Raw genomic sequence first — 43,131 nt, forward strand, 5'->3', positions numbered from 1 at the left:
CATGAAGGCAGAAAATCGATATCGAAGCCGGAAAAAGTGTCTTCATGATACCGATGAAAGAAATAAATCAGATGTAGGCGAAAGGATTGCCGTCGTGCTTATTCACAAAGCTACTACTGATAATACGTCCATTGACGCACACCTACTTTTTCAAAATGTTTATTCAAAACGTTGCGGATAGTTCGTTTAGATTCAACGATGTGGCACCAGTGATGGATCGTATTCGTTGTTAATGGATCATGTGGAAAAAGCAATTGAAATTCTCTTATATTTCGTAAAATCGCATGTTCTACTAGTTCCTCCCAGCCGCATTTTTTACAAAGGCAATATTTTCTGTTGACTTGAATCGAATGTAAATATCGACATTTTTGGCAACGAATACCTTTGCGCAAGTGATCATAGTGAACATCTGGTCGTGATTGAAAAGGATTTTTTTCCATATGCAGTGAAGATAATTTTTTTGCTAATGTGTAATGTTTGGCAGTCAGTTGTGCATTCATGCGGTTCATATGATGGAAATAGCGTTGGAGTTGCGATGGTAAGAGAATCGGTTTGTTGAGTGGTGCTTGAAAGAGCGTGAATTCGGGGTTAACAAAAACAACGCGCGAATGAAGTGGAAGAGAGAAACCAAGCTGTTGGGAAAGTTGTCGAAGGTGAGATTCTGTTCGTTCTAATTGTGTTAATGGATTACTCTTTTCTTGATGGGGTTCGTAGCGCATACGTTGGAAAAATCGATCATGATCAAAAAAATACTCTCCTTCGTAATTTTTAACTTCATAAAGGTGGACACAATCAGGCATGATGATAAGAGAATCGACTTGAACAAGTGAATGATTGACGTTGAACAATAAGTCACTTAAGACGAGGCAGTCACAAGTTAATCCTTTTAACCACTGATCAAATTGAAGTTCGCCTTCATAGCCTTTCTGTTGATTGTGATAACGGCGTTTTTCTTGTTTCGTACATTCCTTTCGTCCATGTAAGGCTTCAAACTGCATCAGTTCAAGGGGCTTTATTCGAGGTTTGTACAAAAAATCACATCCTTTTTGATTGAGGAGTAAATGAGGGTTATCTATATTATAATCGGCGTTTGAATGAAAGTACAGGCTAATTGATTGCGCATGAAAAAAAACTTCTATATAATACGGATAGAATCAAATAAAACTGATTCCTTTGGGGCAGGGTGTAATTCCCGACCGACGGTAATAAGCGTTATAGCTTAAAGTCCGTGACCCGGATCGCCACGAGTGGTGTGAAGGTGGATTTGGTGAGAGGCCAAAACCGACAGTAATAGTCTGGATGGGAAAAGGAATGCGGAACGATTGTACTGATTTTGTATAAAAAATCAGCGTGTTTTGCGTTGCACATATAACCATCATGCCCTAGGAATATCCAATCCTAGGGTTTTTTATGTTGCTCTTCTTCATACAACGGAAGGGTGTGATTCAATGAAAACGAAAAAAGAGTGGATGGATCTTGCATTAACACTTGCCGAAGCAACAACATCTCAAACGAATCCAAATCCTTCGGTGGGAGCGGTGGTCGTTAAAGATGGTGAACTTCTAGGGGTTGGCACCCATTTAAAATCGGGTGAGCCGCATGCAGAAGTACACGCGCTCAAGCAAGCAGGAGAAAAGGCCGTGGGTGCCGATATTTATGTCACGTTAGAGCCGTGCGCCCATTATGGGAAGACACCGCCATGCGCTGAATTAATTGTCGAAAAAGGAATAAAACATGCTTACATTGCTTGTGTGGACCCGAATCCTAAAGTGGCAGGCAAGGGCATTCACATGTTAAAAAATGCAGGCATTTCTGTAGAAGTCGGTATATTGGAACAACGTGCGTTATCAGTAAATCGTGCATTTTTTCATACCATGCGTCATCATCGTCCTTTTGTCACATTAAAAGCAGCGATGACACTGGATGGAAAAACAGCGACAGCTACTGGTGACAGTAAGTGGGTAACGGATGAAGAAGCAAGGATTGATGTGCATAAAGAGCGTCATAAGCATGATGCGATTTTAGTAGGTCGCCGTACCGTAGAAAAGGATAATCCGCAGTTGACGACCCGTTTGCCCCAAGGCGGGAAAAATCCGATTCGTATCATACTGGATACACAGCTCGCGCTACATGATGATTATGCCGTTTTTGACACAGCTGCACAGACGTGGATAGTTTGTGGTACACGAGCCGACATAACTTCTTTTCACGAAAAACATCCACATGTCACCGTCATTCAAATGGAGAGTGACTCAATCCAAGTGCCGAATATGTTAACGCGTTTAGCGGAACGAGGTATTCAATCGCTTTATGTCGAAGGTGGAGGCACGATTCACGAAGCATTTATTAAAGAAAACGTATGTGATGAATGTCATTGGTATATTGCACCTAAGCTATTAACAGGACAAGATGCACGTTCGGTAGTTGGTGGTCAATCACCACAATGGATGTACGAGGCAGAGGAACTTACATTTGAAGATTTTTACCAAGTGGGCCCTGATATCAAAGTCATTGCCCGACCAAAGGAGGAACGTTAATGTTTACCGGTATTGTTGAAGAAAAAGGACGAATCAAAGAACTCAACCAAACCAATCAAGCGCTTGTGATGAAGATACACGGACCGAAAGTGACCGAAGACATATCGATCGGAGATAGTATTTCCGTGAACGGCGTTTGTTTAACAGCGACTGATTTCGGACAAGATTGGTTTTCAGTTGATGTGATTCCAGAGACATTTCGCGCTTCTTCTCTCGCTCGATTAACGGTTCATTCTGAGGTCAATTTAGAACGGGCGATGCATGCCAACGGTCGATTTGGTGGGCATTTTGTTTCAGGTCATGTGGATGCAGTAGGAACGATTGAGAAGACTTGGACCGAAGATAATGCTAAATATATAGAAATCTCAGCGCCAGAAACGCGCTATATGACGTTAAAAGGGTCAGTAGCCGTTGATGGGACCTCGTTAACGGTGTTTGGTGTAACGGATCACTCATTTACGATTTCATTAATTCCCGAGACGCAAGAAGCAACCGTGTTAGGTCAAAAACAAACTGGTGATATTGTAAATATGGAGTATGACATGTTGGCGAAATATATGGAACGTTTATTACAAGCGGATGATCATGAAAGCAACAATGCAGGAATGACAGCAGAAAAGCTGCGCGAGAACGGCTTTGGATGAGGGGGCATCAACAAGTGAAACATACAGTGGAACAAGCAATTGAAGACTTAAAACAAGGAAAAATCATTATTGTTGTCGATGATGAGGATCGAGAGAATGAGGGTGACTTTTTAGCGTTAGCTGAACATGTGTCACCAGAAGTGATTAATTTTATGGCGAAAGAAGGAAGAGGTCTCATCTGCACCCCAATGGCCCAGAGCTATGCTGATCGCTTTCAATTAGGATCAATGGTGGCGAATAACACGGACGCTCATGAGACGAATTTTACCGTTAGCATTGATTATCATACGACACATACAGGAATTAGCGCACACGAACGCGCGTTAACGATTGAAAAATTATTAGATGAAACAACCACCACACATGATTTTAAAAAACCGGGACATGTTTTTCCGTTAGTAGCAAAAGATGCTGGTGTCTTAGAACGCTCCGGGCATACAGAAGCATCGGTTGATTTGGCGAGGTTAGCTGGTGCAAAACCTGTTTCGATTATATGTGAAATTATGAATGAAGATGGGACCATGGCCCGTCAACCGGATTTAGAAGAAATCGCTGAAACACATGATATGGCTATGGTTTCGATACAAGATATTATCCGCTACCGGAAAATTTACGACAAGTTAATTACAAAGGAAGCGGAAGTCACTCTGCCGACTGCACACGGCGATTTTAATCTTGTAGCTTATACGGAAAAATATACAGGTAAAGAACATATCGCTTTGTATAAAGGTGATTTAACACCTGAAGAGCCAACTTTAGTACGCGTGCACTCCGAATGTTTAACAGGGGATGCATTTGGTTCTGAAAGATGTGACTGTGGCCCGCAATTAGAAAAAGCATTAGAAGAGATTGAAAAAGCAGGGCGAGGCGTATTAGTGTATATGCGACAAGAAGGCCGTGGCATCGGTTTGATTAATAAAATGAAAGCTTATCAATTACAGGAACAGGGGTATGACACAGTAGAAGCCAATCATCAACTCGGTTTTCCTGACGATTTACGAGATTATGCGATTAGTGTACAAATTTTACGCAACCTCGGTGTTGGAAAAATTGAGCTGCTAACGAATAATCCGCGCAAACTATCGAGTATTGAAGAGTATGGCTTAGAACTCATTGACCGTAAGGCAATTGAAATACCAGCCAATCGTAACAATGAAACGTATTTGCGCACGAAGGTAAGCAAATTAGATCATTTACTACATGTAGACGAGAATCAAGATGGGGGAGGAATATAAAATGGGAAACACATTTGAAGGAAATTTTGTTGGAACGGGTTTGAAAGTCGGAATTGTAGCCGGCCGATTTAATGAATTTATTACGGGAAAACTTGTAGAAGGCGCACAAGACGCGTTGAAACGTCACGGTGTGGCAACAGATGATGTTGATATTGCTTGGGTGCCGGGATCATTTGAAATACCGCTAGCTGCCCAAAAAATGGCTGCATCGAAAAAATACGATGCGGTGATTACGCTAGGGACGGTCATTCGTGGCTCAACACCTCACTTTGATTATGTGAGTGGTGAGGTCTCCAAAGGTGTTTCTAATGTCGCGATGGAAACAGGATTACCTGTTATTTTTGGCGTGTTGACGACAGATACGATCGAACAAGCTATTGAACGTGCTGGTACGAAAGCAGGTAATAAAGGCGCAGAAGCAGCAGTTTCCGCTATTGAAATGGCTAATCTGTTAAATAATATCGGCTAACCTAATAGAAGTCGCTAAGGCAGCACAGAATAAGGCATACTTCATCGTATCCTTACTCTGGCTGCTTTTTTAGTAAGTCTTGAATATCTGATTCCATCTTTTCAGGCTCGGTTTTGGGGGCATAGCGCTTGACGACTTTTCCTTCTTGATCGATTAAAAATTTAGTAAAGTTCCATTTAATTTGATCGGATACAATGCCAGATGCTTGTTTGGTTAAGTACTGAAACAGCGGATGAGCGTTTTTTCCACGAACATCAATTTTGGCAAACATCGGAAAGCTAACACCATAATTCACTTTACAAAATTCTTCTGCATCATTGCTAGAACCCGGTTCTTGATTCATGAATTGGTTGCAAGGAAATCCGAGAATTTCTAAACCTTGATCATGGTACTTCTCATAAAGCTTTTGCAACCCATCAAATTGAGGGGTGAAACCGCATTTGCTCGCGGTATTGACGATTACTAATACGTTTCCCTCAAAGTCATGTAACGACATGTCATCCCCATTGTTCTTTTCGACTTGAAAATCATAGACAGACATGTAATCGCCTCCTTTATCATTATTATCTGCAAAACCCTGGTTAATGCGATTTTATTCAATTTCCATAATTAATCATTATTGCTAAAATTAAATTCACTGATATCGTATTTCTTTTTCATATATAATGTTTGTCTATAATAGAAATATTTTTGTTCTGACTCATTCATGTATATTAGATGGTTGATATAAAGTAGTATAAGGAAAACGTATTTATATTATCTGCAAAAAAGAGAGGACTATTTTACTTTCACTATATCACAGGAATTATTAATGTGTGGACATCGATAATTCCGTTTTTACTCTTTCCCTAAACTGATCATCTTTAGCAACATTTAATATGAATTGGTTAAAAATCCCTCGTATCCAATATAAATCTTCACTTTTATTATCTTGTATAAACAAGCTAACAGAGATATTACTATCCTGCGTTTCTCTATACAAAGCAGACGTTAACACAAATAATGTAGCCCCTCCTTTATACCAAAAATATCGGTCATTACCCTGTTTAGTAGATTCACCGAGTACGATGTCACTGAATAGTTTTTTTTCCTTTTTATTTAATAAATCATTGCCGATTCTGTATAAAAGATCGCAATATTCTTTTGTTGTGGATGATGGTAACCGATTATTAATCAAAAGTTGCATTTTTTTATTAAGCATTTTTGGTGCATGTTGTTTGAGTTGATTAACATTGCTTGTTTTCATGTGTTGAAAAATGTCTTTGGATATCTTGTGGTAAACATCATTATTCATAGAATTTAACTTTTCCCACGCAATTTTTCTTTTATTTGACAAATACCCAGGAATCAAAAGAGTCGGTGTAAGGTAGTTTAATTTACTATGCTTGTGCATCTGTAATATTTCTATAGAGTTATTAATTTTATCTAAACCTATTCTATTAATTAAAAAATCGGTACAAGCATTTGAACTAAACTTCATCATACCTTTTGCTATATCTAGAAGAGACACATATTCTGGAAAATCTATGGACTCTTTCCACTGGATATGTGCGCCACCATCAGTATTCGGGATATACAAACAATCTACGTCACTTAATTTAACTTCATCATTAAGGTCTGTTTCACCATTATTTACTTGTTTTACTAAGCAATAGGCTATAACTATTTTTACAGTACTAGCCAGAGGAAAAGTTTGATGGGTATTTATTGATAGCGTATCTTTTCCGTTTTCTTTTATATTTATAGAGATACGACTCTTATGTTCTATTAAATATTTTAACAAATCATACTTGTCTTTTCTTAATGACCTATTATACATTATTCTGACTACGAAGAGTAGTATTACAATAGCTATTATAGCTATTGAAAGTACCACTAAAGTGGTTATAAGAACGTTCATTATTTTTTCCCCCTTTTTGTACTAACTAGACAGGATTCAGAATTACAATAATGAGAAGAAAGTAAATTTCTCCTTTTTGCTATAAAATTATAAGTTATATTCCCCATACCTACCCATTTGAAAAGATAAAGGATAGGAAGCAAAAACCAAAGGGGAACAAGATGTTTCGTAACTTCTATAAATGCATCAAATCCACTTTTAACTTTATTGGATTTAATAGTTATACTATGCATTCTTTCCTCTAAATTTTCAGGGTAAATATCCCATTTTTTTATATTATTGTAATTTCTGAAATTAATAAGGCTGATTAGCCTAAACCAATCAAGTTGCTTCAGTCTACGCACAGTTGTTAAGCAAAAACTGCATTCCCCATCATAAAACACGCAAATCTTTTGATTTGGTATGTATCTTTTTGAAAATTTTCTTGTATGTTTAAAAAATAATATCTTTAGTTTTCTTACTTTTGTATATAACTGTTTATATTCCGTATTTGTAAATAATATTGCTTCAACAGAAATCATAATTAATGAAAATGTATATAATTGCATTCCAATGGCAATCCCTATATGGAACAAGCACATTATTGGAATAATGACTAATTTTGACCTCTTATTGAAAATTAGAAATACAAATGCATACTTTATGAAAATACTGATATAAGTTAATAGAACACTTAAATACACAAAATTTGTTGATAAATTTTCTAACAAAGGTGAAGACATGGTTTTAACTTGAGATATATAGTAAATTGCAGTTCCAGTTGCCCAAGTTTCCCCCATAAGCTGATAAGTTGCCGATATAAAATAAACCAGTATCATTTGACCAATTATAAAAAATACAGCAAAATTATGGAAAATCACACAAGCATTTTTATAAAAAGTGTTTATGCCTAATCCTTTTTTATATTTGTTCTTCTGAGTTGAACTAACAGAAAAGTATTTTGTACAATTTGTAAATACCATGAAAAAAAGTACTATGACCATTAAATTATCTCCACCATCACCAATATGGTAAAAACGTGCATAAAGTGAATAATAAAAGATAAAATTAATTATATTAATGAGGCGTGATTTTATACCTATAGTGTATAAAAAGGCTAATATAATCCCAGTATTATACATTATATCAAAAAATATTAATGAATCTGACAAATTGTATAGTGATATGGAATTTTTATCAAAGGTGTGATATCCATGATCTGTAAATAAAAAATGACGTTGGCTAAATAATACTACATAGTTATATAGTATTATCAGTCCGAAGGAAACTCTTAATAAGCTCGTTCCTATTGTAAAACGCTCAGTTGAAAAAAAGTTGACTATACTTTCGCTATATTTATACATCGACTTGCCCCCTTTTAAAGTTAGAATTGATACTAGAGATTAAACCTAAATCGAAAATTTATTATGTTTAATACGTTTTGAATTCTAAAATGAAAATTGGTGGGAGATTTACATGTTTCTTTAATTATATTGTATTTAGGTAATGTGCAAGATCTATAGTGGAGTTTGGCAATAATAGTTTACATAGATGCGATATCACTTAGTTTTTTCCATTTATATGTATTACTAAATGTTATTTGTTTTGAAAAATTATCATTGTTTCGTTCTGAATATGGAATTGTATTATATGCTATTATTTTAATTCTAATGTATCTGTCATTTTTATAATGATTATTTATAAAAGAATTAGCATAGTAAGATGCAAATTTATAAAGATCCCTTTCTCCTATATCTATTGAATTTTCCTTCACATTTGTAAAAGCATTTATAATAGGGTCTTCTTCCTTTTCATTTTCTTCTAAATTGTGTATATACTTAGACACTAGATCTTCTGTGTAATTAGATCCTGTTACATCAGCAAATATTCCATCTATTAACCTAACTGTTCTATTATAAGGTGTTATTAATTTAGTGTTATTATTGTCTATGAAAAATTTAGTAATATCAATCCAGTTATCATCCCTCTTTTCAGACTCATTGTTAGAAGTTTGAATATAAATTCTAACATTCCTGTTAACAGGATCTGGTGCAAATAAATGCCAGTTTTGACTAAAAACTGTAGAAGTATATTTGCTAGTGATTGTTTTAAAGTCAGCTGAAATAGGATTAATAGGACCTGCAGACATAATGATTAGTGAATAATGAATGACAAAAAAAACGGAAAGTGCCGTTATCAATCCTAATAAAAGCCATCTATTTATCTGTTTCATAACTTTTTATCCTTTCTTCTTACTGTTTGTTATCTGTTTAGAAAAGAAATAAACGCACTAATAAGGTGCGTTTATTTCTTTTCTCTTACCTATCAAACGCTGAATCAAGGTCGTGAAAGTCTAAACCTTTACTTGATGTACTTGCAAGGCCACCATTATCAAGGAACATTTTTGTTGCTTCTTTTCCCCAAAACTTAAGACCGTTTGCCAAAGCTGCGAATTTTACCTCAGCACCATTATCATTAATAGTTGTTGTCTCTCGTAAAGAAGTAGTTTCTGCGGTAAAATCATCTGAGGAGTTATGGGAATAAAATCCAATTCCGGCGAAGATCAAAACTAAAGCTGAAATAAGCAATTTTTTCATCAAATTCACCTCCTTTCTAAAAAATTGAATTAATAATCTAAAATTTTATAGTATAATAATAGAATTTATTCCTTAAAATGTCAAGTATAATAATAGAATTTATTCCTTAAAATGTAAAGTATAAATAATGTTGATTTTGGAGGAATATGAGCATCATTTATTATTTGGAATTCATCGGATGTTCTTTCGTGATTTTGGGGTTGTAATTGGTGTAAAAAGTTTCCTGATTTAAAAGAAATTAAAAAGCATGTTACTTCAGGTTTGAATGAAGTAACATGCTTTTTGTTTCATTTATTGCGTAACGCCATCTTCTTCTTCGATGCGTTGTAATTTTGCATCTATATCTTCTTGCGTGAGGTTTTGCTCTGCGATATATAGATTACGCGGGTGAACACGACATTCATGTGTACAGCCTCGCATATATTTATGCTCATTTTCTTCAGAACAGAGAATTTGTTTATTGCAATCTGGATTGGCGCAATTAACATAACGTTCACAAGGTTCACCGTCAAAATAATCTCTTCCGACGACAACATGCTCTTTCTGATTGACAGGGACAGAAATACGCTCATCAAATACATACAGTTGCCCGTCCCAAAGTTCGCCTTGTACTTCTGGGTCTTTACCGTATGTGACAATGCCACCTTGCAACTGACCAACATCTTCAGCGATTCCTTGCTCTTTTAGCCAGCCAGAGAATTTCTCACAACGAATGCCGCCTGTACAATACGTGAGAACTTTCTTTCCTTCTAATTTTTCTTTATTTTCTTCTACCCATTCAGGTAATTCGCGAAAAGTCTCGATATCAGGACGAATTGCACCGCGGAAATGCCCTAAGTCATATTCGAAATCATTGCGTGCATCCAATACGACGGTATCTTCCTCTTGCATGGCTTCATAAAATTCTCTCGGTGTCAGATATTTTCCTGTTTGTTCGTTTGGATCAATATCCTCTTCTAAACGCAATGTAACGATTTCTGGGCGTGGTCGCACATGCATTTTCTTAAAAGCGTGACCGTCTGCTTCATCGACTTTAAACGGCATATCAGCAAAACGAGGATCGTTATGCATCGCTTCCATGTACTTATTCGTTTGTTCCACTGTACCAGAAACCGTGCCGTTAAGCCTTCATGTGCCACTAAAATACGTCCCTTTAACCCTAAATCATTACAGAATTGAAGGTGCTCTTCCGCGAAGCCTTCCGGGTCATCCAATTCGACATACTTATAGTACAATAAGACTTGATACTTCTCTTTCTCTTCCATTTTTCATACCACCTATCCATTCATATTTGCAAGATATAAATGTGTGTAGGTTGGGATTGAACATACATTGTCTCTTGCAAGCACTTATTATAACAAGCGGATCAAGAGAAATCAATCTCGATGTCTAACGTTCGTTTGATACCATTTAATCAACGCTTGGGTTCCAGAATCAGCTTCCCCACGTTTCTCTAATTCTTGGTATAATTCTAGTGAAAGTTCGAGTCCTGGGGTAAGGAGTCCCATTCTTTTCGCCGAAGATAGGGCAATCGTCATATCTTTAATAAAATGTTTAATATAAAAGCCGGGTCTGTCATCGCCTTCTGTCATACGTGGGGCAAGATTACGTAAAGACCAGCTACCAGCAGCTCCTTGTGATATGCTTTCTAATACGCTTGATGGGTCTAGTCCTGATTTCTTAGCATACATAATGGCTTCACTCACGCCGATCATGTTGGACGCAATCGTGATTTGATTGGCCATTTTGGTGTGTTGTCCAGCCCCCGCTTCTCCTTGGCGAATGACATTTGATCCGAGTCGATTAAAAATCGGAAGCATCGCTTGATAATCATCCTGTTGACCGCCGACCATGATTGTTAACGAACCGTTCTTTGCGCCAACATCTCCACCTGATACAGGTGCATCTAAACTGTGTAACCCTTTTTCTTTTCCTTTTTGAGCAATTGTTTCGGCAAGCATTGGATCAGAAGTTGTCATATCAATAAGATAGCTACCCGTCTTTGCCTGTTCAATAATGCCTTTTTCCCCGAAGTACACTTCTTCAACATCACTCGGAAATCCGACAATTGTAATGATGACATCTGAATCAGTCGCAATCTCTTTTACGGAATCTTTCCAATTTGCTCCTGCTGTTACTAATGCTTGTGCCTTTGATTTTGTGCGCGTATATACGTTGACAGTGTAACCTGCGTCTAATAAATGTTGACACATGCTTTTTCCCATTACGCCTGTTCCAATAAAACCGATCGTTGTAGCTTGAGTCATTTCAACTCCCCCTTGTGTCCTATAAGAAAATTGGTCGAATCGTTGAAGGTAAATGCTACGATTAGCTTATCAAAAAATATATCACTTTCATACACCGATGCTACGTTTGTAAATAAAAAGAACCGGCCATTTTCTGACTGGTCCTTGTGAAATCTATCTATCTTTAAAGATTACCTTGTTCTGAGAGGGTGAGTGAAGTGGTTTGTTCTTGTCCTTCACGATAATAGGTAACCTCGATTTGTTCGCCAACTTCTGTTTCATTATACAGATGTTTTTTCAATTCAAGCATGGATGAAATGTTCGTGCCGCTAATTTTAGTGATCACGTCATATTGTTGTAGTCCTGCATTTTCTGCTGGAGAAGAAGCCTCAACTTGGGCGACAACAATGCCGTTTTCGACATTTTCATCAAGCTGTAACGTTTCTTGTAATTCTCGTTCTGGAACCGATGATAAGTTGACGGCACTGATGCCCATAAATGGTCGTGTGACTTCGCCTTCGGTTTCTAATTGTTCGATAATCGGTTTGGCATCATCAATTGGTATGGCAAAACCAATACCTTCAACCGATTCTAGCGCAATTTTCATAGAATTAATGCCAACGACTTCACCACTCGCATTGACTAACGCTCCGCCACTGTTACCAGGTTGATGGCTGCGTCCGTTTGAATGACTTCCGTTGTCCAATCGGGTTGACTGTCACCATTTAAATCAACATTGACTGAACGTTCTAGGCCGCTAATAATTCCTTTGGTTACTGATCCAGCAAATTTTGTGCCTAATGGGTTACCAATCGCAATCGCTGTATCGCCAACGCCTAGATCAGCTGATGAACCAAGTGGTGCCACCGCATCTACTTGATCGGAAGGGATACGTAATACAGCAAGATCGGTTAATTGGTCACTACCTAAAAGTTTAGCAGTAATATGCTCTTCATTGGGTAAAATGACCTCTAACTCTTGTGCACCTTCCACGACATGGTGGTTGGTCACTACATAAGCATAATCGCCTTCTTTTTTATAAATGACACCAGATCCAGTGCCTTGTCCTTCTGATTGTTCCCAAAGGCTTGTTTGTTGAATGTTGGATACACCAACAACTGCGTCAGATACAGATTGAATGGCTTCGTTTTGCGATACGGATGATTCGCCATCGCTATTGACGTTAGCGGTTTGTACGACATCTTCTCCTTGATCAATTTCCGTTTGGGTATCTTCTGATTGATCTTGGTTCGTTGCCGATTCTCCATCTTGGTTGTTAAAAAAAGCAAGAAAAATTCCAGCGCTAAATAACGCAACGATGAGCCCACCTGCTAAACCACTAATAAACATGGATATCATATTTCTATTAGATTTTGATTGTTTCGCTTGAGAAGAAGTTGTTTCTTGTGTTTGCTGATCTTGTGGATCAAATTCACTCATTATTTATCACACCTTTCTTTGATGATCTACTTTTAGTTTACCCAGCAGATTTGGTAGATTAACGTGATAATTGTAAAAAAACTGTGTAAAAATTCCTTTTCCCTTACAAAGATTGCTTAATTTTTTCGAATAAGTATGCGAAAATAAAAACATTAGACAAATGCGTTTGATCACGTGATGTGCAGATGGAAAGGTGGTAACACGATATGAGTCAACAAATATATATCGTTGAAGATGATCCGAACATTCGAGATATTGTAAAAGCTTATTTAACAAAAGAAGGTTATCAAGTCACGCTAATGGAGCGCGCAGAAGATGCGTGGGCGAAGGCGAAAGCAGAGAAGCCCGATATGTGGATATTAGATATTATGTTGCCAGGGATGGATGGATATGAATTGTGTAAAAACATTCGAGAGGTAAGCGAAGTCCCTATTATTATCATTTCGGCGAAAGATGAAGAAGTTGACAAGATATTGGGATTAGAATTAGGAAGTGATGATTATTTAACGAAGCCGTTCAGTCCTCGAGAACTCGTAGCCCGAATCAAACGATTATTTAAACGTGCGAGCACACCAACAACGAATAAAACAGATGAATTTGAAACCATTGAAATCGATGCATTGAAAATAGATCAAGCAGCGAGACAAGTGTTTTGGCAAGATGCTGAGATTGATGTAACTTCAAAGGAATTCGAAATGTTGGAAATTTTTGCAAAAAATGCCAATCGTGCGTTTTCTAGGGATGAATTATTGACGCTCGTGTGGGGAGATGATTACTTCGGCAGTGATCGTGCCGTCGATGATTTAATTAAACGTCTTAGAAAAAAATTAGATGGTTTGCCAGTAGAAACGGTATGGGGATATGGCTATCGTCTGCACATTGACGAGGAGTCAAAATGAAGCTGCAATATCAACTAACGCTTGCATTTACGACACTATTAATGGTGATTATGACGGTAGCTGGTGTATTAATTTATTCGCAAATGTTGCAAATGCTAATCGATGATGAGCAACGTCAACTCGAAGATAATGGACAATTGATTGTGAATTTCATATTATCCCAAGACTTGAATAATTCATCTAACGCGCAACAGTTATTAAGTCTTTTAGATGAGTTTAATTTACAAGTGTTCGCTTATGATGAGACTTCTGACAGCATTATTTTTTCTTCGATGCCGAATATTGAACGGTTAGATTATTGGGTTGACCGTTATGAGTTAGACAGAGATGATCAGCCTTTGTGGGAAGCGAATGATAATAAATACGTTGTGTCGATTATTCCTTTTTCCTCACAACAATTGGTTCTCTTAACGCCTTTAGACGATTTGCAAGCCGTTCAAGAAAATTTTATTCGACGTATGGTGCTCATCTTCTTCATAGGTTTAGCTGTTGCTGTTTTTCTCAGTCATTATTTAACGAAGAGATTAGTGACGCCTTTAACGAAATTACGTCACCAATTAAAAAAGATCGAAAAGCGACAATTTGATCAAATGGAGGAAATTAGTGCGACAGGTGAAATTAAAGAGGTTGAACGAAGCGTGCGAGATATGGCGAACGAACTCAATAGCTTTATTCAATCACAGAGACAATTCTTTCAAAATGCTAGTCATGAATTAAAGACACCTTTAATGACCATACAAGGTTACGCAGAAGGTATTAAGGATGGTGTATTTGAAGCAGAAGAGGCTGAACGTGGTCATCAAGTGATGGTGGATGAAATTAAACGTTTGAAGAAAATTATTAATGAAATGATCTTGTTAGCCAAATTAGAAAGTGAAGCCGAACATTATGAGGAAGAAACCGTTTCTCTCTCGGCCATATTGCAACAAGTGGAAGATCGAGCGATGCCGATTGCGAATGATCAAAAAGTGAAGTTAGAACTGCATCAAGACAATGACTATCAGTTGTGGCTCGATCAGGATAAGATGCTTCAAGCCATCATGAATATTGTTACCAATGCGATTCGTCATGCCAATCAGACAGTGGAACTACGCGCGTACAAACAAAATCAAAAAGCTGTGATAGAGATTAGCGATGATGGGAAAGGCATCGATGAAGATTTGCTATCCAAATTATTCCACCGTTTTGTCAAAGGGAAAAGTGGTGAATCAGGACTTGGGTTAGCGATTGCTCGTGCGATTATTGAACAATCCGGTGGTACAATCTCAGCTAGCAATCGAGAAGGTAGTGGTGCCGCTTTCACTATCACATTTGACCTAACGAAATAATTCAGACAGTGGGTAAGACTATAGATGTAGCGCTGAATGTGATACAATGGACAAGTTGCAAAATGAATGGGAACGCCAAATGAAGGAGAGAATGTATTCATGCAATTAAGAGAAGATTTACGTAATATTGCGATTATTGCGCACGTAGACCACGGAAAAACAACGCTAGTTGACCAGATGTTACATTACTCAGGTACATTTCGTGAGAATGAACAAGTCGATGATCGCGCGATGGATACGAATGATATCGAGAAAGAACGTGGCATTACGATTTTGTCAAAAAACACAGCGATCAATTATAAAGATTCGCAAATCAATATTCTTGATACACCAGGTCACGCCGATTTTGGCGGTGAAGTCGAACGGATTATGAAAATGGTGGATGGTGTACTACTGGTAGTTGATGCCTATGAAGGATGTATGCCGCAAACCCGTTTCGTATTAAAAAAGGCACTCGAACAAAAACTGGACCCTGTAGTTGTATTAAATAAAATCGACCGTCCCAATGCGCGTCCGGATGAAGTCGTTGATGAAGTGCTTGATTTGTTTATTGAACTAGGCGCAGATGAAGACCAATTGGAATTCCCCGTTGTGTATGCATCGGCGTTAAATGGAACGTCGAGCTACGAAGAAGAACTAGATACGCAAGAAGAAACAATGGAACCTATTTTTCAAACGATTTTGAAACACATTCCGAAGGCTGTAGATACGAGCGAAGACCCTCTTCAATTTCAAGTGACATTACTTGATTATAATGATTACCTTGGTCGTATCGGTGTGGGACGTGTATTCCGAGGATCGATTAAAGTAGGGGAAAACGTGTCCCTTATTAAAAAGGACGGAACGGTGAAAAACTTCCGTGTCTCGAAATTGTTTGGCTTTATTGGCTTGAAACGAGTAGAGATTGATGAAGCCAAAGCTGGCGATATTATTGCACTAGCTGGTATGGAAGATATTAATGTGGGTGAGACGGTTTGTCCGCAAGATCATCAAGAGGCACTTCCGATTCCTCGGATTGATGAGCCGACATTACAGATGACATTTGTCGTGAATAATAGCCCATTTGCCGGAAAAGAAGGAAAGTATATTACAGCTCGAAAAATTGAAGAACGTTTGCGCACACAATTAGAAACGGATGTCAGTTTACGCGTCGAACCAACCGATTCACCAGACGCTTGGACGGTATCGGGCCGTGGTGAATTACACTTATCGATCTTAGTTGAGAATATGCGGCGTGAAGGCTATGAATTACAACTTTCCAAGCCGCAAGTTATTATTAAAGAGGTTGATGGTGTCGAATGCGAACCCGTCGAACGTGTGAGAATGGACGTGCCTGAAGATTACACAGGACCTGTCATGGAATCGTTAGGAGAGCGTAAAGGTGAAATGATGGATATGGTCAATACAGGTAACGGTCAAGTTCGTATGGAATTTAAGGTTCCTTCTCGAGGATTAATCGGTTATGCGACTCAGTTTATGACGCAAACGCGAGGTTACGGCATTATTAATCATACATTTGAAGAATATGCCCCTGTATCGAAAGGACAAGTTGGCGGCAGACGTCAAGGCGTGCTCGTTGCCTTAGAAAACGGAAAAGCTTCGACTTATGGTATTATGAATCTTGAAGATCGTGGGGTAATCTTTGTTGACCCAGGTACGGAAGTCTATGCAGGAATGATCGTTGGAGAACATAATCGTGAAAATGATCTAACCGTTAATATTACGAGAGAAAAGCATTTAACTAACGTACGTTCGGCAACCAAAGATCAAACTGCAACGATTCGAAAAACACATCAAATGTCATTAGAAGAAGCGATACAATATTTAGATGATGATGAGTATTGTGAAGTGACACCTGAATCCATTAGATTACGTAAGAAAATCTTGGACAAAAGCGAACGTGAAAAACTTGCCAAACGTAAGAAAAACCAGTAATTTTACTGGTTTTTTCTTCTTGTCAAAAGGGGTTGAAAATATCATGCGTTTTTGGAGCAGGCTCAAGTTCATTTTTCAGTTTCGAAAATCAATTCCTTTTTTAAAAGATTATTTTGCATCGCGCGAAGTCACCATTACTGCAAAAGTGATTGCGATTTTGTTGATGATCGGTTATGTTGTCTTTCCGTTCGATTTGATCCCAGATTGGCTTCTAGCGATTGGTGTTTTAGATGATGTGATGATTGTAAGCTTGATCCTACAGCAAATGGTAAAAATGGCACCAGAAAGGTTGCGAGAGAAACACAAACTGAATCACTAGACAGCTAGCTCAGACTATAATTGGATGTATTTGTATGGTAAGATAATGAGAGATTATAGAATTGTTGTTACCGATATGTAACGACAGAAGGGTCGGACATCGATGACTAGAAAAATTCTACTTCTGCTTTTGTTTTTTGTCTTTTTGTTTGGCTGTGTGCAAGATACTGACCAGAAAACAGAAAAGGATGTGAAGGCTCGATCACTTCAAATCGAAGAAAAACAAGCGCAAGGGCCGATATTTGATACGTTATATCCGGTTGAACGTGAAATCAACATGGCAGCGATCGGGGATGTACTGATTCATAAACGTGTCTATCAAGATGCGGCAACTGAAACAGGTTATGATTTCACCAATATGTTAGCCCCTGTGGCTTCTGATTTAAAAAATCCAACGATTACAATGGCGAATCAAGAGACAGTGATTGGTGGCACTGCAATTGGTTTAAGTGACTACCCTCGCTTTAATAGTCCGAAGCAGCTCGCAAATGACTTGCAATCAGCGGGGGTTGATCTGGTAACGATGGCAAATAATCATACACTCGATCATGGTGAGGAAGCGATACGAGAAGCGATTGCACACTATGATGAGATTGGGATGAAATATACTGGTGGCTTCAAAAGTGAGGCAGATCGTAACGATATTCGCATCATCCAAACGGAAAGTGATATATCAGTGGCGTTTCTGAGCTATACATATGGGACAAATGGGATCAGTGTACCGAATGGGAAAGAATATTTGGTGAATCTGATGGATCGTCAGTTGATTAAACAGGATGTGAAAAAGGCGGAGCAGAAAGCAGATGTTACGATTGTTAGTTATCATTTCGGTAATCAGTATCAAAGATATCCTAGTCAAGAACAACAAAATGTAGCACAGTTTTCTGCCGATTTAGGCGTAGATGTTGTGATTGGTCATCATCCTCATGTACTTCAACCCATTGAATGGGTGAAAGGAAAGAATGGACAGAAAACGTTAGTGGCTTATTCTTTAGGAAATTTCTTGTCAGGCCAAGATCAATTGTATCGACGAATAGGTGGCATTCTAAACTTTACAGTGAAAAAGAAGACAGAAGCTAACGGGCAAACGGTAAGCATTCAGTCACCATCTTTTTTACCGACCTTTGTGGATTATAATTATGAAGATGGAGCGATGGGCAATTTTCAAGTACTGCCATTACAAGATGTGAATGAAGCACAATTAGAAAACGCACAGCAACATTATGAGGAAACGAAGCAACATTTGTCGCAATGGTTGCCTGAATTACAGTTTATCGAGGAGAAGTAAACAAGGGAGAGAAAGGTATGGAGTGGAGAAACATTTATCGTGGTTTGTTTATGGGAGCAAGCGATGCAGTTCCTGGTGTTAGTGGTGGGACAATTGCTGTCGTGCTGGGTATATATGATCGATTGATCGAAGCGGTGAACGGATTTTTTAGTAAAGATGTAAAAAAACACTTAAGCTTTCTAATCCCATTAGGAATCGGTGTTTTGATTTCACTTTTTGCATTAGCGAACGTGATGGAATGGTTGTTTAAGAATCATCCACAACCCACACAATTTGCCTTTTTAGGGTTAATTATTGGTGTCTTACCCTTTTTATACCGCCAATCAAATATGAAAGGAAATGCATCAGGTAAGCATGTGTTGATGTTTCTTATCGGTGTTTGTTTGGTTGGATCTTTAGCATTTCTGCAAGAAGGGGATGCGACCATTGTGACGGACTACCAAGCGTCTACGTATCTTTGGTTGTTTGCCTCTGGTTTTATAGCGAGTGCGGCGATGATACTTCCAGGGATTAGTGGTTCTTTTCTATTATATGTGATAGGTTCCTATTGGACGATTATGAATGCAATTACTACGTTAAACTTATTGGTTCTCGGGTTGATTGGCATGGGTGTCGTGCTTGGCATCTTATCAATGAGCAAAATCATCCATTATTTTATTTCTCGCTTCCCAATCGGTACTTATGTTCTTGTAATTGGCATGGTCGTTGGTTCGGTATTTGTGATTTTTCCGGGTTGGCCAACTGCTTTTGTTCCAATGATCATTTGTATCGGAACGTTTGCGCTCGGTTTATTTATCGCTTATTTATTGGGACGAATTGAATATCGGTAAACAAAAATGTTGCCCGTACCATACGATCATGTTAGATTTTTGATAACGATAAGGAAAAAGGGGGACGAAAAGAAATGAAGTCGATTGAATCTGTCGAGCAATTTAACGAAATTATCGCTTCTGAACAACCAGTTATTATAAAATTCTTTGCCGATTGGTGTCCAGACTGCAAACGTATGGATATGTTCATTGGCGAAATTATGGAAGAATATGATCAGTATGACTGGTATCAAGTCAATAGTGATGAAGTACAAGGACTTGCGGAAAAATATGAAGTGATGGGCATCCCTAGCTTGTTAATTTTCAAAGATGGAGAAAAAATAGCTCATCGTCATAGCGCATATACAAAAACCCCAGATGATGTATTAGAATTTTTGCAAAATGAATTATAAGCATGTGAAGAGGCAATGCCATATTGCCTCTTTTTTTGGTTTTTATAGGTACCCCTAGCGATTGTTCATCACATGCATAGGAAGAAGTATTTGCGTCAAACAGATAAAATGGCATTGGCTGTTTGCATGGAAAATGAATATATGAGTCAAACAGAGTCATTGTAAATGTGCGTTCGCATTGAATATGAATATATCCGTCAAATAATGTGTTAAGTGACAGCCGTTTGCATCGAATATAAATATACGCATCAAACAGCCGATCGAATGCCAATGGTTTGCATTAAAAGAAGGTGTGTTTCTTGATGGGAAATGGCGCATTCTGATTTCTACATGTTCATCAATTTCATAACTAATGAGCATGAAAAAGAGACTGTGGTGTAAGAAGATAAGAAACCTATTTGTCGTTTGTTACGTATATATAGGAAAGGAGGTTGCCGTAGTTGTCTTTATTACATATTGAAAATGTAACGGTCAACATGTTACATGAAACGATTCTAAACCAGGTGAACGTCAATCTAGATCATGGAAAAATCTACGCTTTAATCGGTCATAATGGGGCTGGAAAGTCAACACTTATGAAAACGATTATGGGGTTGATTGAAAAGAACGAAGGATCGATTAAACTTGCTTCATATAACCAGGATACATCATTTCTTTCCTTTAAACAGCAGCTTTCTTATATACCCGAAGAACCATTTTTGTTATCGGAACTAACGGCTATGCAACACTTTCAATTATATGGGCAGAGTTATCAGATGAAAGAAAGTTCATTCAATGAAAAGGTGCACGAATTGGCGAGTCAATTTGAAATTGATGACAAACTGAATGAGTATCCTGAATCATTGTCCAAAGGGATGCGACAAAAAGTCCAAATGATTTGTGCGCTACTGCCGGACATCCCACTTCTTTTAATAGACGAACCGTTTATGGGATTGGATGTCTATGCCGCGAGTCATTTGCAACAGCTATTACGAGAGAAAGTAAGTCATCATACGACAATATTATTAACTTCTCATCAATTGGATCGTATACAAGATTTAGCAGATGAGTTCATTATGTTACATAACGGAAAAATTGAAGATGCTGGTAAAATGGAGGATTTCCGTTTTCTATCCAGGAGGTCTGAGGAATGAATTCGACATGGAGCATTCTTCAGTTTCTTCAAAAGCATCGAATACAAAAGAAACAAAAACTATATAAATTAGCATTTGGCGTTGCATTTGATTGGACGATTGCGATTTACATTGCATTTTTCGCATTTTTTCTTCTCTTTATCGCTTATGATGAATTAAAGAACATGGAATCACTCTTTATTTCTTATGGTGAAAGAATTGATCAATGGTTTCCGTTAGTAGTGATCGGTCTAATAGGGAAGATGCTTGCGTTATCTTTTCAGCATCCACAAATCGTAATAACAAGTGCTGAGTGGAAATTAACCTCACTCCCCTTTTCCATGAAAAAGATTTGGAGGATATTCTATGTGGCTGAATGGGCAAAAAGAGCCTGCTTTTACTTGGTGATGTTTCTATTCATCAGTGTGATATTTCCATTTGATCGAGAGTTACTCTTCACTTGGTTTTTGACGTTATTTGTAGCGAGCAGTTTATTAATTCTTCCGCAGTGGCATCTGTTCCAATTAGCTGGCAGACAAAAAATGCAATGGTACTTGTTCATCGTTTTTATGATGATTATATGGCGTTTCGTTTCATTGATTTTGGATGATACCATTTGGTTGGTAATCGTCGTCGGTTGTCTATTATTTGTCAATCTGTTTTTGTGGATGAAACGTTTTCAACAAGTGGATTGGATGAAAGTCATCGATGCTAATGATGTAAGAGTATGGCGGATGTTTTTCATAGAGAAAATGTCAGATGTTGAGATTGAAAGCACGCAACGCCAAGGAATTTTCTCGCAAATTTTTCGTACAGAAAAAGATCGCCAACCTTTTCCATATAAAAATGAAAGGGTAGTATTTCGGCGGATATGGAAACGGACATTATTAAAGGCGAAAGGTCAATTATTGCAATTAATAGGGTCGATAGTTCTAGTTCTTTTTATACTCGGTTCATTAGGCCAATGGGAATTCGGATTGGCTATATCACTGACAATGTTTATGTTTACGAAAATTATTGGCAGTTATTTTTATGAAGGTCTACACGAAAAGATGATTCACAGTCTACCTTGGAGAATCCAAATGATAAAACGATCTTTCCTAGATTGGACCATTAGACTAGCCGTAATTTATTGTATATTACTTTTGGTTGCATTTATCGTATTACAGACAACTTCTATTTTCATGTTTATTCAGTTCATATTATATATATCTTCATTGTATTATTTGTTACAACTCACGATTAATGAACACATTTATCGCTTTCATCATAAATGGTGGAAGAAACCATGGCAACAAAACTTGATCGTGATAGGTATATATATAGTTATGGCATGCAGCATCGCACTGCCTCTTTTTTCACTATTTTTCGTGATTGTTTTAGGGATCATGTTACAATATAAAAAAGAATGGAATAAATTTCTTAAAAGTATTTCTTAATCGATGATTGATCATAGAGAGAGAAGTGGAGGATACTAGAATGGCAGAAGGAAAAGAATTATATTTACAGAGGAGACAGGATCCGTCATTAAAGTTATTTGTCGTATTATCGAAAGCTTATCGAGCGGTAGCAGATCAGGTTGCGTTAGACATTCGAAATCATGGTTTGAATACGACGGACTTTGGTGTGATGGAACTTTTATATCATCGTGGGGAACAACCGTTACAAAAAATTGGAGATAAAATTTTATTAGCAAGTGGAAGCATTACGTATGTTGTCGATAAGTTAGAAAAGAAAGGGTATGTCAAACGTACGCCTTGCCCCAATGATCGTCGGATTACATATGCCTCAATCACAAATGACGGAGAGGCACTTTTGAATCAAATTTTTCCAGAACATTGGAGGCAAATTGAAGCCATAACAGCTGGGTTGGATGATCACGAGAAAGAACAAATGATTCCGTTACTGAAAAAATTGGGGACATATGCTGATACGTTCTCTGAATCATGAGAAGATGTTTTGACGTAAAGATAGATGGGAAACATGAGTAGTAAACATGAACAATAAGGGGGAAGCAGCATGAAACAACCTCAAGTGCTTGTTTATATTAACCATGACCATGAATCTCGTCAATTGCTAGAATTTCTTGATGACCAACAAGTTCCGTATCAGAAAAAGGATGTTTCAGCATCTCGTGATTATTTGCAAGAGCTACAAACATATAATATATATGTCACTCCTGCTGTGGTTGTGGGAAAACAAAAGATACTCGGGTTTCAAAAGCAAAGATTAAGAGACATTCTCGGTTTAGCACATATTTCATAAATACGCATAAGATAAGGGAAAGATCGTATGCTTACAGGAGGGATGAATATGGAAAATGAGGATCATCGCTTTCCATCGACCCAAGATCCTTTCTTCGGTTCTTTTCCTTATCAACAACAATACCCTATGGCACCGAATCAGCCGATGACACCATACCAATACTTTCAGAAACCAGTTATGCCACCGCCTTATCAAGAAATGTCGAATCAATTTCCACCCACATCTGGAAAACCAAAACATTCTGTGATGGGGATGTTTCAAAATCAAAATGGTGAATTAGATGTCGACAAGGTATTTCAAACAGTGAATCAAATGGCGAACACTTATCATCAAGTGAATCCGATTATTAAAAACGTAGGCTCTTGGATTAAGAAGTTTCAAGCCTAATGTCTCATGAAAAAGCCAAACCCTCTCTTGTTGAGTGGTTTGGCGTCTTTTTGGAGATGTTATTCTCAGTTTTCGTTCGATCGTGTTTTTTGGTGTTAATTGTTTGCTTTTTTCCTTTTGAATACATACCATGAATGATGAAGGAGGCGCAACGATGACTGCTTGTCTCATGATTCATGGGTTTACGGGTGGACCATATGAAGTTGAACCATTGGCGTTACATATACAAGAAAAGACAGAATGGACCGTTGTTTCCCTGCGGTTACCGGGCCATGGATTGGGAGATGGAACGGAACTGGACCTGGCTAATGTACGTTATCAAGATTGGATAGAAGCAGCAGAAACGTCTTTTGCTCAGTTAAAGGAAGAGCATTCCTCAATTTATCTAATTGGCTTTTCTATGGGAGGTATGATCGCTAGTTATCTTGCCGCAAAATATTCTTGCGCCAAGCTTGTTCTTTTATCAACTTCTAGAAAATATATTAGCATCCCTCAAATCGGTGTAGATGTTTTAGGATTTGCACGAAAAGCCATTACAAGAAAATTGAAGAATGACGCCTTATATCAGCATTATATCGGAAAATATGGCTCGGTTCCGGTTCGAGCGCTTCGTGAATTTTTAAAGTGCATGAAGGTAACCAAACCCTATTTAAAGCAGATTCACTGTCCTGTCTTCATTGCGCAAGGGATGCAGGATGGTATGGTTCCTTATAAAACGGTTCACTATTTGGACAAAGAAATCCCAGTGGATGCTGAAATCATTTACTTTCATGACTCTAGACACTTAATATGCCTCGGAGAAGATAGGGAGGTTGTGATTCGTTCCGTATTTCAATTTTTAGCGAGGTCAAACGATTAATGATGTGAAAGTTGCATCTTTCGTTTTCGTCGCGTGCTGGCAATAAATAATAACAAACCGAAAATAATGATTGTTCCACCTAACCATTGTGACCATGTGACCATTTCTTGAAGGATGATATACGCTAGAATTGATGCGCCTACTGGTTCAAACACGATAGCCATCGATATCACCGACGTGCTAAACCAACGTAAAGCGAAGTGTAGCAGATTCAGTCCAAAGATCGTCGGAATCATAGCGAGTGCCAAAAAGATGAGCCAGTTTTCACTTGAGTAACCGATAAAGTCAAATCCTCTCACTACATTGTAGAGGATGATCGTCAATCCACCGACGCCATATGCAATACAGGTATAACTCATAACACTCATTTTCCGTCGCACTTGTTGGCCAAGCAAAAAGTAGATCGTAATAAATAAAGCGCTTAATAAAGCAAGAAAATCGCCGTATAATGCTTCGTCAGCTATTTGAAAATCTCCCCATGCAATGATGATGCTCCCGAAGATAGCAATAAGCATGCTGATGACGGTTGCACTGGAGAAACGTTCTCTAAAAAATAAATAAGTTCCAATAAATGCAAAAATCGGTTGTAATGTTACAATGACAACAGAGCTGGCAACAGAAGTATACTGAAGTGATTCAAACCATACGATATAATGGAGGGCCAAACTAACTCCTGATAAACAAGTTAGTGCCCAATCAACGGGGAGAATTTTTAAAATTTCATTTCTTTTCTTATAAAGGATATAAGGTAACATGATGAGAAATGCTAAAAGTAATCGGTATTGTGCAAGTATTGATGAGGGAACTTCTGGTGCCAGTTTTACGAGCACGGCAGCCGTTGATACAGACATAATGCCTATTGTTAATATAACATACGGAAGTATTGATTTTGTTGGCATACAATCACCTATTTAAGAATATTCACGGTCGAACGTATTTTAGTAACCTAACAATACCACAAATCGAGCAAAACTAACAATGTCGCTACTTATAAATAAGCGAATTGGCGTAAAAGTGAATGAGAATATTTGAATCAGCTGATAAATTTTTATAGAATTATCATGAAGAGTGTGTTATGATGAATGAATCCATTAAGTAGTCATGAAGAAGCCTCTTCCAGCTGTGGAGGAAGGCTTCTTTCATATTGAATCTTCATATAGGTACATGAATGACGATGTAGAGAATGAAATCAACCAAAAATTATGGATGATATTGATAAAGAAAAAGGAGTAGAAGAATATAGTGACAACATTTAAAGAATTAAGTATTTCAAGTTCGATTATGCAAGCATTAGAAAAACTGGGATTTGAAGAGGCGACACCGATTCAAGCGCAAACCATTCCGTTGGGGATGGAAGGAAAAGACGTGATCGGCCAAGCGCAAACGGTACTGGAAAAACTGCAGCCTTTGGTATTCCAATGATTGAAAAAATCAATCCCAAAGCAAAAAAGATACAAGGATTGGTTGTGGCACCAACGCGTGAACTAGCTATCCAAGTATCCGAAGAATTGCATCGTTTAGGGAAGTTTAAAGGGATCCGGACATTGCCGGTGTATGGCGGACAACATATGGGTAGACAAATTGGTGCATTGAAAGACGGTCCTCATATTGTTGTAGCAACACCTGGGCGTTTACTCGATCATTTGCGACGTAAAACGATTCAAGTAGAAAATGTAGCAACTGCTGTCCTTGATGAAGCGGATGAAATGTTGAATATGGGCTTTATTGATGATATACGAGATATATTAAAGTCCATCCCGTCAGAGAGACAAACATTGCTATTTTCTGCGACGATGCCAAAGGAAATTCGTGATATTGCTACAACGTTAATGAAACAGCCAGAAGAAGTGAAAGTAAAAGCAAAAGAGATGACTGTTTCAAATATCGAGCAATATTTTGTTGAGGTAAATGAAAAACAAAAATTTGATACGTTAACCAATTTGTTAGATGTGCAAGCGCCAGAACTTGCGATTATATTTGGCCGAACGAAGAAGCGAGTGGACGAGGTAGCAGAAGGGTTGCAAGCTCGTGGCTTCCGTGCAGAAGGGACGCATGGCGATCTAACGCAAGGTAAACGGTCATCGGTATTAAAGAAATTCAAATACCGACGCATTGAAATATTAGTTGCGACTGATGTTGCCGCTCGAGGATTGGATATTTCTGGTGTCACACACGTATATAATTTCGATGTGCCGCAAGATCCAGAAAGTTATGTCCACCGTATTGGAAGAACGGGAAGAGCTGGAAAAACTGGTGAAGCGATCACTTTCATTACACCGAGAGAATTGCCACACCGTGATTTGATCGAGAAGGTAACGAAAGGCAAGATGCATCGCTTAACACCACCTAGTTTCGATGAAGCCAAACGTGGTCAACAGCAACTGACTGTGCAGAAGATTAAATCAACGATTGAGAAACAAGAATTACAAGATTACCGAGAGACTGCTTCGGAATTACTTGAAGAATATGACTCAGTTACAGTGATTGCAGCAGCGATGAAAATGCTAACCAAAGAACGCCGTCAAACGCCTGTTACATTAACGTCGGTTCAACCGGTCAGTGTGAAACAAGCGAATAAAAATAAACCTCATAACAATAAACGTTTTGATAAAAAGCGTGGGTATGGCGGTAGAAAAGGGAAACAAAACGGTGGTCGTAAGCGTAATTTCCAAAACAAACGTCCGAAAAATAAACAACAACGTCAATCATAGTGACGCACAAAAAAGACTGTTCCCTCGTCATAATCCATGACCTTGGGACAGTCTTTTTGATTGCTATTACCGAATCAAGCTAGCTAAGAAACCGATGAGTGCAAATACAATAATAGCACCGATTAGAATGGGGGCGATATAGCGCTTGATGCGATACCTTTTGTTATTCCAACGATTTGGATCAAAGCCGATGCCATCACTTGATCGTCGCGGACGTCTCCGGTTACGTAAGGGAGAGAAAGGCTGTACGTTATTTAATAATAAAGGTCCTAAAGCAAACCCACCGATAAAGCCAAATAAATGACCAGCAATATTAATTTGCGGTCGAATAAAGGTCATTACTAAACTGATAACGGTTAGTATCAGAACGATCTGTGCACTCTGTTGATCGATCAAATGTTTTTCGAAAAAGACCATAAATAAATACAAGCCAAACATACCGAAAATAGCACCAGAAGCCCCCACATGTGAATACCCTGGCCCCTCAACGAAAAAAGTGAATAAATTGGCAATGATGCCAGCCGAGAAATAAACCAACAGAAATTTCAGCTTGCCGAGCATTTGTTCCAGTGCAGGAGCAAACAGAACAATCGCAAACGAGTTAAACAAGATATGCCCAAGGCCACCATGAAGAAAAATAGGTGTAACGAGGCGCCAATACTCGCCTTGAGAGATGGCATAATTTTGTCCGATAGCAAATTGATCAATGACAAGGCCTAATGGTGGTATCAAAAATCCGATCAACCATATTGCGATTTGAATCGCAACAATGGCGGAGACGACAGGATAAAAATATAGAAAATCACGAAAGCTTTCCGTACGAATAAACATAGTTAACTCCTTTGTATGCGGTGTTTTGTTTTTATCATATCATATTTACGTATAAGCACGGTAACAAACAATCGAAAAATCTCGACAAGTCATATATAATGATAGAAAACGGATAAATTAGGTGAAAGACATGATTCAAGGAATTGGAATAGATATTATTGAGTTAGAACGAGTTTCACAAATGATTGAAAAGCAACCGAAATTTCTAGATAGATTGTTTACTGAAAATGAAAAAGTATTATACGAGCAACTGACGAATCAAAAACGGAAAGTTGAATTTGTTTCTGGTCGGTTTGCAGCAAAAGAGGCTTTTTCAAAAGCGATGGGCACTGGAATCGGAAAGAAATTAAGTTTACGAGATATTGAAATTACAACAGCAGATAGTGGTGAACCAGTTATTGAAACAACCGTCATAGCAAGCGGGCGCGTGTTTGTCTCTATTTCTCACAGTCATGATTATGCCGTAGCTCAAGTAATCATTGAAAGAGATTCTGCATATTAAGCAAGGTTGTCTCATACTATTTTATTGCGGGTAGGAGGGAACAAGATGTACATCGTAACCGCGGAAGAAATGTACGAAATGGATCGATATGCCATGGAAGAAGGAGGTATGATGGTAAGCTGTTAATGGAGAATGCTGGTAGACACATGGCTGAGAAGATCAGTGAGCGTGTATCTCTTGATCAACATATCACGATTGTTATTGGAGGCGGTAACAATGGTGGTGATGGCTTTGTCATTGCGAGATGTTTAAAAGAAAAAGGATATCAGCATCATGCCTGTCAGTTAGTCCCGGATCAGAAAATAAAAGGAGATGCTCTTTACCACAAACAAGTATATGAACAGTTTGGTGGTATGATTGAACGGGTGGAAACACTAGATCAATTAAAAGAGAAATGTGCATCAAGTGATGTGGTTGTGGATGCAGTGCTCGGCATTGGCATCACCGGAACGATTCGAGAGCCCCTTCGTCGTATGATTGAAGTGATCAATGAAGCGGAAGCGGTTGTTTTTTCCGTTGATATCCCAAGTGGATTACCTGCGAATGAAAATGAAGTCGTTGATATGAGTGTGAATGCAGATTACACATTTGTTGTTGAAGCGCCAAAACAGTCGGCTTTTGTTGAAGGATTAGCTCCATATTATGGTGAATGGGAAGTTGTATCGATTGGTATACCGCTTGCTGCTTTCAGTGACCAAAAACAAATGCGTTGGCAGCATATGGACGTTCAGCGCACATTTCCGAAACGTACATCCTTTAGTCATAAAGGATCGCATGGAAAAGGTGCAGTGGTCGGTGGTCAATTGTCTATGCCAGGTTCGGTTGCGTTAACAGCACGTGCTGCATTAAGATCGGGTGCCGGTTTATTAACTGTGGCTACTGTCAAGGACAATATTCCGGTTGTTGCCAATCAATGTGTCGAAGCAATGTATCACGTATGGAGAGATGATCAAGGGATATTGATCGATGATTCGGTGAGTTCTCTTAACCATTATGACGCAATCGCGATTGGCATGGGGATGGGGAGAGCGGACGAGTCTCAAAAACTGACACTACGAATTGTGAATGAAATCAATCGACCAGTGATTGTAGATGCTGATGGATTATACCATATAAAAAGCGATCTTGAAGTTGTACGAGCACGCCTTGCTCCTTTAGTCATCACGCCACATTTGGGGGAAATGGCGATGTTAACTGAGACAACGATCGCTGAAATAAAACAAGCCCCTTTTTCGATAACGAAGCAATTTGCACAAAAGTATCAAGTGTATGTTGTGCTGAAAGGAAAATTCACGATAATTACGACGCCTCGAGGAGAGCAAGTCGTGACTGATACAGGGAATCCTGGTCTTGCAAAAGGTGGCAGTGGAGACGTTTTATCTGGCGTGATTTTAGCCTTTATGATGCAACACAATGAACGATTGCCAGCTATCGCAAATGCTTGTTACTTGCATGGATTAACAGCTGATATGTCCATTACATCCGGTCGACATACAGAGACCGATTTACTTGCTTCTGATGTGATTGATGAATTGTCGGTTGCATTTCGTACGATTGTCTAACGCGTAATCGAGTTCCCTTTGTCCTCTTATTTGAGACAAAGGAGAGTGTCGCGATGAAAAAATATACGTTACTGTTTTGTAGTATATTTGTGTTTGTTCTGTTAAGTGCATGTGGTCAGCAATCCAGAGAAGATGTTGTGCAAAAGCTTGAGAAGATGGCTGAAGACATGAGCTCATATCAAGCCCAAGCCATGATGACGTTACAAACAGGAAAAGAAGAACAGTCGTATCGAATCGAAGTCGCTCATAAGAAAAAGAATTTTTATCGTGTGTTATTAAAAAATGAACAAGATGAGGAAGGTAGTCAAATTATTTTACGTAATGAAGAAGGGGTGTTTGTGTTAACACCAGCCTTAAATAAAAGCTTTAAGTTTCAAAGTGAGTGGCCGAATAATAATAGCCAACCTTACTTATTTCAATCATTAGTGCAAGATGTTGTCGATGATTCCGATGCCACATTTACGGCCACAGACAATTATTATGAATTTGAAACAAAAACAAGCTATGAAAGCAATAGTAATCTCCCTTATCAAGCCATCTATTTCGATAAGAAAACGTATGCCCCAGTGAGGGTGAAAGTGATGGATCAAGATAAAAACACATTGGTGAATGTCGAGTTCTCCTCGTTTGACACAGATGTAGATTTACCAGACGATACATTTAATCGAGAAAGTAATATGACAAGCAGCATTTTCGGCGTACCTGTGATGGCTCAGGAAGATTTACCATCTGATTTAACGGTATATTACCCAACAGAAACGTTAGGAGCAGAACTAGTGAAAGAAGATCAGATGGATATCGAAAATGGACAGCGCGTGATGCTATCTTACGAAGGGGAGAAAAATTTTACGGTGATTCAGGAAACGATTACGTCAGTAACAACAAGTGCACAATCACCAGAAAACGTAAACGGCGAACCTGTAAATCTAGGTTTTACCGTTGGTGCGTTAAGTAGTCATACGCTGGAGTGGCAATATGATGGCGTCGATTACTATTTAGCGAGTGATCAATTAACGAAACAAGAAATGATTGATGTAGCATCTTCCATGACAACTCAAGGATCCAAATAAATCAGCGAGCAGGCTTTTATTGAAGTCTGCTTTTTATTTTGTATATCGATCATACGTTGATGAAGGTAGAAAATCGTCCAAACTCTAACAAAAAGTGTCTTCATCAAGCGTATGATGACAGAAAAAGTGATGAAACTCAGGAAAAAGTGCCTTCATACATCTAATGACGGCAGAAATAACCACATAAATTGAGAAAAAGTGTCTTCATGGGCGGAATGAAAGCAAAAAATCGACGTTCGAGGTGGAAAAAATGCGCTCATAAATCATTTAGAGCAAAAGTTGTATTGGTGTATGATTTTTTGCTAGGTTATAATAGAAAATACCGAAAAGGATTAACAAAAATAAGGAGTCAACCAGCCAATGGAAAATTTTTATCGTGATTCTTGGGTAGAAATCAATTTAGCGCATATAACTTATAATATACAACAATTACAACAACGATTACCTCGTCATACAAATATTTATGCAGTAGTGAAAGCAGACGGCTATGGTCATGGAGATATTCAAATTGCAAAACAAGCGATTCAAGCAGGCGCTGACCGATTGGCGGTTGCTATATTAGACGAAGCGATTCGATTGAGAGAAGCTGGTATCGATGTTCCGATTCTTGTCATGGGCTGGATTCGTCCAGAGCATGCCTCACTTGCAGCATCCTATGATATTACAGTCACCTGTTATCAAAAGGAGTGGGTGGAACAGGTGAAACAACAGTCGTTGCCGTCACCGTTGAAAGTGCATGTAAAACTGGATACAGGAATGGGACGGATTGGCGTTCGTGATGAACAAGAATTACTACGTTTGGCACAGTCATTAAAAGCACAAAAAATGATAGAGGTCGAAGGCATTTTTACACATTTTGCGACAGCTGATGAAGAGACAACTTCTCACTTTGAAAATCAACTAGCAAAGTTTGAAGCCTTATGGCAAGCCTTTCAACAGTATTGGGAGCACCCAGTCATTGTGCATATAGGAAATAGCGCTGCAAGTATGCGATATCCAGACAAAATGATTGATTACGTTCGTTTTGGTATCAGTATGTATGGACTTTATCCTTCTGCCGTAACGAAAACCGAACATCCGATTGACGTAAAGCCAGCAATGACATTACACAGCCGCTTGATTCATGTTAAACAAGTTGAAAAAGGATCAACTATAAGCTACGGTGCTACGTATCAAGCTGAAACGAACGAGTGGATTGGCACCGTGCCATTAGGTTATGCAGATGGCATTTGTCGTGCGCTACAAGGAGCGGATGTATTAATCAATGGAGAACGTTGTGAAATCGTCGGACGCATTTGCATGGATCAGTTTATGGTTCGTCTGTCTCATCCAGCAAAAGTCGGAGATCAAGTAACATTAATTGGTAAGCAGCAAAATGAGATGATTGAAATGGATGAATGGGCGGATAAGCTAGATACCATTAATTACGAAGTGGCTTGTATGATTAGTTCACGCGTCCCTAGAATCTATGTAAATGGTTAAAAAATGCTTATTTTTTTCGAAAAAGTTGCCATAATAGGTAAAGAAATCAGAAAAATTGCTCGAATTCCCTTTGCAATGCTACTTCGAGAATGATATGATGTTATTGGATTATTCATTAGGCTTGTCAATGTTGGTGGAGGTGTATGGTTTTGTCTGAAGACTTACAAGAAGTTGCCGTGAGATTACCGAAAAACCTATTAAATGAGGTGGACGGCTTGATGAGAAGTGAAGATAGCAATTTAAGTGATTTCATTTGCCAAGCGACAAGAACGTACTTGCAAGAAAAGAAAAAACACCATATTCAAGAGGCGATGCAAAAAGGCTATATGGAAATGGCAAATATTAATCTCAATATTGCATCCGAAGCTTTTCAAGCAGAAGAGGAGGCCGAAAACACCCTAGAGCGCTTAGTGAGTGGGGTGTAGGTTTTGATTGTAAAAAGAGGCGACGTCTATTTCGCCGATCTTTCTCCTGTTGTCGGCTCCGAACAAGGGGGCGTTCGACCGGTTCTGGTATTGCAAAATGATATCGGGAACCGCTTCAGCCCCACAGTCATTGTTGCAGCAATAACGGCACAAATACAGAAGGCAAAATTGCCCACGCACGTGGAAATTGATGCGCAAAAGTACGGATTTGAGCGTAATTCCGTTATATTATTAGAGCAGATTCGCACCATTGATAAACAACGACTAACAGATAAAATTACACAATTAGATCATAATATGATGGAAAAGATAGACAAAGGGCTAGAAATTAGTTTAGGATTAACTGATTTCTGATATTTTTACACATGATAGGAAATAATTTCCATAAACTTGACTGGATCAATGTACAATTATTGATCACAGTCAAGTTTCTTTTATTTTTGCCGGTATTATTATGTATTTGACTGATTGTCATGGGTCATGAAAAATTCGTCAAATCGTAAAAAATCGTGTAAAATTATATAAAAGAATGCAAAATTACGATGAAAGTGTGGAGGGAACGAGATGCCAGAAACGTTACGACGAATTGTCATCGAAAATAGTGACGAAATATCAAAGAAATGGCTTGAAGAAATTACTGAAAGAAGAAAAAAAGACTATACGTCGACAATTTCTGAAGATTTATTTCAATCGACAAATCGAGAGTTTGTTAACGTCATTTTTTCTAGTATTAATCGTCAACAAGACACAGAAGTGTTAAATGATTTTTCGGAACGACTAATTCATTTAGGGTGGCCACTGAGCTACATAACAGACGGGTTACAAATCTTTCGAAGAGTCACGATTGATTATATTTTAAGTCAATCGGAACAAGTTGATACAGAACATTTCTCCAGAATCTTACGCGTAGTTGATGATTGGGTAGAGCCCATTATTAATCAGTTAGTCAACGAGTATTCGGGAAGCTGGGAACACACTGTGTCATTACAACGTATGGCATTACAGGAATTATCGGCGCCTTTAATTCCAGTGATGGACAATATTACGATTATGCCTTTAATAGGTACGATCGACACTGAACGAGCGAAATTAATTATGGAAAACTTGCTTGATGGTGTCATCAAAAATAATGCTGAAGTCGTATTAATTGATATTACAGGTGTGCCGGTCGTTGATACAATGGTTGCTCACCATATTATTCAAGCCGCTGAAGCCGTTCGGTTAATTGGTGCTACTTGCATTCTCGTCGGTATTCGTCCAGAAATTGCGCAAACCATTGTCAATTTAGGCATCGATTTAAGCAAATTTCCGACAAAAAGCTCATTGCGAAAAGGGTTCATTAAAGCCTTAGAAATGACAAATCGTGACATTATTAAACCGGAAGAAGAGAAAGCAGAAGAAGTAACAAATATTCTGGACTCGTTAAAATAAGGAGGTGCTTGTATGAGAATACCGATATTAAAGCTGCATCATTATTTATTGGTATCGATTCAAGTAGACTTAGATGATCAAACAGCGATTCAATTTCAAGAAGACTTACTAAATAAAATTCATCAAAGCGGAGCCACTGGTGTGGTCATTGATTTAACATCTGTTGAAATCATCGACTCTTTTATTGCAAAAGTATTAGGTGATGTTGTCTCAATGTCAGATTTAATGGGGGCAAAGGTAGTACTAACAGGAATCCAACCAGCTGTTGCGATGACGTTAATTGATCTAGGGATTCATTTGCAAAATGTACCTACTGCACTTGATCTCGAACAAGGATTGGTTAAACTTCGCCAGGAATTGGAGGAGTAGCTATGAGCCAATCCTGTGTAACAATTAATCAAGAATGGGATATTGTCGCAGCTAGACATATGGGGCGCGAAAAGTCAAAAGAATTAAATATTGGTACCGTTGATCAAGCTCGTATTGCAACAGCCATTTCTGAACTAGCACGTAATATTTACTTGTATACCGAATCAGGCACGATTTGTTTTGAAGCAATTGAAGATCCTCATCATTATAAAAAGGGACTAAAAATTATCGCTAAAGATGAGGGGCCAGGAATTAAAGATATATCTAAAGTCATGGAAGATGGCTTTTCGACCTCTGGTGGTTTAGGTGCTGGACTTCCTGGGGTAAAACGCTTGATGGACTCTTTCGATATTATTTCAGAGGAAGGTAAAGGGACTGAGGTGATCGCGGTAAAGTGGTCACGTTAATATTATAATGACCATTCGATTAGGGAAGAGGTTGTAGTAAGGAGGATGCAAATGGAGCCCTTCAAGCTTGATTTAGAGAATTATCGCGAATTGCTTAAGCGTTATATGAACAATCAAGATGAGACATCATTATATCAGGCGGAACTTTTCAGTAAATTATCGATGCAACATAATATTTTACCTGAAGAAATTATTAATATTCATATTCAAGCGTTAAAAGATTTGTGTCCAGATATACCGAAAGAAATTGATATGTCGATGAATTTTTTACTAGAAACGATGATTTCTTATGGATTAGCTTATCAAGAATTTCAGTCATTACGTGAAAAGCAAGGCGAACTGGAATCGGAAATTTCTGTTGCTGCAAATATGCAACAGACTTTATTGTCAACAACGAAACCAGACGTAGATGATTTAGATATTGGTGCGGTCAGTGTTCCTGCCAATAAAATGAATGGCGATTATTATCATTTTGTCACGGACGAAAACGGTAATGTGGGTGTGGCGATCGCTGATGTGATTGGCAAAGGAATTCCAGCAGCTCTAGCGATGTCAATGATTAAATATTCAATGGACAGTTTTCCAGAAACCCAGCGGAACCCGAGTGCCATATTGGAAAACTTGAATAGAGTGGTCCAACGAAACGTCGAATCTGGCATGTTCATTACAATGTTTTATGGGTTATACCATCCAAGAACGAGTACGATGGCATTCTCTTCAGCTGGGCACGAACCAGGATTTTATTATCATGCAGAACAAGATGAGTTTTGTGAAATAAAAACGGAAGGTATCGTGTTAGGCGTTGATGAGAACGCGTCCTACCCACAATTTGAATTATCGTTAGCTGAACAAGACCTCGTCGTTTTATTAACCGATGGCGTCACCGAATGCCGAATTGGTGATCGTTTTATAGAAACCGATGAGGTATTGCAAGTGATTCGAGATTACATGCATCTACCTGCACAAGAAGCGGTGGAGCAAGTGTATCGCTATTTTGAACGTTTGCAAGGTTTTCAACTCAGAGATGACTTCACTTTAATTTTTTTCAAAAAGAAGTTTCATCAATAATGAAAATGGGTAATGGTGTGTGGGGATGAATACAAGAAGGAGGTTCTACATGTTGAGTATGAACTTACATATAGATCAACAGGTAGAGGGATCTACTTATTATGTTAGCGTAGCTGGCGAGGTTGATGCATATACTGCACCGAAATTGAAAGAAGCGATCTTGCCATTAGCACAAGAATCAGGGAAAACGGTTGTTGTAAATTTAGAGCAAGTGAATTACATGGATAGTACCGGATTAGGCGTGTTTATTAGTGCATTAAAATCTACCAAAGAAAATGATAGTCAGTTAACACTCGTATCATTACAAGATCGAGTGAAGCGGTTGTTTGATATAACGGGACTCAATAGTGTGATCGACATTGACTCAACAGTACAAGGTGGGAATAAATAATGGAATCCTTTGACTTCATTGAAATGAAAGTTCCAGCGAAATCAGAATACGTAGGTGTTGTTCGGTTAAGTACTTCAGGTATTGCAAATCGGATGGGCTTTAGTTATGAAGAAATCGAAGACCTTAAAGTCGCGATTTCAGAAGCGATTTCCAATGCCACGACGCATGCTTATGATGATAAAGAAGAAGGGGATGTGACAGTTGGTTTCGGTGTATACCCAGATCGACTGGAAGTCATGGTAGCAGATCGAGGCGGAAGCTTTGATTTGAATGAAATTAAAGATGAAATCGGTCCATATGAAAGCAATCAATCCGTTGACGATTTACGCGAAGGGGGATTTGGTCTCTTTCTAATTGAGGCGCTAATGGATAAAGTCGAAATCAAAAATGATTACGGTGTGATCGTATTGATGACTAAATACCGCCATGAAAATGAGGTGGATATCCATGACGACCAAATCTCAACGACACAATAATAGTGACGATCGTGTGTATACTTGGATTCGTGAATTTCAACAAAACCCCGAAGATACAAACTTACAAGAACAGATAGTCAAAACGTATGAAAACTTGGTCAAGTCGTTAGCACGTAAATATGCGAAGGATCAGATGATCTATGAAGATTTAGTTCAAGTCGGTATGCTCGGTCTTTTGGCAGCTATACGACGGTATGACTCTGATGTCGGGAAGTCTTTTGAATCGTTCGCTGTTCCGACAATAGTTGGTGAAATTAAGCGATTCATTCGTGATAAAACGTGGAGTGTGCATGTTCCACGACGTGTAAAAGAGCTGGGTCCTAAAATAAAAAAAGCAATTGAAGAATTAACCGTTGACCAACAACACTCACCAAAAATTCAAGAAATTGCGCAACACCTTGGTGTAAGTGAAGAAGAAGTCTTGGAAACGATGGAAATGACACAAAGTTATAATGCACTATCTGTTGATCGAAAAGTCGAAGCAGATGCAGAGGGTAGTGAAGTGTCTATCTTAGATATTGTCGGTAATCAAGATGCAGGCTATGATCAAGTGGACAGGCAATTAGTGTTGGAAAAGATTCTTCCATTGCTTAATGATCGTGAGCAACAGATCATAAGGTGTACGTATTTTGACAATAAGAGTCAAAAAGAAACCGGTGAATTATTAGGGATTTCTCAAATGCATGTTTCACGCCTGCAACGCCATGCTTTACGTAAGTTACGAGAAGCCTTGCAAGCAGAAAATATGGAGGCCATGCGTTGATGCAACACATTGATGTTTCTGTCTTTCAAAAAGCAAAAAAAGGAAATTATTATTGTGGCGACAGTTACTTTTATGAAGAAAGTGACGATTACTTTGTTTGCGCGCTGGCAGACGGATTAGGCAGTGGTGAATTTGCTAAGGAATCGTCTCAATTGGTGATTGATACAATTAAAGCAAGTCCTGATGCTTCGGTAAAAACTTTGATGCGACAATGCAATCAACAACTGACAGGAAAGCGGGGCGTTGTTTTAGGCATCTTGCAATTAGATTTACACACTATGCAATATGCCTATTCATCAATTGGAAATATTGGCTTGGTTACGGTAACAGCAAATGCAGTCAAAAAACGTAACATTCCGCAAGCTGGATACTTAAGTGGATTTGATCGTCCGTTTAAAGTGATAACCGGTGACATTGAAGAAGGGATGATATTTCTTTTATTTTCTGACGGAGTCACATCTCGAGAAATTGCTAAAAAATATTTTCTACATCGAGAAGTATATCAGATTACGGATGCCTTTGCGTCTTTTCATCAAAATGCATTAGCTGATGATACGACATTAATTGCGATGAAGTATGATACGACCTCTTAACAGTGTAATCGTTAGGAGGTTTTTCTTTTGGGTGAACTTTGGTAAAATGTAGAGGATAAATGAAGGAGGAAGGATTGTGTCGGAAATAGAAGCAAAAGCTAATTCTTATCAATGGGTTGCAGATCAAACGAAATTAAACCAACAGGCGATACGACGAGTGATTGCCTTATTAGAAGAAGGAAATACTGTACCTTTTATTGCGCGATATCGTAAAGAACAGACGGGATCATTAGATGAAGTTCAAATTAACGACATTCAAGAAGCATGGAATTATGCCAATCAATTAGCAGAGCGAAAGCAAGAGGTATTACGGCTAATTGATGAACAAGGAAAACTAACGGACGAGTTAAAACGCGATATAGAACAAGCTACACAATTGCAACGTGTAGAAGATCTTTACCGGCCTTATAAACAGAAGCGCCGAACACGTGCAACGATTGCTAAAGAAAAAGGATTAGAGCCTTTAGCTGAGCAAGTCTACTTGAGGCAAGATACTGATATTGAAGAACAAGCCTCAACCTATTTTTCAGAAGAACATGAATTAACGACTGTAGAAGATGTCCTAACTGGTGTTCAAGATATTATCGCAGATGGATTGCTGATGAGCCGTCGTATCGTGAAGAGATACGGAAAATGACACATCAGAAAGGCTTGATTCAATCGAAAGCGAAAAAACAAGACATTGATGAAAAACAAGTCTATGAAATGTATTATGAATACAGTGAGGCCGTACGTGCGATCGTCTCACATCGTGTGCTTGCTTTAAACCGTGGAGAAAAAGAAGGTGTATTAAAGGTATCGATTGAACCACCGACAGAACAAGTACATACATATTTAAAGAGACAAGTGCTTCAAAAAGGCATTCCGGGTAAACAACACGATTTCCTTGTCCAAACCATTGAAGATAGTTATAAGCGGTTAATTCAACCTTCGATTGAGCGTGAAATCCGTAATACGCTAACAGAAAAAGCTGAAGAACAAGCGATTACGATTTTTTCGACGAATTTAAAGAATTTGTTATTACAACCACCGCTAAAAGGAAAATATGTTCTAGGTGTTGATCCAGCGTACCGAACTGGATGTAAGCTAGTGGTTGTTGATGATACAGGAAAAGTGCAAGCGATCAATGTCATTTATCCAACAGCACCAAAACATGATGTACAAGGTGCAGAAAAAACGGTGATGGACTATATAGAAAAGTATCCGATTGAATTAGTTGCGATTGGAAATGGTACAGCTTCAAGAGAAACGGAACAATTTATTGCGGATACGATAGGAAAATATGAACTCGATATATCATATATGATTGTTAATGAGGCGGGTGCGAGTGTATACTCTGCGTCAAAGCTAGCTAGAGAAGAATTCCCGGATCTGCAAGTCGAAGAAAGAAGTGCGGTGTCGATCGCAAGGAGAGTTCAAGATCCATTGGCCGAATTAGTGAAAATTGATCCAAAATCTATTGGTGTCGGTCAATATCAACATGATGTGTCGCAAAAGAAACTCAATCAATCGCTAACATTTGTTGTCGAAACAGCAGTTAATCAGGTCGGTGTTGATGTAAATACAGCTTCACCATCATTATTACAATATGTATCTGGCCTGAATAAAACGGTTGCCAATAATATTGTGAAATACCGTGATGAAAATGGAAGATTTACCAGTCGTGAGACGTTGAAAGGTATACCGCGACTAGGCAATAAAACATTTGAACAAAGTATTGGCTTCTTACGAGTGATGGACGGAGAACAACCACTTGATCGCACACCGATTCACCCAGAGACATATCCTGCGACAAAACATTTATTGCAAGAGATTGGTTTTACGCCAAATGATCTTGGAACGGACCAGTTAAAAGATGCTTTAGCTAATCTTGACCAAAACAAAATGGCGGATCAATTAGAAATTGGTCGCCCGACATTAGAAGATATTGTAAAGGCACTAGTGTCACCAAATCGCGATCCGCGTGATGATCTTCCGAAACCATTATTAAAGAAAAGTGTCCTATCCATGGACGATCTAACCGAAGGCATGGAATTGCAAGGGACTGTTCGAAACGTCGTCGATTTTGGCGTGTTTGTTGATATTGGTGTAAAACAAGATGGATTAGTTCATATTTCAAAAATGTCGAACCAATTTGTGAAACACCCGATGGACTTAGTCTCAGTAGGCGATGTCGTTACCGTATGGGTAGAACAAGTGGATCAACAAAAACAACGGATTGCGTTAACGATGATTTCATAAAATAAGTATACTCCTGCTTCTTATGGCATGCGATTTGTCTTGTTCTTAGAGGCAGGAGTCCTCTTGTACAAAGATTGATAAAAAAACCAACATTGATTTAAAACTTTGATTTGATAAATATCTTTTTTCAAATATGCATCTGTCAGTTGATTGATTAACCATGTCGGCATCGAACCCCTCCTAACATGTGATAAAATGTTTCTATTAGCTTATGATGAAGTGAAGTTAGGTGTGAAATATGCAAGTATTAACACAAACAGAATTAGAAGAATTAGTGAATGAATTGTCAATACAATATTTTCAAAAGCCGTTTTACGATCAAGTCATGTTTAATCATCGTTTGCGGACAACTGGTGGTAGATATATTCCTAATAAGCGTACCATTGAATTAAACCCAAAATATATGAAAGAATTAGGGAAAGAAGAATTTATCGGCATTATTAAACATGAACTCGTACATTATCATTTACATATAGCAGGCAAAGGTTATCAACATCGTGACCGAGAATTTAAACAATTATTAAAACAAATCGGTGCGCCAAGGCATTGCACACCACTTCCTTCTAAGCAGCAAACGTATCGTCATCAATATCAATGTAAGGAATGTGGACAGGTATATCATCGGATGAAACGAATGAATGTGTCACGCTATAGATGTGGTAAATGCAACGGTAAAATTAAGAAGGTTGATAATAAGTAGCTGGCTTATTGTATGCTTCATCTATCATAAGGAGATAATTTTTTTGTTTTCTATTGACGCTAAAAAGCGTTCTATGATAAATTATATAAGCACTGAAACGAAGCGGTGCGTTCATAAATACATTGAAAATAAAAATTTCAAAAAGCTATTGACATTCATTGCGATCTCATGTAATATATTTAACGTCGTCAATATAAGACATTGCTTTTATTACATTCCACAGTAGCTCAGTGGTAGAGCAATCGGCTGTTAACCGATCGGTCGTAGGTTCGAATCCTACCTGTGGAGCCATATGGAGAAGTACTCAAGTGGCTGAAGAGGCGCCCCTGCTAAGGGTGTAGGTCGCGTAAGCGGCGCGAGGGTTCAAATCCCTCCTTCTCCGCCATTTATGGCCCGTTGGTCAAGTGGTTAAGACACCGCCCTTTCACGGCGGTAACACGGGTTCGAATCCCGTACGGGTCATTTTCATTTTAAATAAGTCAGGTCCGGTAGTTCAGTTGGTTAGAATGCCTGCCTGTCACGCAGGAGGTCGCGGGTTCGAGTCCCGTCCGGACCGCCATGTTGGGCTATAGCCAAGCGGTAAGGCAACGGTTTTTGGTACCGTCATGCGCTGGTTCGAATCCAGCTAGCCCAGCCATTTTTATGAATTTAATAATTGATTTCATCACTTAATAATATGACAACGACATTAGCAACACTTAAGCTTTCATTATGCTTGGGTGTTGCTAAAGACCTCATTAAGAAGTTTTGAAGAACATTCCCTTTACGCAAATATATTAATAACTTTTGTTATGCCAAATGATTTTTATTAAGAGCCATTAGCTCAGATGGCAGAGCATCTGACTTTTAATCAGAGGGTCGGAGGTTCGAATCCTCCATGGCTCATCGATAATTTGTTTGTTTTTCAATCCTTTATAATACCTATAAGTATATGCGGTCGTGGCGGAATGGCAGACGCGCTAGGTTGAGGGCCTAGTGGGAGTTTATCCCGTGGAGGTTCAAGTCCTCTCGACCGCATTGAAAAATTAAAATAATTATTGACATAGTCAAACGCACGTGTTATATTAATTATTGTCGCTTTATTGAGCGCCCGTAGCTCAATTGGATAGAGCGTTTGACTACGGATCAAAAGGTTAGGGGTTCGACTCCTCTCGGGCGCGCCATCTCCGGGAAGTAGCTCAGTTTGGTAGAGCACTTGGTTTGGGACCAAGGGGTCGTAGGTTCAAATCCTGTCTTCCCGACCATCGAAATCTTAATAAACATGCGGGTGTAGTTTAGTGGTAAAACCTCAGCCTTCCAAGCTGATGTCGTGGGTTCGATTCCCATCACCCGCTCCATACGAAATGGGCCTGTAGCTCAGTCGGTCAGAGCGCACGCCTGATAAGCGTGAGGTCGGTGGTTCAAGTCCACTCAGGCCCACCATTTACGAATTTGATCTTTGAAAACTGA

44 protein-coding genes, 11 tRNA genes, 4 pseudogenes and 1 riboswitch are annotated in these 43,131 nt (G+C 38.6%); of the genes and pseudogenes, 45 read left to right on the top strand and 14 right to left on the bottom strand.

What is annotated here, in order from left to right; genetic code table 11:
- Positions 1-113: 113 nt before the first annotated feature.
- A complete protein-coding gene (locus J416_RS10390; RefSeq protein ID WP_003470757.1) occupies positions 114-1,031 on the bottom strand; it encodes a nuclease-related domain-containing protein in 918 nt (305 codons plus the stop codon).
- Between the two features lie 134 nt (positions 1,032-1,165).
- Positions 1,166-1,315: riboswitch (FMN riboswitch) on the top strand.
- A gap of 133 nt (positions 1,316-1,448) precedes the next feature.
- Between J416_RS10390 and ribD the strand changes: the two genes are divergently transcribed.
- From ribD to ribH, 4 genes are read left to right on the top strand one after another with little or no spacing between them, the layout of a single operon-like run.
- A complete protein-coding gene (ribD, locus tag J416_RS10395) occupies positions 1,449-2,537 on the top strand; it encodes a bifunctional diaminohydroxyphosphoribosylaminopyrimidine deaminase/5-amino-6-(5-phosphoribosylamino)uracil reductase RibD (protein WP_003470771.1) in 1,089 nt (362 codons plus the stop codon).
- Complete coding sequence (gene ribE, locus J416_RS10400; RefSeq protein ID WP_003470774.1) at positions 2,537-3,181, top strand: riboflavin synthase; 645 nt, start codon at positions 2,537-2,539, stop codon at positions 3,179-3,181. The genes ribD and ribE overlap by 1 nt, the downstream gene beginning before the upstream one ends.
- A 14-nt stretch (positions 3,182-3,195) precedes the next feature.
- Complete coding sequence (locus J416_RS10405) at positions 3,196-4,416, top strand: bifunctional 3,4-dihydroxy-2-butanone-4-phosphate synthase/GTP cyclohydrolase II (RefSeq protein ID WP_003470775.1); 1,221 nt, start codon at positions 3,196-3,198, stop codon at positions 4,414-4,416.
- A gap of 1 nt (position 4,417) precedes the next feature.
- Positions 4,418-4,885, top strand: a complete 468-nt coding sequence (gene ribH / locus J416_RS10410; RefSeq protein ID WP_003470778.1) for a 6,7-dimethyl-8-ribityllumazine synthase — start codon at positions 4,418-4,420, stop codon at positions 4,883-4,885.
- Between the two features lie 52 nt (positions 4,886-4,937).
- Here ribH and J416_RS10415 read toward each other — a convergent pair whose 3' ends face one another.
- The 10 genes and pseudogenes from J416_RS10415 to J416_RS16270 all read right to left on the bottom strand — a co-directional run.
- Positions 4,938-5,426, bottom strand: coding sequence for a glutathione peroxidase (locus tag J416_RS10415; RefSeq protein ID WP_003470781.1), 489 nt, complete (start codon positions 5,424-5,426; stop codon positions 4,938-4,940).
- A 267-nt stretch (positions 5,427-5,693) separates the two neighbouring features.
- The gene (locus J416_RS10420; protein WP_003470784.1) at positions 5,694-6,785 is read right to left on the bottom strand and encodes a serine hydrolase; all 1,092 of its coding nucleotides are present in this window, start codon (positions 6,783-6,785) and stop codon (positions 5,694-5,696) included.
- Entirely contained in the window at positions 6,785-8,128 is a 1,344-nt protein-coding gene (locus J416_RS10425; RefSeq protein WP_003470787.1) for a DCC1-like thiol-disulfide oxidoreductase family protein, read from the bottom strand. The genes J416_RS10420 and J416_RS10425 overlap by 1 nt, the downstream gene beginning before the upstream one ends.
- A gap of 179 nt (positions 8,129-8,307) precedes the next feature.
- Positions 8,308-8,997 carry a DUF5819 family protein gene (locus tag J416_RS10430; protein ID WP_003470789.1) on the bottom strand — a complete coding sequence of 230 codons (690 nt, stop codon included), beginning with the start codon at positions 8,995-8,997 and terminating at the stop codon, positions 8,308-8,310.
- Between the two features lie 85 nt (positions 8,998-9,082).
- The gene (locus J416_RS10435) at positions 9,083-9,361 is read right to left on the bottom strand and encodes a hypothetical protein (protein WP_003470793.1); all 279 of its coding nucleotides are present in this window, start codon (positions 9,359-9,361) and stop codon (positions 9,083-9,085) included.
- A 291-nt stretch (positions 9,362-9,652) separates the two neighbouring features.
- Positions 9,653-10,000: a hypothetical protein gene (locus tag J416_RS16775; protein ID WP_476701402.1), complete on the bottom strand. Its 348-nt coding sequence runs from the start codon at positions 9,998-10,000 to the stop codon at positions 9,653-9,655.
- Positions 9,974-10,626, bottom strand: a pseudogene (trhO, locus tag J416_RS10440) (oxygen-dependent tRNA uridine(34) hydroxylase TrhO); the annotation flags it as partial. The gene J416_RS16775 and the pseudogene trhO, both read right to left, overlap by 27 nt.
- A gap of 111 nt (positions 10,627-10,737) precedes the next feature.
- Complete coding sequence (locus J416_RS10445) at positions 10,738-11,628, bottom strand: NAD(P)-dependent oxidoreductase (RefSeq protein WP_003470797.1); 891 nt, start codon at positions 11,626-11,628, stop codon at positions 10,738-10,740.
- Between the two features lie 163 nt (positions 11,629-11,791).
- Positions 11,792-12,214, bottom strand: a complete 423-nt coding sequence (locus tag J416_RS16265; protein WP_003470798.1) for a S1C family serine protease — start codon at positions 12,212-12,214, stop codon at positions 11,792-11,794.
- Positions 12,203-13,047, bottom strand: a pseudogene (locus J416_RS16270) (S1C family serine protease); the annotation flags it as partial. The pseudogene J416_RS16270 and the gene J416_RS16265, both read right to left, overlap by 12 nt.
- Positions 13,048-13,253: 206 nt before the next feature.
- On the opposite strand from J416_RS16270, the gene J416_RS10455 reads away from it, so the two are divergent.
- The 13 genes from J416_RS10455 to J416_RS10515 all read left to right on the top strand — a co-directional run bounded on the left by J416_RS10455 (position 13,254) and on the right by J416_RS10515 (position 24,660).
- On the top strand, positions 13,254-13,946 hold the full coding sequence (locus J416_RS10455; protein WP_003470802.1) for a response regulator transcription factor: 693 nt from the start codon (positions 13,254-13,256) through the stop codon (positions 13,944-13,946).
- Complete coding sequence (locus J416_RS10460; protein WP_003470805.1) at positions 13,943-15,274, top strand: sensor histidine kinase; 1,332 nt, start codon at positions 13,943-13,945, stop codon at positions 15,272-15,274. The genes J416_RS10455 and J416_RS10460 overlap by 4 nt, the downstream gene beginning before the upstream one ends.
- 99 nt (positions 15,275-15,373) lie before the next feature.
- Positions 15,374-17,209, top strand: coding sequence for a translational GTPase TypA (gene typA, locus J416_RS10465; RefSeq protein WP_003470808.1), 1,836 nt, complete (start codon positions 15,374-15,376; stop codon positions 17,207-17,209).
- 43 nt (positions 17,210-17,252) lie between these two features.
- Positions 17,253-17,528 (top strand): YkvA family protein, encoded by a 276-nt coding sequence (locus J416_RS10470; RefSeq protein ID WP_003470811.1) that lies wholly within the window; start codon positions 17,253-17,255, stop codon positions 17,526-17,528.
- 102 nt (positions 17,529-17,630) lie between these two features.
- Complete coding sequence (locus J416_RS10475; RefSeq protein ID WP_003470813.1) at positions 17,631-18,815, top strand: CapA family protein; 1,185 nt, start codon at positions 17,631-17,633, stop codon at positions 18,813-18,815.
- Between the two features lie 17 nt (positions 18,816-18,832).
- Positions 18,833-19,645: a DUF368 domain-containing protein gene (locus tag J416_RS10480; RefSeq protein WP_003470816.1), complete on the top strand. Its 813-nt coding sequence runs from the start codon at positions 18,833-18,835 to the stop codon at positions 19,643-19,645.
- Between the two features lie 74 nt (positions 19,646-19,719).
- Positions 19,720-20,037 carry a thioredoxin family protein gene (locus tag J416_RS10485; RefSeq protein ID WP_003470819.1) on the top strand — a complete coding sequence of 106 codons (318 nt, stop codon included), beginning with the start codon at positions 19,720-19,722 and terminating at the stop codon, positions 20,035-20,037.
- Positions 20,038-20,477: 440 nt separating this feature from the next.
- Positions 20,478-21,170: an ATP-binding cassette domain-containing protein gene (locus J416_RS10490; protein WP_003470820.1), complete on the top strand. Its 693-nt coding sequence runs from the start codon at positions 20,478-20,480 to the stop codon at positions 21,168-21,170.
- Complete coding sequence (locus J416_RS10495; RefSeq protein WP_003470828.1) at positions 21,167-22,588, top strand: ABC transporter permease family protein; 1,422 nt, start codon at positions 21,167-21,169, stop codon at positions 22,586-22,588. The genes J416_RS10490 and J416_RS10495 overlap by 4 nt, the downstream gene beginning before the upstream one ends.
- Before the next feature lie 40 nt (positions 22,589-22,628).
- Positions 22,629-23,099 (top strand): MarR family winged helix-turn-helix transcriptional regulator, encoded by a 471-nt coding sequence (locus J416_RS10500; RefSeq protein WP_003470832.1) that lies wholly within the window; start codon positions 22,629-22,631, stop codon positions 23,097-23,099.
- Between the two features lie 69 nt (positions 23,100-23,168).
- The gene (locus tag J416_RS10505) at positions 23,169-23,414 is read left to right on the top strand and encodes a thioredoxin domain-containing protein (RefSeq protein WP_003470835.1); all 246 of its coding nucleotides are present in this window, start codon (positions 23,169-23,171) and stop codon (positions 23,412-23,414) included.
- Positions 23,415-23,462: 48 nt separating this feature from the next.
- Complete coding sequence (locus J416_RS10510) at positions 23,463-23,801, top strand: YppG family protein (protein WP_003470836.1); 339 nt, start codon at positions 23,463-23,465, stop codon at positions 23,799-23,801.
- Between the two features lie 154 nt (positions 23,802-23,955).
- On the top strand, positions 23,956-24,660 hold the full coding sequence (locus tag J416_RS10515; RefSeq protein ID WP_003470837.1) for an alpha/beta hydrolase: 705 nt from the start codon (positions 23,956-23,958) through the stop codon (positions 24,658-24,660).
- Here J416_RS10515 and J416_RS10520 read toward each other — a convergent pair.
- Positions 24,657-25,559, bottom strand: coding sequence for a DMT family transporter (locus J416_RS10520; RefSeq protein ID WP_003470838.1), 903 nt, complete (start codon positions 25,557-25,559; stop codon positions 24,657-24,659). The two genes, J416_RS10515 and J416_RS10520, sit on opposite strands and share 4 nt — an antisense overlap.
- A 343-nt stretch (positions 25,560-25,902) precedes the next feature.
- Here J416_RS10520 and cshA point away from each other — a divergent pair.
- Positions 25,903-27,371, top strand: a pseudogene (cshA, locus tag J416_RS10525) (degradosome RNA helicase CshA).
- Positions 27,372-27,437: 66 nt separating this feature from the next.
- Here cshA and J416_RS10530 read toward each other — a convergent pair.
- Entirely contained in the window at positions 27,438-28,202 is a 765-nt protein-coding gene (locus J416_RS10530) for a rhomboid family intramembrane serine protease (protein ID WP_003470839.1), read from the bottom strand.
- A 130-nt stretch (positions 28,203-28,332) separates the two neighbouring features.
- Between J416_RS10530 and acpS the strand changes: the two genes are divergently transcribed.
- From acpS to J416_RS10605, 15 genes and pseudogenes are all read left to right on the top strand, one after another.
- Positions 28,333-28,704 (top strand): holo-ACP synthase, encoded by a 372-nt coding sequence (gene acpS / locus J416_RS10535; protein WP_003470840.1) that lies wholly within the window; start codon positions 28,333-28,335, stop codon positions 28,702-28,704.
- A gap of 146 nt (positions 28,705-28,850) precedes the next feature.
- Positions 28,851-30,266: an NAD(P)H-hydrate dehydratase gene (locus tag J416_RS10540; protein WP_240407273.1), complete on the top strand. Its 1,416-nt coding sequence runs from the start codon at positions 28,851-28,853 to the stop codon at positions 30,264-30,266.
- Between the two features lie 53 nt (positions 30,267-30,319).
- Entirely contained in the window at positions 30,320-31,336 is a 1,017-nt protein-coding gene (locus J416_RS10545) for a LolA family protein (RefSeq protein ID WP_003470842.1), read from the top strand.
- Positions 31,337-31,696: 360 nt separating this feature from the next.
- Entirely contained in the window at positions 31,697-32,818 is a 1,122-nt protein-coding gene (alr, locus tag J416_RS10550) for an alanine racemase (protein WP_003470843.1), read from the top strand.
- 143 nt (positions 32,819-32,961) lie between these two features.
- Positions 32,962-33,243 (top strand): CopG family ribbon-helix-helix protein, encoded by a 282-nt coding sequence (locus J416_RS10555; protein WP_003470844.1) that lies wholly within the window; start codon positions 32,962-32,964, stop codon positions 33,241-33,243.
- Positions 33,244-33,246: 3 nt separating this feature from the next.
- Complete coding sequence (locus J416_RS10560) at positions 33,247-33,597, top strand: type II toxin-antitoxin system PemK/MazF family toxin (RefSeq protein ID WP_003470845.1); 351 nt, start codon at positions 33,247-33,249, stop codon at positions 33,595-33,597.
- Positions 33,598-33,807: 210 nt separating this feature from the next.
- Positions 33,808-34,674, top strand: coding sequence for an RsbT co-antagonist protein RsbRA (locus J416_RS10565; protein WP_003470846.1), 867 nt, complete (start codon positions 33,808-33,810; stop codon positions 34,672-34,674).
- A gap of 12 nt (positions 34,675-34,686) precedes the next feature.
- On the top strand, positions 34,687-35,043 hold the full coding sequence (locus tag J416_RS10570) for an STAS domain-containing protein (RefSeq protein WP_003470847.1): 357 nt from the start codon (positions 34,687-34,689) through the stop codon (positions 35,041-35,043).
- Positions 35,044-35,045: 2 nt separating this feature from the next.
- On the top strand, positions 35,046-35,450 hold the full coding sequence (locus J416_RS10575) for an anti-sigma regulatory factor (RefSeq protein WP_003470849.1): 405 nt from the start codon (positions 35,046-35,048) through the stop codon (positions 35,448-35,450).
- Positions 35,451-35,501: 51 nt separating this feature from the next.
- Positions 35,502-36,518 (top strand): PP2C family protein-serine/threonine phosphatase, encoded by a 1,017-nt coding sequence (locus J416_RS10580; protein ID WP_003470852.1) that lies wholly within the window; start codon positions 35,502-35,504, stop codon positions 36,516-36,518.
- 58 nt (positions 36,519-36,576) lie between these two features.
- Positions 36,577-36,909: an anti-sigma factor antagonist gene (locus J416_RS10585; RefSeq protein ID WP_040513401.1), complete on the top strand. Its 333-nt coding sequence runs from the start codon at positions 36,577-36,579 to the stop codon at positions 36,907-36,909.
- Entirely contained in the window at positions 36,909-37,385 is a 477-nt protein-coding gene (rsbW, locus tag J416_RS10590; protein ID WP_003470858.1) for an anti-sigma B factor RsbW, read from the top strand. Before J416_RS10585 ends, rsbW begins: the two co-directional genes overlap by 1 nt.
- Positions 37,357-38,148: an RNA polymerase sigma factor SigB gene (gene sigB / locus J416_RS10595; protein ID WP_003470861.1), complete on the top strand. Its 792-nt coding sequence runs from the start codon at positions 37,357-37,359 to the stop codon at positions 38,146-38,148. Before rsbW ends, sigB begins: the two co-directional genes overlap by 29 nt.
- Entirely contained in the window at positions 38,148-38,741 is a 594-nt protein-coding gene (locus J416_RS10600; RefSeq protein WP_003470865.1) for a SpoIIE family protein phosphatase, read from the top strand. The genes sigB and J416_RS10600 overlap by 1 nt, the downstream gene beginning before the upstream one ends.
- A 76-nt stretch (positions 38,742-38,817) precedes the next feature.
- Positions 38,818-40,982: pseudogene (locus tag J416_RS10605) on the top strand (Tex family protein).
- Between the two features lie 20 nt (positions 40,983-41,002).
- Here the strand turns inward: J416_RS10605 and cmpA are convergent.
- Complete coding sequence (gene cmpA / locus J416_RS15445) at positions 41,003-41,152, bottom strand: cortex morphogenetic protein CmpA (protein ID WP_003470866.1); 150 nt, start codon at positions 41,150-41,152, stop codon at positions 41,003-41,005.
- A 68-nt stretch (positions 41,153-41,220) separates the two neighbouring features.
- Here cmpA and J416_RS10610 point away from each other — a divergent pair, with 68 nt between their 5' ends.
- The 12 genes from J416_RS10610 to J416_RS10665 all read left to right on the top strand — a co-directional run bounded on the left by J416_RS10610 (position 41,221) and on the right by J416_RS10665 (position 43,104).
- On the top strand, positions 41,221-41,682 hold the full coding sequence (locus J416_RS10610; protein ID WP_003470867.1) for a SprT family protein: 462 nt from the start codon (positions 41,221-41,223) through the stop codon (positions 41,680-41,682).
- Between the two features lie 216 nt (positions 41,683-41,898).
- Positions 41,899-41,973: transfer RNA gene (locus J416_RS10615), tRNA-Asn, on the top strand.
- Positions 41,974-41,976: 3 nt separating this feature from the next.
- Positions 41,977-42,067: transfer RNA gene (locus tag J416_RS10620), tRNA-Ser, on the top strand.
- Positions 42,068-42,072: 5 nt separating this feature from the next.
- A tRNA-Glu gene (locus tag J416_RS10625) sits at positions 42,073-42,144 on the top strand.
- A 20-nt stretch (positions 42,145-42,164) separates the two neighbouring features.
- Positions 42,165-42,241 (top strand) — tRNA-Asp (locus J416_RS10630).
- A 3-nt stretch (positions 42,242-42,244) separates the two neighbouring features.
- A tRNA-Gln gene (locus tag J416_RS10635) sits at positions 42,245-42,319 on the top strand.
- A gap of 175 nt (positions 42,320-42,494) precedes the next feature.
- Positions 42,495-42,567 (top strand) — tRNA-Lys (locus J416_RS10640).
- 48 nt (positions 42,568-42,615) lie between these two features.
- A tRNA-Leu gene (locus J416_RS10645) sits at positions 42,616-42,699 on the top strand.
- A gap of 69 nt (positions 42,700-42,768) precedes the next feature.
- A tRNA-Arg gene (locus J416_RS10650) sits at positions 42,769-42,845 on the top strand.
- A 4-nt stretch (positions 42,846-42,849) separates the two neighbouring features.
- Positions 42,850-42,926: transfer RNA gene (locus J416_RS10655), tRNA-Pro, on the top strand.
- 19 nt (positions 42,927-42,945) lie between these two features.
- Positions 42,946-43,019: transfer RNA gene (locus J416_RS10660), tRNA-Gly, on the top strand.
- An 8-nt stretch (positions 43,020-43,027) separates the two neighbouring features.
- A tRNA-Ile gene (locus J416_RS10665) sits at positions 43,028-43,104 on the top strand.
- Positions 43,105-43,131 lie beyond the last annotated feature (27 nt).

It is taken from the genome of Gracilibacillus halophilus YIM-C55.5 (assembly GCF_000359605.1).
Taxonomy (GTDB): Bacteria; Bacillota; Bacilli; order Bacillales; family Amphibacillaceae; genus Gracilibacillus; species Gracilibacillus halophilus.

What these genes read in the sequence shown, in the direction of transcription:
- J416_RS10570 (WP_003470847.1), top strand. Translation starts at nt 34,687, where the DNA reads ATGAGAATACCGATATTAAAGCTGCATCATTATTTATTGGTATCGATT.
- sigB (WP_003470861.1), top strand. Translation starts at nt 37,357, where the DNA reads ATGACGACCAAATCTCAACGACACAATAATAGTGACGATCGTGTGTAT.
- J416_RS10540 (WP_240407273.1), top strand. Translation starts at nt 28,851, where the DNA reads ATGGCTGAGAAGATCAGTGAGCGTGTATCTCTTGATCAACATATCACG.
- J416_RS16265 (WP_003470798.1), bottom strand. Translation starts at nt 12,214, where the DNA reads ATGAAAATTGCGCTAGAATCGGTTGAAGGTATTGGTTTTGCCATACCA.
- cmpA (WP_003470866.1), bottom strand. Translation starts at nt 41,152, where the DNA reads ATGCCGACATGGTTAATCAATCAACTGACAGATGCATATTTGAAAAAA.
- ribD (WP_003470771.1), top strand. Translation starts at nt 1,449, where the DNA reads ATGAAAACGAAAAAAGAGTGGATGGATCTTGCATTAACACTTGCCGAA.
- J416_RS10500 (WP_003470832.1), top strand. Translation starts at nt 22,629, where the DNA reads ATGGCAGAAGGAAAAGAATTATATTTACAGAGGAGACAGGATCCGTCA.
- ribE (WP_003470774.1), top strand. Translation starts at nt 2,537, where the DNA reads ATGTTTACCGGTATTGTTGAAGAAAAAGGACGAATCAAAGAACTCAAC.
- typA (WP_003470808.1), top strand. Translation starts at nt 15,374, where the DNA reads ATGCAATTAAGAGAAGATTTACGTAATATTGCGATTATTGCGCACGTA.
- J416_RS10575 (WP_003470849.1), top strand. Translation starts at nt 35,046, where the DNA reads ATGAGCCAATCCTGTGTAACAATTAATCAAGAATGGGATATTGTCGCA.
- rsbW (WP_003470858.1), top strand. Translation starts at nt 36,909, where the DNA reads ATGGAATCCTTTGACTTCATTGAAATGAAAGTTCCAGCGAAATCAGAA.
- J416_RS10610 (WP_003470867.1), top strand. Translation starts at nt 41,221, where the DNA reads ATGCAAGTATTAACACAAACAGAATTAGAAGAATTAGTGAATGAATTG.
- J416_RS10445 (WP_003470797.1), bottom strand. Translation starts at nt 11,628, where the DNA reads ATGACTCAAGCTACAACGATCGGTTTTATTGGAACAGGCGTAATGGGA.
- acpS (WP_003470840.1), top strand. Translation starts at nt 28,333, where the DNA reads ATGATTCAAGGAATTGGAATAGATATTATTGAGTTAGAACGAGTTTCA.
- J416_RS10485 (WP_003470819.1), top strand. Translation starts at nt 19,720, where the DNA reads ATGAAGTCGATTGAATCTGTCGAGCAATTTAACGAAATTATCGCTTCT.
- J416_RS10470 (WP_003470811.1), top strand. Translation starts at nt 17,253, where the DNA reads ATGCGTTTTTGGAGCAGGCTCAAGTTCATTTTTCAGTTTCGAAAATCA.
- J416_RS10545 (WP_003470842.1), top strand. Translation starts at nt 30,320, where the DNA reads ATGAAAAAATATACGTTACTGTTTTGTAGTATATTTGTGTTTGTTCTG.
- J416_RS10425 (WP_003470787.1), bottom strand. Translation starts at nt 8,128, where the DNA reads ATGTATAAATATAGCGAAAGTATAGTCAACTTTTTTTCAACTGAGCGT.
- alr (WP_003470843.1), top strand. Translation starts at nt 31,697, where the DNA reads ATGGAAAATTTTTATCGTGATTCTTGGGTAGAAATCAATTTAGCGCAT.
- J416_RS10480 (WP_003470816.1), top strand. Translation starts at nt 18,833, where the DNA reads ATGGAGTGGAGAAACATTTATCGTGGTTTGTTTATGGGAGCAAGCGAT.
- J416_RS10585 (WP_040513401.1), top strand. Translation starts at nt 36,577, where the DNA reads ATGAACTTACATATAGATCAACAGGTAGAGGGATCTACTTATTATGTT.
- J416_RS10460 (WP_003470805.1), top strand. Translation starts at nt 13,943, where the DNA reads ATGAAGCTGCAATATCAACTAACGCTTGCATTTACGACACTATTAATG.
- J416_RS10420 (WP_003470784.1), bottom strand. Translation starts at nt 6,785, where the DNA reads ATGAACGTTCTTATAACCACTTTAGTGGTACTTTCAATAGCTATAATA.
- J416_RS10430 (WP_003470789.1), bottom strand. Translation starts at nt 8,997, where the DNA reads ATGAAACAGATAAATAGATGGCTTTTATTAGGATTGATAACGGCACTT.
- J416_RS10455 (WP_003470802.1), top strand. Translation starts at nt 13,254, where the DNA reads ATGAGTCAACAAATATATATCGTTGAAGATGATCCGAACATTCGAGAT.
- J416_RS10600 (WP_003470865.1), top strand. Translation starts at nt 38,148, where the DNA reads ATGCAACACATTGATGTTTCTGTCTTTCAAAAAGCAAAAAAAGGAAAT.
- J416_RS10580 (WP_003470852.1), top strand. Translation starts at nt 35,502, where the DNA reads ATGGAGCCCTTCAAGCTTGATTTAGAGAATTATCGCGAATTGCTTAAG.
- J416_RS10520 (WP_003470838.1), bottom strand. Translation starts at nt 25,559, where the DNA reads ATGCCAACAAAATCAATACTTCCGTATGTTATATTAACAATAGGCATT.
- J416_RS10510 (WP_003470836.1), top strand. Translation starts at nt 23,463, where the DNA reads ATGGAAAATGAGGATCATCGCTTTCCATCGACCCAAGATCCTTTCTTC.
- J416_RS10530 (WP_003470839.1), bottom strand. Translation starts at nt 28,202, where the DNA reads ATGTTTATTCGTACGGAAAGCTTTCGTGATTTTCTATATTTTTATCCT.
- J416_RS10515 (WP_003470837.1), top strand. Translation starts at nt 23,956, where the DNA reads ATGACTGCTTGTCTCATGATTCATGGGTTTACGGGTGGACCATATGAA.
- J416_RS10555 (WP_003470844.1), top strand. Translation starts at nt 32,962, where the DNA reads ATGGTTTTGTCTGAAGACTTACAAGAAGTTGCCGTGAGATTACCGAAA.
- J416_RS10435 (WP_003470793.1), bottom strand. Translation starts at nt 9,361, where the DNA reads ATGAAAAAATTGCTTATTTCAGCTTTAGTTTTGATCTTCGCCGGAATT.
- J416_RS10565 (WP_003470846.1), top strand. Translation starts at nt 33,808, where the DNA reads ATGCCAGAAACGTTACGACGAATTGTCATCGAAAATAGTGACGAAATA.
- J416_RS10505 (WP_003470835.1), top strand. Translation starts at nt 23,169, where the DNA reads ATGAAACAACCTCAAGTGCTTGTTTATATTAACCATGACCATGAATCT.
- ribH (WP_003470778.1), top strand. Translation starts at nt 4,418, where the DNA reads ATGGGAAACACATTTGAAGGAAATTTTGTTGGAACGGGTTTGAAAGTC.
- J416_RS10495 (WP_003470828.1), top strand. Translation starts at nt 21,167, where the DNA reads ATGAATTCGACATGGAGCATTCTTCAGTTTCTTCAAAAGCATCGAATA.
- J416_RS10415 (WP_003470781.1), bottom strand. Translation starts at nt 5,426, where the DNA reads ATGTCTGTCTATGATTTTCAAGTCGAAAAGAACAATGGGGATGACATG.
- J416_RS10475 (WP_003470813.1), top strand. Translation starts at nt 17,631, where the DNA reads ATGACTAGAAAAATTCTACTTCTGCTTTTGTTTTTTGTCTTTTTGTTT.